General features: G+C 38.5%; 49 protein-coding genes, 1 tRNA gene and 1 other RNA gene (1 of these 51 running past the window's edge). 20 read left to right on the plus strand and 31 right to left on the minus strand.

The features are described from left to right. Positions 1-76, plus strand: a tRNA-Glu gene (locus BMW42_RS06350). 156 nt (positions 77-232) lie between these two features. Beyond that, positions 233-1,636 carry an iron-containing redox enzyme family protein gene (locus tag BMW42_RS06355; RefSeq protein ID WP_092766798.1) on the plus strand — a complete coding sequence of 468 codons (1,404 nt, stop codon included), beginning with the start codon at positions 233-235 and terminating at the stop codon, positions 1,634-1,636. Between the two features lie 59 nt (positions 1,637-1,695). On the opposite strand, the gene BMW42_RS06360 is transcribed toward BMW42_RS06355, so the two are convergent. The 6 genes from BMW42_RS06360 to BMW42_RS06385 all read right to left on the minus strand — a co-directional run bounded on the left by BMW42_RS06360 (position 1,696) and on the right by BMW42_RS06385 (position 11,793). Then, on the minus strand, positions 1,696-2,940 hold the full coding sequence (locus BMW42_RS06360; RefSeq protein WP_092766799.1) for an NADH:flavin oxidoreductase/NADH oxidase family protein: 1,245 nt from the start codon (positions 2,938-2,940) through the stop codon (positions 1,696-1,698). A 102-nt stretch (positions 2,941-3,042) separates the two neighbouring features. Further along, positions 3,043-4,620 (minus strand): dipeptide ABC transporter ATP-binding protein, encoded by a 1,578-nt coding sequence (locus tag BMW42_RS06365; protein ID WP_092766800.1) that lies wholly within the window; start codon positions 4,618-4,620, stop codon positions 3,043-3,045. Then, the gene (locus tag BMW42_RS06370; RefSeq protein WP_092766801.1) at positions 4,598-5,608 is read right to left on the minus strand and encodes an ABC transporter permease; all 1,011 of its coding nucleotides are present in this window, start codon (positions 5,606-5,608) and stop codon (positions 4,598-4,600) included. The genes BMW42_RS06365 and BMW42_RS06370 overlap by 23 nt, the downstream gene beginning before the upstream one ends. Positions 5,609-5,611: 3 nt before the next feature. Further along, positions 5,612-6,682: a microcin C ABC transporter permease YejB gene (locus BMW42_RS06375; RefSeq protein ID WP_092766802.1), complete on the minus strand. Its 1,071-nt coding sequence runs from the start codon at positions 6,680-6,682 to the stop codon at positions 5,612-5,614. Positions 6,683-6,693: 11 nt separating this feature from the next. After that, the gene (locus BMW42_RS06380; RefSeq protein ID WP_092766803.1) at positions 6,694-8,547 is read right to left on the minus strand and encodes an extracellular solute-binding protein; all 1,854 of its coding nucleotides are present in this window, start codon (positions 8,545-8,547) and stop codon (positions 6,694-6,696) included. 33 nt (positions 8,548-8,580) lie between these two features. Further along, a complete protein-coding gene (locus tag BMW42_RS06385; RefSeq protein ID WP_092766804.1) occupies positions 8,581-11,793 on the minus strand; it encodes a lytic transglycosylase in 3,213 nt (1,070 codons plus the stop codon). A gap of 215 nt (positions 11,794-12,008) precedes the next feature. Between BMW42_RS06385 and dnaQ the strand changes: the two genes are divergently transcribed. The 3 genes from dnaQ (at position 12,009) to nudC (ending at position 15,954) form a co-directional block, all read left to right on the plus strand. Next, positions 12,009-13,436, plus strand: a complete 1,428-nt coding sequence (dnaQ, locus tag BMW42_RS06390) for a DNA polymerase III subunit epsilon (RefSeq protein WP_092766805.1) — start codon at positions 12,009-12,011, stop codon at positions 13,434-13,436. A 119-nt stretch (positions 13,437-13,555) separates the two neighbouring features. Then, positions 13,556-15,196 (plus strand): hypothetical protein, encoded by a 1,641-nt coding sequence (locus tag BMW42_RS06395; protein ID WP_092766806.1) that lies wholly within the window; start codon positions 13,556-13,558, stop codon positions 15,194-15,196. Then, positions 15,196-15,954 carry an NAD(+) diphosphatase gene (gene nudC, locus BMW42_RS06400; RefSeq protein ID WP_092766807.1) on the plus strand — a complete coding sequence of 253 codons (759 nt, stop codon included), beginning with the start codon at positions 15,196-15,198 and terminating at the stop codon, positions 15,952-15,954. Before BMW42_RS06395 ends, nudC begins: the two co-directional genes overlap by 1 nt. 23 nt (positions 15,955-15,977) lie before the next feature. On the opposite strand, the gene BMW42_RS06405 is transcribed toward nudC, so the two are convergent. From BMW42_RS06405 to BMW42_RS06420, 4 genes are all read right to left on the minus strand, one after another. Next, a complete protein-coding gene (locus BMW42_RS06405; RefSeq protein ID WP_092766808.1) occupies positions 15,978-16,859 on the minus strand; it encodes an alpha/beta hydrolase in 882 nt (293 codons plus the stop codon). After that, on the minus strand, positions 16,859-17,551 hold the full coding sequence (locus tag BMW42_RS06410) for a BON domain-containing protein (protein WP_035266827.1): 693 nt from the start codon (positions 17,549-17,551) through the stop codon (positions 16,859-16,861). Before BMW42_RS06410 ends, BMW42_RS06405 begins: the two co-directional genes overlap by 1 nt. 64 nt (positions 17,552-17,615) lie before the next feature. Further along, positions 17,616-18,032, minus strand: coding sequence for a YraN family protein (locus BMW42_RS06415; RefSeq protein ID WP_092766809.1), 417 nt, complete (start codon positions 18,030-18,032; stop codon positions 17,616-17,618). Between the two features lie 14 nt (positions 18,033-18,046). Next, positions 18,047-18,976 (minus strand): penicillin-binding protein activator, encoded by a 930-nt coding sequence (locus BMW42_RS06420; RefSeq protein ID WP_092766810.1) that lies wholly within the window; start codon positions 18,974-18,976, stop codon positions 18,047-18,049. A gap of 11 nt (positions 18,977-18,987) precedes the next feature. Here BMW42_RS06420 and rsmI point away from each other — a divergent pair, with 11 nt between their 5' ends. Beyond that, positions 18,988-19,830: a 16S rRNA (cytidine(1402)-2'-O)-methyltransferase gene (gene rsmI / locus BMW42_RS06425; protein WP_092766811.1), complete on the plus strand. Its 843-nt coding sequence runs from the start codon at positions 18,988-18,990 to the stop codon at positions 19,828-19,830. Positions 19,831-19,870: 40 nt separating this feature from the next. Here rsmI and BMW42_RS06430 read toward each other — a convergent pair whose 3' ends face one another. The 5 genes from BMW42_RS06430 to BMW42_RS06450 all read right to left on the minus strand — a co-directional run bounded on the left by BMW42_RS06430 (position 19,871) and on the right by BMW42_RS06450 (position 24,951). Continuing rightward, positions 19,871-20,119 (minus strand): hypothetical protein, encoded by a 249-nt coding sequence (locus BMW42_RS06430; protein WP_035269751.1) that lies wholly within the window; start codon positions 20,117-20,119, stop codon positions 19,871-19,873. 170 nt (positions 20,120-20,289) lie between these two features. Beyond that, the gene (locus tag BMW42_RS06435) at positions 20,290-21,528 is read right to left on the minus strand and encodes an FAD-dependent monooxygenase (RefSeq protein WP_092766812.1); all 1,239 of its coding nucleotides are present in this window, start codon (positions 21,526-21,528) and stop codon (positions 20,290-20,292) included. Next, on the minus strand, positions 21,525-22,733 hold the full coding sequence (locus BMW42_RS06440) for an FAD-dependent monooxygenase (RefSeq protein WP_092766813.1): 1,209 nt from the start codon (positions 22,731-22,733) through the stop codon (positions 21,525-21,527). Before BMW42_RS06440 ends, BMW42_RS06435 begins: the two co-directional genes overlap by 4 nt. A 195-nt stretch (positions 22,734-22,928) precedes the next feature. Next, complete coding sequence (gene pepP, locus BMW42_RS06445) at positions 22,929-24,248, minus strand: Xaa-Pro aminopeptidase (protein WP_092766814.1); 1,320 nt, start codon at positions 24,246-24,248, stop codon at positions 22,929-22,931. 82 nt (positions 24,249-24,330) lie between these two features. Further along, complete coding sequence (locus BMW42_RS06450; protein WP_092766815.1) at positions 24,331-24,951, minus strand: UPF0149 family protein; 621 nt, start codon at positions 24,949-24,951, stop codon at positions 24,331-24,333. Positions 24,952-25,016: 65 nt separating this feature from the next. On the opposite strand from BMW42_RS06450, the gene BMW42_RS06455 reads away from it, so the two are divergent. The 4 genes from BMW42_RS06455 to BMW42_RS06470 all read left to right on the plus strand — a co-directional run bounded on the left by BMW42_RS06455 (position 25,017) and on the right by BMW42_RS06470 (position 27,534). Continuing rightward, positions 25,017-25,568 (plus strand): hypothetical protein, encoded by a 552-nt coding sequence (locus tag BMW42_RS06455; RefSeq protein ID WP_035269763.1) that lies wholly within the window; start codon positions 25,017-25,019, stop codon positions 25,566-25,568. Positions 25,569-25,570: 2 nt separating this feature from the next. Further along, positions 25,571-25,855 carry a cell division protein ZapA gene (locus BMW42_RS06460; protein WP_092766816.1) on the plus strand — a complete coding sequence of 95 codons (285 nt, stop codon included), beginning with the start codon at positions 25,571-25,573 and terminating at the stop codon, positions 25,853-25,855. 101 nt (positions 25,856-25,956) lie between these two features. After that, a non-coding RNA gene (ssrS, locus tag BMW42_RS06465) (6S RNA) lies at positions 25,957-26,140 on the plus strand. Between the two features lie 419 nt (positions 26,141-26,559). Further along, positions 26,560-27,534, plus strand: coding sequence for a hypothetical protein (locus BMW42_RS06470; RefSeq protein ID WP_092766817.1), 975 nt, complete (start codon positions 26,560-26,562; stop codon positions 27,532-27,534). A 254-nt stretch (positions 27,535-27,788) separates the two neighbouring features. On the opposite strand, the gene BMW42_RS06475 is transcribed toward BMW42_RS06470, so the two are convergent. Further along, positions 27,789-29,045: a putative solute-binding protein gene (locus tag BMW42_RS06475; RefSeq protein WP_416224317.1), complete on the minus strand. Its 1,257-nt coding sequence runs from the start codon at positions 29,043-29,045 to the stop codon at positions 27,789-27,791. A 224-nt stretch (positions 29,046-29,269) separates the two neighbouring features. Here BMW42_RS06475 and BMW42_RS06480 point away from each other — a divergent pair, with 224 nt between their 5' ends. The 5 genes from BMW42_RS06480 (at position 29,270) to BMW42_RS06500 (ending at position 34,873) form a co-directional block, all read left to right on the plus strand. Beyond that, positions 29,270-29,884: a 5-formyltetrahydrofolate cyclo-ligase gene (locus tag BMW42_RS06480; RefSeq protein WP_092766818.1), complete on the plus strand. Its 615-nt coding sequence runs from the start codon at positions 29,270-29,272 to the stop codon at positions 29,882-29,884. Positions 29,885-30,000: 116 nt separating this feature from the next. Beyond that, positions 30,001-32,427 carry an endopeptidase La gene (gene lon, locus BMW42_RS06485; protein ID WP_092766819.1) on the plus strand — a complete coding sequence of 809 codons (2,427 nt, stop codon included), beginning with the start codon at positions 30,001-30,003 and terminating at the stop codon, positions 32,425-32,427. Between the two features lie 156 nt (positions 32,428-32,583). Beyond that, a complete protein-coding gene (rlmH, locus tag BMW42_RS06490; protein ID WP_092766820.1) occupies positions 32,584-33,066 on the plus strand; it encodes a 23S rRNA (pseudouridine(1915)-N(3))-methyltransferase RlmH in 483 nt (160 codons plus the stop codon). 100 nt (positions 33,067-33,166) lie between these two features. Next, positions 33,167-33,943, plus strand: coding sequence for a DODA-type extradiol aromatic ring-opening family dioxygenase (locus tag BMW42_RS06495; protein ID WP_092766821.1), 777 nt, complete (start codon positions 33,167-33,169; stop codon positions 33,941-33,943). A gap of 153 nt (positions 33,944-34,096) precedes the next feature. Continuing rightward, complete coding sequence (locus tag BMW42_RS06500) at positions 34,097-34,873, plus strand: META and DUF4377 domain-containing protein (protein WP_092766822.1); 777 nt, start codon at positions 34,097-34,099, stop codon at positions 34,871-34,873. 51 nt (positions 34,874-34,924) lie between these two features. On the opposite strand, the gene gdhA is transcribed toward BMW42_RS06500, so the two are convergent. Next, positions 34,925-36,268 (minus strand): NADP-specific glutamate dehydrogenase, encoded by a 1,344-nt coding sequence (gene gdhA / locus BMW42_RS06505; RefSeq protein WP_035268479.1) that lies wholly within the window; start codon positions 36,266-36,268, stop codon positions 34,925-34,927. A 336-nt stretch (positions 36,269-36,604) separates the two neighbouring features. Here gdhA and BMW42_RS06510 point away from each other — a divergent pair, with 336 nt between their 5' ends. Both BMW42_RS06510 and nth read left to right on the plus strand, forming a co-directional pair. Beyond that, positions 36,605-37,396: an RnfABCDGE type electron transport complex subunit B gene (locus BMW42_RS06510; RefSeq protein ID WP_092766823.1), complete on the plus strand. Its 792-nt coding sequence runs from the start codon at positions 36,605-36,607 to the stop codon at positions 37,394-37,396. Then, entirely contained in the window at positions 37,397-38,098 is a 702-nt protein-coding gene (gene nth, locus BMW42_RS06515; protein ID WP_092766824.1) for an endonuclease III, read from the plus strand. It begins immediately after the preceding gene. Here the strand turns inward: nth and BMW42_RS14720 are convergent. The 4 genes from BMW42_RS14720 to BMW42_RS06530 all read right to left on the minus strand — a co-directional run bounded on the left by BMW42_RS14720 (position 38,095) and on the right by BMW42_RS06530 (position 40,954). Continuing rightward, on the minus strand, positions 38,095-38,247 hold the full coding sequence (locus BMW42_RS14720) for a hypothetical protein (RefSeq protein ID WP_171076785.1): 153 nt from the start codon (positions 38,245-38,247) through the stop codon (positions 38,095-38,097). The genes nth and BMW42_RS14720 overlap by 4 nt on opposite strands. Positions 38,248-38,322: 75 nt before the next feature. Further along, positions 38,323-38,982, minus strand: a complete 660-nt coding sequence (adk, locus tag BMW42_RS06520) for an adenylate kinase (RefSeq protein ID WP_035268488.1) — start codon at positions 38,980-38,982, stop codon at positions 38,323-38,325. 75 nt (positions 38,983-39,057) lie between these two features. Continuing rightward, a complete protein-coding gene (locus BMW42_RS06525) occupies positions 39,058-40,374 on the minus strand; it encodes a membrane protein (RefSeq protein ID WP_035268489.1) in 1,317 nt (438 codons plus the stop codon). A 64-nt stretch (positions 40,375-40,438) separates the two neighbouring features. After that, the gene (locus tag BMW42_RS06530; RefSeq protein ID WP_092766825.1) at positions 40,439-40,954 is read right to left on the minus strand and encodes a hypothetical protein; all 516 of its coding nucleotides are present in this window, start codon (positions 40,952-40,954) and stop codon (positions 40,439-40,441) included. 236 nt (positions 40,955-41,190) lie between these two features. Between BMW42_RS06530 and mrdA the strand changes: the two genes are divergently transcribed. After that, positions 41,191-43,290, plus strand: coding sequence for a penicillin-binding protein 2 (gene mrdA, locus BMW42_RS06535; RefSeq protein ID WP_092766826.1), 2,100 nt, complete (start codon positions 41,191-41,193; stop codon positions 43,288-43,290). Next, complete coding sequence (gene rsmD / locus BMW42_RS06540; RefSeq protein WP_092766827.1) at positions 43,291-43,842, plus strand: 16S rRNA (guanine(966)-N(2))-methyltransferase RsmD; 552 nt, start codon at positions 43,291-43,293, stop codon at positions 43,840-43,842. 4 nt (positions 43,843-43,846) lie between these two features. Here rsmD and BMW42_RS06545 read toward each other — a convergent pair whose 3' ends face one another. The 10 genes from BMW42_RS06545 to sdhC all read right to left on the minus strand — a co-directional run bounded on the left by BMW42_RS06545 (position 43,847) and on the right by sdhC (position 56,324). Continuing rightward, on the minus strand, positions 43,847-44,326 hold the full coding sequence (locus tag BMW42_RS06545; protein WP_051586602.1) for a hypothetical protein: 480 nt from the start codon (positions 44,324-44,326) through the stop codon (positions 43,847-43,849). Between the two features lie 77 nt (positions 44,327-44,403). Continuing rightward, positions 44,404-45,294 carry a succinate--CoA ligase subunit alpha gene (gene sucD / locus BMW42_RS06550; protein ID WP_035268498.1) on the minus strand — a complete coding sequence of 297 codons (891 nt, stop codon included), beginning with the start codon at positions 45,292-45,294 and terminating at the stop codon, positions 44,404-44,406. A 12-nt stretch (positions 45,295-45,306) separates the two neighbouring features. After that, entirely contained in the window at positions 45,307-46,473 is a 1,167-nt protein-coding gene (gene sucC, locus BMW42_RS06555; protein WP_035268500.1) for an ADP-forming succinate--CoA ligase subunit beta, read from the minus strand. A 167-nt stretch (positions 46,474-46,640) separates the two neighbouring features. After that, positions 46,641-48,074: a dihydrolipoyl dehydrogenase gene (lpdA, locus tag BMW42_RS06560; RefSeq protein WP_035268502.1), complete on the minus strand. Its 1,434-nt coding sequence runs from the start codon at positions 48,072-48,074 to the stop codon at positions 46,641-46,643. Positions 48,075-48,134: 60 nt separating this feature from the next. Next, entirely contained in the window at positions 48,135-49,346 is a 1,212-nt protein-coding gene (gene odhB / locus BMW42_RS06565) for a 2-oxoglutarate dehydrogenase complex dihydrolipoyllysine-residue succinyltransferase (RefSeq protein ID WP_092766828.1), read from the minus strand. Between the two features lie 17 nt (positions 49,347-49,363). Beyond that, positions 49,364-52,186: a 2-oxoglutarate dehydrogenase E1 component gene (locus tag BMW42_RS06570; protein WP_035268518.1), complete on the minus strand. Its 2,823-nt coding sequence runs from the start codon at positions 52,184-52,186 to the stop codon at positions 49,364-49,366. A gap of 738 nt (positions 52,187-52,924) precedes the next feature. Then, entirely contained in the window at positions 52,925-53,635 is a 711-nt protein-coding gene (locus BMW42_RS06575) for a succinate dehydrogenase iron-sulfur subunit (protein WP_035268507.1), read from the minus strand. A 14-nt stretch (positions 53,636-53,649) separates the two neighbouring features. Then, entirely contained in the window at positions 53,650-55,548 is a 1,899-nt protein-coding gene (sdhA, locus tag BMW42_RS06580) for a succinate dehydrogenase flavoprotein subunit (RefSeq protein WP_092766829.1), read from the minus strand. Between the two features lie 12 nt (positions 55,549-55,560). Beyond that, positions 55,561-55,926, minus strand: coding sequence for a succinate dehydrogenase, hydrophobic membrane anchor protein (sdhD, locus tag BMW42_RS06585; protein ID WP_035268511.1), 366 nt, complete (start codon positions 55,924-55,926; stop codon positions 55,561-55,563). Further along, a complete protein-coding gene (gene sdhC, locus BMW42_RS06590; RefSeq protein WP_035268514.1) occupies positions 55,926-56,324 on the minus strand; it encodes a succinate dehydrogenase, cytochrome b556 subunit in 399 nt (132 codons plus the stop codon). Before sdhC ends, sdhD begins: the two co-directional genes overlap by 1 nt. 1,041 nt (positions 56,325-57,365) lie before the next feature. Here sdhC and gltA point away from each other — a divergent pair. Further along, positions 57,366-57,671: the start of a citrate synthase gene (gene gltA, locus BMW42_RS06595; protein ID WP_035269948.1), read on the plus strand. It continues 969 nt past the right edge of the window; the window shows 306 of its 1,275 coding nt (coding positions 1-306); its start codon is at positions 57,366-57,368; the stop codon falls past the right edge of the window.

The following is a 57,671-nucleotide window of genomic DNA, read 5'->3' on the forward strand; positions in this document are numbered from 1 at the left end:
GTCCCTATCGTCTAGAGGCCTAGGACATCGCCCTTTCACGGCGGTAACCGGGGTTCGAATCCCCGTAGGGACGCCATATTCGAGATGATACATCTCATAAAAAAGCCCAAGCATTTAAGACTTGGGCTTTTTTTATAACTTAGTCACCCTAAAAATCGAACACAAAATAAACAACATTATCATCTTTGCAGGTTATGGTGGTTTAAACCCTAAATAACGCTTGGAGAAGATGATGTTGGACAACACCGTACTTAATCCCCTAGCATCCCCATCACAATTAAATACAATTAGTCCTAAAACAAATAAAGACTGGGTTGAGTTTTTTTTAGACCCTAAAGTGAATCGTGAATGTAAAACAGAATATGCTGAAACCTATGTTCTTTCACTATTCGATCAACTCAATACGACTCATTTATCGTGGATTGATCAGGTAGACCAAGTTAGGCAACATATACAACACGAACATGATCAAACTTGTTCTAAATTTCAAAGTTATCTAGATCAACGAAAATCAGGCCTTGGGCGTAACTACTTTCCAACCATCTCTCATGCTTTAGAATTTTTATATAAAGTTGCTCCAGTTAAATATGTAGATGGCTCCTGGCTATATTCATCTCTTACGCACCCCTCTCTGTTTGAAAGCAAAGATCTAAGCTATATCTACTTAGAAGAACTTGGCTTGGGAGATGCTAAAGCAAATCATGTTTGCATGTATCAAAGCTTACTGCGACATTTCGAGCTTGAACCGTACATTAATTATTTAGATGATATTTATTTTGAACAAGCCGCTGTTCAACTTGCTCTCGCATATATACCACATGATTTATTTCCACTGGTAATTGGATTTAACTTGGGTTATGAACAATTACCACTACACCTGTTAATCACCAATTATGAGTTAGCAGAACTTGGAATTGATCCTCATTATTTTAATGTTCATATTACAATTGATAATGCACACAATGGACATGCTGAAAAATCAATACAGGCATTTATTGATCATTATCATCAAGCTCAAGATAAATCAAAATATCTTGAATTGGTTAAAATGAGTTTCCAAATGAATGATTTTGGCTTGAGCTCAACAAATATCATCCAAGAAATTGATCTGACTCAAAGCGTTTATCAACTTCTGCAAAGAAAAGCAGTTGTCGGTCAACATATCCATAATCAAAAATGTCAATTTAATGGCAGATCAATTAACGAATGGCTCGCTCAACCTGAATTAATATCTGAATTTATTCAAATCTTAATTGATAAACAATGGATTATTAAAAACAGGCCTGTCGAAGAAAGTCGTTTTTGGAAACTTATTCACGATAGTGATGGCAAAATGTTTGGTGTGTTTAATGCAACTGAGAAAATGCTGATCAAAGACTGGATTCAAGGGGAATCATTAACTGTTCGTTTAAAAAGAATGCCTGTAACAGGAGATCAAAACTGGCTATCAAAATACAATAATCAACATGAACTTGAACAGATCAAACATCAATGTCATTCATTAGATGATACAAACGATAAACTCGCATTATTAATTCCATATCTATCACCTTACTATCATCCACGAGCGATCGGATTATGGGCAACCCAAGAAGTCTCTAAGTTACTTTTCCCTTTTCAAACACTTGCGCTTTAGTTTTAACTCGCCGCATAAAATAAGGAGCCATAAAGGCTCCTTATATGTATTGATTTATACTATGCAGATTTTCTTGAATTAACTTTGCCCTGAATGATAGCCTTCACATTTCCTTTTGCATAATTCAGAAAAACTTTTAAAGGTGAAAGTTTTGGATTAGGTTGATTACCCTCAACAATCGCTTTGAATTGTGCCGCATACCAAATAATTTCCATAATTGCCATTTTATCAATAAATGGAATCCCTGTTTTAATTGGTTTTACTGCATATCTAACATCGTGTCCTGCAATCAAACGATCAGTTAAATCCGTTTCTACAGCGAGTGGGCGTGCAATTCCAATAAAGTCACATGCACCACTTTCTAAAGCATCATTCATCCCTTTAACGGTTCTGAATCCACCTGTAACCATCAGTTTGCATTTTACTTCTTGACGTATTTTCTCTGCGAAATCTAAAAAGTAAGCCTCACGTGCAATGGTACTTGCTTTACGCTGTTCAGCTTTAGCACCTGCCATTGCGGGCGCTTCATACGTACCGCCTGAAATTTCAATTAAATCGATTCCTGCATCATCAATAGCTTTAAATACTTGAATCACTTCTTCTTCAGTAATTCCACCACGTTGAAAATCTGCGGAATTCAATTTCACTGAAACGATAAAATTATCAGATGTTGCAGCTCGAACAGCTTTATAAATTTCTAATAAAAAACGCATACGATTTTCAATGCTGCCACCCCATTGATCATTACGTTTATTGGTCAGTGGCGATAGAAATTCACTGATTAAATATCCATGAGCACCGTGTAATTGAACACCTTCAAAGCCCGCTTTTTCGCAAATCGCTGCAGAGGTTGCAAATCGTTGGATTAGATCTAGGATTTCCTCATGCTCGAGAGCCCGTGGAGTAGCAAAGGTAGTAGCCAACATAGCACTAAATGGAACAGCAGACGGTGCAACAGTTTCTTTATTTAAGCCTTTAGGACACTGTCTGCCCGGATGAGACAATTGAACAAGCTGGACCATACCATAACGTTTACCTAGGTCAGCCCATGCCTTTAATTTAGGTAAATCTCGCTCATTTTCGACCACGACGACACCAGGCTCATTCTTCGCACGCAGATCAACCATCACATTTCCTGTGATTGAACACCCTAAACCACCTCTTGCCCAAGCTTCATACAAGCCTGTGTGCAAATGATTTGGTTCACCAGCAGCATTCGCTAGAGCTTCACTCATTGCGCCTTTAATAATGCGATTTTTGAAAGTTGTATTGCGAATTTGAATCGGCTCAGCAATTTTACTCATCTTGAAGTTCTCAATTTTGTGCTTATCTAAACCTAAAACCAATTAGGCGTGACTTCCCTGAATTTCAGTCTAGAATTGACAATCCTTCTTGTCAAATAACTTTTATAAACTACTTTGTATAAGCTGTTGCGTATAAGCATGAATCGGTGCACGGAATAAACGTTCTGTCTCTTGAATTTCTATAACTTTTGCATCTTTCATCACCATAACTCGATGGCATAACGCTTTCACAATTTTCAGATCATGACTAATAAAGATGTAACTGATCCCTGTTCTCTGCTGTATATCTTGAAGTAAGTTCACCAATTTTATTTGTGTATTGCGATCTAATGCAGACGTTGGCTCATCTAGAATGAGTAATTGAGGTTTCAGAATCAGTGCTCTGGCCAGCGATACTCTTTGTCGCTGTCCACCCGACATTTGATGAGGATAACGATCAAGAAATTCTTTTGTGAGATTAACCTCTTCAAGGGCTTGAATCGCGAGATTTAATTTTTCACTCTTTCTCAATTTTTTTAATCTTAACCCTTCAGTTAATAATGACAAAACATCCATTCTTGGATTGAGACTCAAAAAAGGATCTTGAAAAACGATTTGAAAATCTTTTCGATGCGCTCTTAATTTCTTGTCAGACAACTGATTGAGATTGATACGATTTAATTCAATGGTACCTGTTGACTCTATGAGTCGTGCAAGCGCGAGTGCAGCACTGGTTTTTCCAGACCCACTTTCACCTACAATACCAAGCGACTCTCCTTGTTTAAGCTGGAAACTTAAATCTTCCACCGCTATAAATTGAGTTTTAAATACATTCAGAAAATTCAGCTTAGGTGGATACCGCACTCGAAGATGTTCAGTATTTAAAAGTTCTTTGGCCTGTTCACTGATAGCTGAAATCGAATCAAACTGCTGATTAAGGAGCAGTCGAGTATATTCATGGCGAGGCTGCAGGAATATTTGAGAGACATCACCCTGTTCAACTGTGACACCTTTAGACAAAACCAATACCTGATCAGCATATTGTTGCACCAACCTTAAATCATGACTAACCAAAACTAAGGCCATATTTTTTTGATGCGCTTGGTCTTTAATTAAATTTAAAATTTGTTTCTGTAGTGATACATCAAGGGCTGTTGTTGGTTCATCTGCAATTAAAATTTCAGGTTCTGAAATCAGTGCTGTTGCGATCATCACCCTTTGACGCTGTCCACCAGACAACTGATGTGGATATCGCTTGAGGATGTCTGATGAATTCCCCAACCCTACATCACAAAGCACTTCTTCTATTTTTTTTCGAATGGTTTTTTTCTTAAGCCCCATCAGCCATAAAGGTTCTGAAATAATTTTTTCAACGGTATGTAATGGATTAAGTGCCGTCATTGGCTCTTGAAATATCATCGCGATCTTATTGCCACGTATTAAGCGCAACTGATCTTCGTGTTTTAGACGCAGATCTTCATTTTGAAATATGATTTCACCACTTAAGTCTAGAGCGCGATCTTGAAGACCTAGAAGACTTAGACAAGCTAAAGATTTTCCTGAACCACTTTCACCAACAATGGCTACTGTCTCACCCGCATTTAGCTTAAAAGACAAATCAGTTAAGATTTTTTGTTCATTCAACTGTATATTGAGCTTGTTGACTTCAAGTATTGGTTTAGCCTCTTGGATCAAATGCATCTCGAGCAGCCTCTCCAATATAAATAAGAATAGATAACACAACTGCTATACTAAAAAATCCAGATAAAACCAACCACGGTGCTGATAGATTATTCTTACCCTGCAATAAAATTTCACCAATTGAAGCTGTATCAGGTGGCAAACCATAGCCCAGAAAATCTAATGCTGTAAGTGCGGTAATATTAGCGGTAAGAATGAAAGGAAGCTGTGAGAGTGACGAACTTATAGCATTGGGTAAAATATGTTTGATAATAATTTGACTATCTGTAGCACCGAGTGATCTCGCAGCTCGCACATAGTCCAAATTTCTGGCTTTCAGAAACTCTGCACGAACAAGACCAACTAACGCAGTCCAACCAAACATCAGCATAATTAAAAACAGCCAATATACGCTTGGTGTAAACATGCTCACTAAGATCATCACAATAAATAACATTGGTAGACCACCCCACACCTCTAACAGCCTTTGACCGATCAGATCCAACCAACCGCCAAAGTAGCCTTGGACAGCACCAATGGTAATTCCTATGAATGCAGATCCAATAGTAAGTGCAATGCCGAACAGCAAAGAGATACGAATACCATATATTAATCTTGCCAAGACATCACGACCTTGATCATCTGTGCCTAACCAATTCACGGAGGTCGGTGGAGATGGTACAGCTTCTGCCAATTCATAATTAGGTGTTTGATATGAAAATGGGATGATAGGCCAAATCTGCCATCCATGCTCATTAATCAATTCTTGAACAGCTGGATCTTTATAATCAGACTCAGTCTCAAAGACACCACCGAATGTTGTTTCAGGATAAGGCTTAAAAATTGGGAAATAAATTTCTTCTTTATAATAAATAAGTATTGGTTTTTCGTTGGCAATAAACTCTGCCCCCAAGGATAAAATAAAGATCGCGATAAATAAAATGAAGCTGAAGAATCCGAGTCGATGTGACTTAAATTTTGAAATTCGTTGATCGAAAAGTGGAGACATTTTTTATGCTCCTTGACGATCAAAATTGATTCTTGGATCAATCAATTGATATAGAACATCACTGAGTAATCTCAAAATTAGACTGACCAACGTAAAGATAAACAATGTTCCAAAAATTACAGGATAATCACGCTGCTGAATTGCCTCAAATCCGAGCAATCCCAAACCATCAAGATTAAATATAATTTCTACAAATAGATTGCCAACAAAAAAAATTCCGATCAGTGCTTCAGGTAATCCTGCTATAACGATCAACATGGCGTTACGGAAAACATGATTGTATAAAACGCGTGGCTCGGTCAGACCTTTAGCACGAGCTGCCGTCACATATTGTTTATTTAATTCTTCCATAAAAGAGTATTTTGTTAGATATGTAAGGGTCGCAAATCCACCTAATATAATAGTAAGGACAGGCAATGTAAGATGCCAAAAATAATCTTTTACTTTATCAATGAAGCTGAGTTCAGCGAAATTCTCAGAGACCAATCCTTGTAATGGAAACCATTGCAAATACGATCCCCCCGAAAAAATCATAATAAGTAGAATAGCAAATACAAAAGTTGGCACTGCATAACCTACCGCCAATATTAAGGAGGTCGTTTGATCAAACAGACTGCCATGTTTATTCGCTTTGCTGATCCCTAGAGGAATGGCGATACTGTAGATCAGTAAGGTACTCCATAATCCAAGGGAGATCGTGACTGGCATTTTTTCCAAAATTAATGTTGTTACTGATTTATTTTTAAAAAAGCTCGTTCCAAAATCGAGTTGAAGATATCCTTTGAGCATTTTAAAAAAGCGCTCATGCACAGGACGGTCAAACCCATATTGCGCTTTGATCTGCTCAACCATTTCAGGACTGAGTCCTCGTGTACCCTGATAATGACTCTGGACTTCATTGATGTGAGATGTCGAACCAGACACAACACCAATGCCTTGAAACTGTTCAGCTCTCTGTATTGCCTGTTCAACAGGTCCACCAGGAGCAATTTGAACGACGGCGAAATTGATGAGTAATATCAAAAATAAGGTGGGAATGATTAGCAAAAGTCGTTTAAGTATATAAAGACCCATAAATTTAACCTTTAACGTGAGCCTTTACTTTGACCAAGATAAGCAGCCACTTTGCGAGCTTGATTTTGATCTACCCACCAATAATCTTCACCAACAGCAAGTTTTGGTTTAATCTGTGGCTGTTTATACATATTCCAATACGCATACCATTCACGATCATTTCCATAAGTAAGTATCTGATAATATCCTGCACGTAATAAACGATCCAAGACACGTGTATTTAATATTAATTTTTCTCGATCAGGTGCATGGATAATACGTTGTATAATTTCATCTATAACGCTATTTTTCACACCAGAAAAATTATAATTTCCCTCTTCATCTGCAGCATGACTGCTCCAAAATTGCGCTTGCTCATTCCCAGGATTTAGTGATTGAGGCATCACCATTGTGGTTAAATCAAAATCATATTGACGCATCCGCTGTAAATATTGAGGCATATCGACTTGCCGAATCGAAACTTGAATACCCAATTTTTTTAAATTTCGAATATAAGGCATGAGCGTCCGTTGTAAGCCCTCTTGATGAAGAAGCAATTCTAATTGAATTGGTTTTCCATCACGCGCATGCAAATTACCATTTTTAAATGAATACCCCTGCTCAATTAAAATTTTCCGAGCAGTGAGTAAGCCTTTACGATTGTAACCTGTACCATCAGTGATGGGATATTTCCACGCTTTTAATACCCCTTCTCGTTGTAAAGGATGTAACCGAGATAAATAAGGTTTTAATATTGTTAATTCTTTTTGACTTGGTACTGACTTTGCTTCTAGCTCACTAAACTGAAAATGACTTTGTAAACGTTGATATTGATGATAAAACAATGCTTTATTTTGCCATTCAAAGTCATAAGCATAGGTCATTGCTTGTCTAAAATAGATATCGTTTAGGGGTTTTTTTCGTGTGTTAAAAACGATACTTTGTGTCGGAGCAGGGTTTTGTAAAGCTACACTATATTTTTTAACCAATCCTGAGTTAAATGCTGGAAAGTTGTATTCCGTCTTCCATTTACGAGCAAATTTCTCTTGGTGAAATGTATATTGTCCAGCTTTAAATCCTTCAAATGCAATGTCCGAACTACGGTAATAAACATATTTAATTTGATCAAAATTATAACGACCACGATTTACAAGTAAATCCTTAGCCCAATAATGGGGATTACGCTGATAGGTAATACTACGACCAGCATCAAGATTTTTAATTGTATATGGCCCTGATCCTAAAATGGGTTTGAGTGTTGCTCGACTAAAATCTTTAGATTGCCAATCTTTTTTAGAAAAAATGGGCATCTGTGAAAGTATTGCTGGCATTTCAGTATTACTTTCTGATTTAAATACCATTTTTACGGCATGTTTAGACAGAACCTGAATTTTATCTAAATCAGACAAATACATCTGTAAACCGGGATTGGTTTTGGTTAAATACATTTCAAACGTGAATTTAACATCCTCAGCCAGTACAGGAGATCCATCACTAAATCGAGCACGTGGATTTAAATGAAAAATCACAAATTTTGTTCGGGTTGGATCAAACTGAATTTTCTCAGCCAAAAGTGGATAAAACACATTTGGTTCATCTAATGACTTGGAAAATAGCGTATCGAACAAGTAATTTGTACCTTCAACCCAACTTCCTTGCCCATTCATACCGTTTAGATTATCAAATGTCCCATCAGCCGCTTTCACCAACTTTCCACCCTTTGGTGCGTCTGGGTTGGCATATGGCATCGCATCTAAATTCAGATATTTCGGTTTTGACTGTAAAGCAATATAAGGCGTCGTTTGAAGATTTGCCCATGCACTGATATGAATGGGCAAGAAGAGGAAAATAAACTTTGCTTTTGACAAAGTTGATGAAATGCACATCTCGATATGAAATTCCTGATTGCTTAAGCAGACTTAAGAATGTGGAACTTTAATCGTAGCACCAATCTGTAAAGGTGTGTTTGGTTTCAAACCATTCATTTCTGCAAGCTGATCAATGTCTATACCAAATCGATTCGCAATTCTGTACAGGGAATCACCACTACGGACTTTATAATCTGTGACCACTTTAGGAACTTGAATAATTTGGCCTCTTTGCAATCCAGCACGTAGGTTTAACTTATTGAGATCTGCAAGTTCTTTTGCAGTCATGTCAAATCGTGTAGCAATAACATGAAGAGACTCGCCTGATTTGACAGCATAATCCTCTGTATCACGCGATTTTGATTGACGGACTGGTGTTTTTTCTGTACTTGCAGCCGTCTTTTCAACATCGCCACTTACTTTTAATTTTTGACCAATTTGAAGGACTGATCTCGCATTTAGATCATTCTGCGTAAGTAATGATTGAAGCGGCATATCATATTGTCGCGCAATACTTGCTAAGGTCTCTCCACTCTTCACAGTGTGAAACTCCACTTTCTCAGCAACCGAATTATTTCGTGTCGAACTCTGCTTAGTGGAAGCTTTATTTTCATCTTCTTTCAAATTCAGCTTTTGCCCAACTTGTAATCCAGCATTCGTTCGCAAGCCATTCATTTCTGCTAACTGTGCAACAGAAAGATTATATTTGCTTGCAATGGCATTCAGGCTATCGCCTGATTGAACAACATATTGCTCTGGTACTTTAGATCCCGCTGGTACTTTAATGGTTTGACCAACCATCAATCCTTTTTCAATATCCAAATTATTCAGTGTCGCCAACTCAACAACTGTTAACTTATTCGCATTTGCAATGTTGTACAACGTATCTCCTCGTTGTACGCGGTAAGTTTCAGTCTGAATTTCAGGTACAGTTTTAGCATTACTCGCGCGAGTCGTTGATGAAGCTGTAGCAGATTGCACTTCTTCTAAAGGAACATTAATTTTTTGCCCCACGTATAGGTTACTGTCAGCTTTTAGTCCTGAGCTTAATGACGCTAACTCTTGAGTCGAAAGTCCGTATCGATCAGCGATTAACTTTAAGTATTCGCCACGTTTAACCGTATAAGATTTCGTTTGAACCTTTGTTACCGCTTGTTCAGTTTTGCTTGATTTAGATGCTTGAGACTGGATTAGATTTAACTTCTGCCCAACCAGTAAATTACTATTGATAGTTAGACCATTCAATTCAGCCAATTGTTGGACACTCAAATCAAACTGGTTTGCAACACTAGTCAGACTATCATTTGCTTTTACAATATAACTTGCTGGCTTTATATCCGTTTTCTGAGCAGATGTCACTGGCTTAGCATCGTAGAGATATAGGGTCGCACCTACATATAAGGTTGCATTTGGATCTACTTGGTTCCATTTTGCAATATCTCTCCAACTTACGCCGTTTTTCATTGCAATAATTGCTAGCGTGTCACCAGGGAGTACCGTATACGTACTACGCTTACCCTTAGGTGGTTCTACAACCACTTCACTTTCAGTTTTCTTAAATGCCTTACCTTGATTAAGCTGGGCTTCCTCAGAAGTAGGCAATGTACTTTCTGCCACAGATTTAGGATAAGCAAAGCCAACTTTAACTTCTGAACCTTGTCCTGCTGCCACAGATTGACTTGTTTGAATCGCAGTTAATTTAATCTTGCCATCCAACGGATCGACAATCTCAGTACCTTGAGGTGCAATGGCGCTAATCTCTCTAACGACTTCCGCTTTTTCTGCTTCAGTGGCCTGTGGTTCAATGACCGAGGCAATAATTTGATCAGAACTCGTAGTTGTTGTGGTTTTTTCAGGTGCAATTGAAGCTAAGATTTTGGCTTTTTCTTCAGCAGTGATTTCTGGTTCTACACGTACAGGTTTAACATTTTGCGCCGGTGTAACAGCAACAGGTATACGAGGTGCACTTGGCACCACTGCCGAAGCAGCAAAAGCTGCCAATGCATCAGAACCAGAAGGAGTCCTACCCTTCGAAGTTGAAATTGTTGTAGAAACTGAAGGTGTTTGAGTATTATTAACTGGCTTCGCTGTTTGAGTTGCCAATACGGAAGCATTTGAAGCTTTTGGTGTATTTACTGTCGTTGTAATTGTGGTTGCTGGCGTAGATGTAGAAACAGGGCTTGAAGCGCTCGCCCATAGACCTGCACTACTTGGTTTAAGTACTTTCAGTTTACGATCAATATTTGGATTTAAATCTGCTGGAATTAAAATTCGCTGTGGACTTTGAGGATCAATGATATCACCACGATGCCCTGGATTCAGTTGATAAAGTTCTGCACGACTTAAGCCTGTCAGAGAAGCAATTTCGTTTAAACTCGCACCTGCTGGAACTGGAACTTCTCTAAAGTGAGGACGATTCGCAATTGGTGGTAATCTGACGCCATACTTTTCAGGGGATTTGATAATCTGTGCAACCGCAAGGAAACGTGGAACATAGTTCATTGTCTCTTGAGGTAAACGTAATGACCAATAATCTGTAGGCAAGCCAGCAGCCTTATTACGGTTAATCGCTTGTTGAATACGTCCAGGACCAGCGTTATAAGCCGCTAAAGCTAATTCCCATGAACCGAATTGGTTATATAAACTTCCTAAAAACTCGTAGGCTGCACGTGTAGACTCAACTACATCACGACGTCCATCATACAAATTGGTCTGTCTTAATCCATAAATACGACCTGTACTTGGGATGAATTGCCACATCCCTGCAGCTGCCGCTGAACTCGTTGCAGCTGGATCATAGGAACTCTCAATGACGGGAAGTAAAGCAAGTTCAGTAGGTAATCCACGGCGCTCTGCTTCCTTTACAGTATGATAAAGATAACGAGAAGCTCGAGCGGATAAACGATCCAGATAAGGCTGACGCGTAATAAACCAACTTCTTTGAGCAGCAATCCGTGGATCCCACTTTGTTTCATCCATTTTAAAACCAACGGTCATACGTTTCCAAACATCGCCGTGTTTTAAAATAAGTAAACGATCACCTTCAACTGCACGCATATCAGTTGCAGATAAAAGATCTTCAAGTGAATCTAAGCTACTGGCATCTAACATGCCGAGTTGATTCGACTTTTGCGTCTTTGCAGAAGTGGGACTCGCTGTACAGCCAGTCATTACGCCTAATCCGGTTACTGCGGAAGTAATTACTGAAATTTTAAATAAAAAAGTTGCAGATGGCTGCCACACTGCGGTGGTTGTTTTAGACATACAAATTCCGAAAGACGCATAGTAAATTTATTGTATATAAGCCATTTTAGAGGAGCTCGTTGTTCAGGCAAGTCTCTTCTTGATGAGTAATTGCTTATAAATGTTACAAGACATTAAAAAATATCCAGTTATCGCACTGATGTTTCGCATTTACGTATACAATAAAATTTCCGAACTTGATGTTCAACACTTTATTCGATTGATTGGTTCAAACTATGTCTGAAATAACACTTTATGTTGATGGCGCATGTCGTGGTAATCCTGGGCTAGGTGGCTGGGGTGCTTACATCATCACTAAGGATACAGAACATAAAATATGTGGTGGTGAACCAGACACGACCAATAATCGTATGGAGTTAACCGCTGCAATCGAAGGAATCAAATTTTGTCCTGTTGATGCAAAGCTTATCATTTGGACAGACTCAAACTATGTAAAACGCGGTATTACTGAATGGATCAGTGGTTGGAAAAAGAAAAATTGGAAAGACGTAAAAAATCCTGATTTATGGCAAACTTTGGATCAAGTTTGTCAAGGTCGAGACATTGAATGGAACTGGATTAAAGGTCATGCAGGACATCCAGGCAATGAAATGGCAGATCAGTTAGCTAATCAAGGCGCTGACCAAACGGCTGAACAATTTAAAAATTCCCTGCAAGCGAATGATAAAAAAAAACAGTCTGAAGATTGGTTGCTCAATGATCCGTTTGGTTTAGATCTCAATGATCAAGATGAAGAAGTTGAAATTGATTTAGCAGAAAATGATGATCAAGCTGAATACCGCACGGACGAAGTCACCTCAAACTCCTCAGATATTATTAAGGATATTATTAAGACAGTTGATGCACAGGACTTAAATTCTGAATCTGTAGATCAAAGCTTTCCTCAGTTAGCTGAAAAATCGCATCCACATATTGTGGTCACACCTGCTCGTTTAAATTTACAGGGACCACGCCAACTGATTTTAGATACGGAAACTACAGGTTTTTATTATCAAGATACAGACCGTATTATCGAGGTGGGTGCGATTGAAATGATCAATCGTAAACTGACAGGAAGTTCAATTCACATTTATATCAATCCCAAAAAACCAGTCGGTGAATCTGAAGCAATTCACGGTATTTCTGATGATTTTTTGAAAGATAAACCTATATTTGAAGAAATCGCTGCTGAACTGTACAAGTACTTAAAAGGTGCAGAAATTATCGCACACAACGCAACTTTCGATATGAACTTCTTAGATATGGAGTTCAAACGTGCTGGCTTTGGTACGCTTTCAGAAGTCTGCGCAGTGACTGATACACTTGCAATGGCAAAAGCGAAACATCCAGGTCAAAAGAACTCATTGGATGCATTAGTGAAGCGCTACGAAGTTCCACAGCGTGATCGTACCTTCCACGGTGCTTTACTGGATGCAGAAATTCTGTCAGATGTTTATTTAGCCATGACAGGTGGTCAAGTTTCATTTGATATCGATGCACTCTCAGCGCATGATCATCATTCTGAAACTGGACAAAATCAGTACCAAAAAATTGAGGTAGATTTACCAATCATTTATGCTTCTGATGAGGAATTAGCAGCACACCAAAAATGGATCGAAGATTACCAAGAAAAAAATGGCGAGCCGTGCTTATTTGCTAAATAATCATCCATCTGCTTGATTCATTTTGTAAAGTACGATCAGTTCGGCTATATTCATTTAGAGCAAAAATTCCCCTTATCTGGGCTCTGAGCAAAATTAACGGCCAACATAGGTTTCGATCGATGTCTTATCAAAGTTCAATTTATTTTGACCCTACAGCATTACTTATTGTTAAAAAAGAAATTGATCAAATCATCGATCAGGTCGAAAATACAGTATCAGAGCTTATTGAGGATCAAACACTTCCTTTTGGGATAGATGACGCATTCATTCGACTTGAACAATCCAATCAAGTTTTTGCCATGATCGAGCTTCCTCATCTCGCACAACTTGCACACTACTGTGCGCAAGTCATGTCAAAGATGATGCAAAATCCAACTGCAAAAAACCTGAAATACGCTGCCGCATTAAGTGATGGCACAACGATGCTAAAGCGATATATTGAATTTATTTGCTTACGTGAAGTCGATGTCCCCCAATTTCTCTTAGATACACTTAACCATCTAGAGCGAGTATTGAACATCCCTTGTACAGCATTGGGTAATGGAATCCAGACCACTCAGAAACAATTAACTTTAACACCGCAAGCATCATCGAATCAGATTAATTCATCTGATTATTGGAATACACTATATAAAGATTGTTTAATAAAAATAGTGACGCAAAATGAAACTGAAGACGATTTTGATCGTTTTAAACTCATTGTAGATCATATAGCACTGCTCTCTCTTGAAACACCGAGTCAACAATATTGGCTTCTGATGCAAATCGCATTTAATCAACTTGACCAACTCATTCTCAGTGATGCACGCCTAAAATGGTTGGCTAAAGTTGGCAGTCAGATCCGAGAGTTTTTAAATGCACCCCAGCATTTTCAGGTCGATGAAACTGACTTTGCTAATGCTTTAGCGATTTGTATTAGCCAAGAAAACTACGATTCACAAATGCTTCGTGAGTATTTTCAAATCTCGGACAACATTTTGACTGATGTTCAACTACAAATTTTTAGTCGCCATCTGTTTGGACCTGATCAAAGAACAATCGATACCGTTGCTCACTTGATTACAGAAGAATTGAATCAATTAAGGTTAGATATTGAAAGTCACTATCAAAGTTTTACTGACGATCAAATTTTAGATATTCGCTTAAAGCTGTATCGTATGGCAAATATCTTTTTAGTCATGAATCTTAATGAAGCTTATGCAGAGATGAAACTGCAAGCAGAGCATTTTCATCGAACCTATATTCAACAAAATGCCGATTTTGCTCAACGATTAATGAACAGCATGCTGTCGGCTATGAACTCTATCGGGATTTTGAAGCGAAATTTCGCACCAACTCGCATTCAACTTGATGTGAATAATATGAATATATCACTGGATCGGCTAGATGATGCACATGAAACGCTGCAAAAAGAAGCTCGAATTCTCTTGCAAGAACTAGGCGATAAACTTTTTCAAAGCAATGATGTTCAAGACACAAATGATTTATTAAACATCACAACCAATTTAAGACAATTAAGCGGAGCTGCTCTATTTCTTGATGCTCAAATATTAAGTAATGCGCTAAAAAATAGTGCTGAGGCGGTTGAACACTATTACGATATTCAGAAATCACTCACCCCCCAACAACTTCAGCACATTCTAGATGTGCTTGCCAGTCTAGAGCTTCATCTTGATGGCTTGAAGTATGATTATCCTATTCATAAATCAGTATCTGAGACTGCACTCATCAGCAGTCAAAAAATTAAAGCGGTTGCCTAATGTCTGAACTCTCTGTTGCTTATATTTTTAAACAACATCAACTTCTCGTCGATGAAAACTTCCAATTACCACGTGTTGAACGTTTAGAGAGTGATCTGATTTTCAAATCTGGTGATCAGGTAATTGCACGAGATCTACATATTGAAGAAGCAATTCCTAAAGGTTATCAACTTGTGCCAATCCGACAGTTGATCACTCAATGGTCTAAGCAACAATTTGAACAAGCGAGTCGAGCAGTTCAATTATTAGAATGGCGTCGTAATCATAAATTTTGCAGTCATTGCGGTACAGAAACAGATGTTCACCGTTCAGAATATGCCATGATCTGCCCAGCATGTAATTATCACCAATACCCTCGTGTTCAACCTTGTGTTATCACCGTAATCACACGAGGTGACAATGAAATTTTGCTGGCGAAAAATGCAAAAAATAAATCCAATATGTATGGATTAATTGCAGGTTTTGTCGAAGTTGGTGAAACTTTAGAAGAGGCTGTGCAACGCGAAACCATGGAAGAAATTGGTCTAAACGTTAAAAATATTCAATATCTTGCCAGCCAACCTTGGCCATTCCCAAGTAATTTAATGATTGCTTTTCGAGCCGAGTATGATTCAGGTGAAATTGTGCTTCAAGAAGATGAAATTAGTGATGCCCAATTCTTTAAATTTGATGACTTACCAGAAATTCCATTTGCAGGAAGTATTGCGCATGCCATGATTCAACATGTCATTCACAATACTCCTTTCAAATCTGAATAAATCAAATCCGAATCGTTATAGATTTATTTGAAGGACTCTTCTAAAACTTTCAGGATGAGAGATCGAGTTTTGAAGAGTCGATCAAATAATGTGGCAGTTGTTGCCATGATTGATACATGTCCAGTACGAGGCACCCGAATGAGCTGGCTATGATTCTCTACAGCTAACAGTGCTTGATGCATCTCTTCAGAATTATGATCTTTTACCAACGTATCTTGATCTGCTAGAAAAATATAGTGCTGAATATTATTTTTCTCTACAAAATAGTATGGCATCACCGCTTTGAAATTTACTGCTTTATCGAATGCATGTTCAGATAAATGATCACCTAGATAGTTAAAGTGATAGGGTCCAGCCAAACCAATCAACGCTTTAATTCGATCTCGTCCTTCAAAGTCAATGAATGAAGGATGGTAAATCAATGACATCACATTAAAAGCACCAGCAGAATGTCCGATAAGCGCTATTTGATCTGCACAAATACCATATTTATCAGCACTTTTGATTAAATATTGAATTGAATCTGCAAGGTCAGTTACGTAACGAGGAAAAATATGTTCTGGCGCCAGATGATAGTTTATTACGGCGAGGTTATATCCAGCACGTGTCAAACTTTCTCCAAGAAACTTGTAATCGTCCTTACTTCCTCTACTCCATGCACCACCATGCACGAATATAACTAAAGGTTTATTCGCTGGCGCTTGGCAAACATAAAGATCCAGTCGTTGCCGAGCTTTAAGACCATAAGCAATATTTCTTTTTACAGAATAGCCTTTATTTGAGGTCAATTGATTTAATGCCAAACCACCCAAATTATATGGGCGAAAAGCATTCAGTTTTTGATTCAACTGGGTAAGTTTTAACTGAACTGATTTCGGAAAAAATTGCGCAATCTTATTCGACATTATTGGTAACTAACACCAGCATCAGGATCAATTGCAACCGGTGTCTCAACATAAGGTTGAGTACTCACCGCTGAAGGGTTCATAAGTGATGATGATTGAACTCCTGCGCCTACTTGAGCAGATTCCACGTTATCAATCAAAGTAACAATTTTCGTGACATTCCCTACTCGTTGTAAAACTTCAATGAGATCTTGCTCTTCAGCTGTATTTAAGCGTCCCATCACATATAACACGCCATCTTCAGTATGAACCAAGACTTTACTGTCTGAAACAACTGGCGCACGCATAATTAAGCCACGTGTATTCGCTGTCGCAGTCGCATCTTGCATGATGGTAGAGTAACCAATTTGAGGACCAACTGTGATGTAATTATGAATAGATTTCACATCACTCATCGCTCGAACGTTATCTTCTGCTAACTGTTTCAAATGCGCATCAGGCACTTGACCTGTTAACAAGACATTACTGTGAAAGCTATTCACATTGACTCGAGATTGTTTAAAACGAGCATCCAATTTGTATAAATTGATCTTTGCTGTACGTTCAATTGAAGAGTCAATAAATACCTGACCTAAAGAACGAGCTCCACTCACCACCCCAACTGGTTCTGCGCCAGTTCCACCTGAAATAAAACTTGCACAGCCTGAAAGACTAGCAACACACGCCATCGAAATTACAATACGCTTCAACACTCAATCCGTCTCCTCGTGAAACTTGAATTTTTTCTATTGTTGGAAATGGCTTAGCTCATTCGGTTCATAGATTAATCAAGTCTGCATTTATTGTAAATGCATTTTCAATCCACTCGAGATCATAATCTATATCAGAAATTTCATGCTGTAACGGTTTTGCAATTTTTTTATGAAAATCAAAACAAAACACATCAAAACGATAATAAAACTCTGCATATTTTGGAAATTTTTGAAGAAATGACATTGCTGTTTTGGCAATTTTAATTTGCTTGCTCGATGATATTGATTCTAGTGCTGAAGCATAGGTTGTTTTTGATCTAGCTTTGACCTCAACAAATATAAGCTCAAGATCACGTTGGGCAATCAGATCTATCTCACCATAACGAGAATGAAAATTTCGAGCCAGCACAATATAACCCTGTGAGATCAAGACTTTTTCAGTTTGGTCTTCAGCCCATATACCTAATTGTTGAGAACTCATCCATTTAAGTCCTCTTAAATATTTTTTAATCTAAACCATGTTTTCTCGAAGCATGCAGGCTTTCTTTCGATCCGATGCTCTTTAAAACTCAAATGCCCAGTCTGACCTTGAATTGATATTTGATCAGGATTCTTCGTTTTCAACATCAAATCCGCCAAACGCCAAACATCTTGACCGAAGGCATTAAGACGTTGGAATGCAGCAGTATTTTCTGTTGTTTGATTAGGTTTTTTTAAAAATTGAACCATGACTGGAACATCACAGAATTTAGTTCCCTTCGGAATATCCATATTATGATCAATAGCAAAAGCCTGAACATACAAACGTTTTGAAGGCTTATTCTTCAATGAGTTGATCCACGCCATACTGCCTAAAAGCAACACACCTTCATTTGACTTTATATCAGGCAATTGTTGGACTAGAGAAAATTTACCATGAAAATTTTTAAACACGGCATTTACAAAGCTTAAGCTCTCAGACTCAGTACCAGACTCACGCAATATATAGAGATGTTGAACTCGATCCTTTTCAATCTGTTTAATTAAAACTTGAGCATCATCAGTTTTCGATAAACTAAACTGCCACACTTTTGCATGCTTAGAAGGAACTTCATTCAGTGCTAAAACAGGAATTTTAAGCGGTTCTTTCATTATTGCTTCGACATCCTGTCTGGCTAATGGACCAATAATAAGTTTGGTGTTTTGACTGACTTGCGTCTTTAGGATCTCTTTTAATCGTTTTTGATCCGAATTGACATATCTTATTGGTATTTCACTGTTCGACTTTTGATAAGCCTCATCAATACCATTTTTAATACTATTACTTGCTCGCGCCATAGGGCCTGAATCAGGTAAAATAACCAATACTTCCGCTTGGGCTTGGAAAATCATTCCACATAAGCCAATACCAATGAATTCTTTTTTTATTCTTAATAGATCCAACATGGAGAAACCTTATGAGTGCTCAGTTATTTGTTGTAGCGACGCCAATTGGGCACTTAGATGACATGACTTATCGAGCAATTGATGTTTTAAAGTCTGTCTCTCTTATCGCGGCAGAAGACACACGTCAGTCCGCTCTTTTAATGAAACACTATAATATCTCAACTCCGCTTACAGCGTGCCATGATCACAATGAAAGTAACAAAATTGATATAATTATCGATAAGTTAAAAAATGGTGAAAATGTTGCACTCGTCAGTGATGCAGGTACACCATTGATCAGTGATCCTGGTTTTAAATTGGTTCGTGCAGCTCAGGACCATGGTATTCGTGTCGTTCCTGTTCCAGGTGCATGTGCAGCTATTGCAGCATTAAGCGCTGTAGGTCTACCCAGTGATCACTTTAGTTTTGAAGGATTTCTATCTTCGAAACAATCACAACGTCTTATTCAATTAAATAAACTGAAAGACAACACGCATACCATGATCATCTATGAGGCACCACATCGAATCCTAGACTCTGTAACGGATATGGTCTCTGTGTTCGGGGCTGACCGTGAAGTCGGGTTTGCACGTGAAATTACCAAAACCTTCGAAACAATCAAAAAAATGACCCTTGGAGATTTACAATCATTTATTACAAATGATCATCACCAGCAAAAAGGTGAAATTGTACTGGTCATTGCTGGAGCAGCCACTGAAAAAGACATGCAGCAAGAAGAATTAGACAAATTACTCAATCGTTTATTGCAAGATTTATCTGTAAAAGCAGCATCTCAACTTGCAGCTGATCTCACCGGAATCAAAAAGAAAGTCGCATATCAACGCGCGCTAGAGCTCAGTGGTGCGAATGATTAAGCAAAATAAAAAAAGCACCATATTGATGGTGCTTTTTTTATTAATCTTTTATTGATTCATCAGGTGGAACTTCAGTAATACGACCACCACGTGCTAGAAAAGCAGCAACTTCATCTTCCAGTGCCTGACGTTGTTTGAGTTTAGCTGTCACTGTTAATGTTTCAGCTTCCGCGACATCGGCATCAGATACAGTAACGTCACTTACGGCCGCACCTTTTTCTGCTGCTTGTGATTCATTTTCGTCTACAACACTGTCTTCGTTGTCATCAAAATCATTTGCGTCTGTCATTTCAAACTCCCCATCAATGTTTTCACGCACCTGATTGGAACGTGCTTTGATTTTTAGAGAAATGTATCAAGCTCTTTATCATTCGCATAGTATCTAAAGCACCTCATTTGTATATTTTTTAATCATATTGGTAAAAAAATATATATTGATGATTCTTTTTAGATCAGATTTCAATTCACTTGATATCTTGTATTACTGAGCTGACTCAAACCATTCGCTTGCGACATAAACGCCGATTTTAACGCACTGATATTTTCAACTTGTTTCAAACCAAAGTTTCTCGCCCAAACAATAGGAAAAACAGGAGCAGATTCCATCCACCCAATCATAGACATACTATGCATCATGGCATCGTTTTGAAATTTTCGTCGATGCTCATATTTCAATAAAGTTTGCTCATGAGCCCAAACGCCACGGGCGTAGTCAGAAAGTAGCACATCGCATAGAATTGCTGCATCAAGGCAACCAATATTCACCCCCTGACCAGCAAGTGGATGAATAACATGGGCTGCATCACCAATTAGCGCTAAGCCATCTTTAATATAACGTTGAGCAGCTCGTGCTTTCAGTGGGAATTTTGCTCGAGGCGTTGCGGCTAATACTTTACCCAACATATGATGACTCTCTCGTGTCAGTAATTGTACGAAATCTTCATCTGAGAGTGACGCAAATTCGTCTGCATAATCATCTGGTAAAGTCCATACAATAGATTGCCAATGACCATATTCTTGATCTTCTAAACTTGCCATTGGGAGAAAAGCCAGTGGCCCTGTTTCTAAGAAGATTTGACTCGCAACATGTTGATGCGCTTGTTCCGTCTTGATCGCGCAGCTAATACCAGCCTGATGATAATCCAAAACATCCAAATCAATCATGGCTTGTTCACGTACGAATGAGTTTGCACCATCCGCACCAATTAAAAGTTTCGTTTTCAATCGAGTTTGATCAGCGAGATGAAGAATCCAACAGCCATTTCCTTGCTCAATATGTTTCACTTGAATCTGAGTACGGTAATCATCAATCTGGTCGATCATCATGCTCTGAATCGCAAGGTTCAAGATACTTGGTTCGACCATTGAACCTAATATTTGTGCTTGATCAAGTTTAGAATGCGCTGATGTTCCAAAATTGATTTCACCAAAGCCATTTTTGTTCCACACCTGCATTCCCGTGTAGGGTTGTTGACGAGCCAACTTATCCCATACATCAACATGCTTAAGCAAATGAATAGTGGCTTGACTCAATGCAAGTACACGAGGATTCAATGATTTTAAGGTCTTCTCGTGATCCAATATCGGTGCTGCATCAAGTACAGTCGCTTGAACTCCACCTTTAGCCAGCAATAAAGCAGCTAATCCTCCGACTAAACCACCGCCCACAATCACGACATCTAAAATAGCATCATTCATGCTTTTAACCCCATTGCATAATTGGCAACGAGTGGCTTAATACCTGGAATATTTTCAAAGCACATTAGACCTGTATTTCGCACAAATTTTAGGATTGGATTTTGATTACTAAAGCCTCGCACCACAGAATCACAAAACTTGATCACACGTTGCTGATCTTTGAGTCGAGATTTTTCATACTCTTTCAGTACAGCAGCTTCACCTAAATCGGCATTTTTGATGACTTGTTGTTTTAAATATCGGGTCAATACATATGCATCACGCATACACAAATTAAAACCCTGACCTGCGACTGGATGAATGGTATGAGCAGCATTACCCATAAGTACAACACGTCCTACTGCTTGTTTTTCAGCCAATACTTGAGATAAAGGAAAACTAAATCTACGACCAGTTTTCTCAAATTTACCAGCTCGGTCGCCATAGGTTTTTTGAAGAGCATCTAAAAAATGCTGATCATTTTCATCACCTAACCACTCTCCCTCAGTACCTTTAGGCACTGGCCACACAACAGAACGACGGTATTCACCAGGTAAAGGTAATAATGCTAAAGGACCAAGTGGGCTGAAACGTTCAAAACCGACTTGGGAGTGAGGTTTGGATGTCTGCACTGTAGTGACAATCGCCACTTGATCATAATCATGCACTGATGCACCAACACCAAGTGCTTTACGACAGAAAGAATCACGTCCATCTGCTGCTATGACTAACTTGGATTGAAACTGCAAATGTTCATTCGCTTTTGATGCTTCGAGATAAGCTAAATGTTCATCCTGTTTAAGTGACGTCACTTGAACACCATCAATTAACTCAATGAGTGGATTTTTTTTGACTTCTGATAACAATACTCGTCCAAGCCATGCATTCTCAATCACTTGACCAAAGCTTTCTACTTTCTCTTGAGCCGCGATTAAACGTGCCTTACCGAAACTTCCTTCTTCTGTGATATTTACTTCTAAAATAGGCGTTGCATATTGTTGCAGTGAATCCCAAATTCCCAATTCTTGATAAATTTGCACGCTTCGACGTGACAGCGCACTATTACGGGCATCAAAACTTGAATGATATGGTGCAAGGTTAGCATCATCATAGTTAGGATAGCTGATCGCCTCTAACAATTTCACTGCAATGTTAGTTTTAGCCAGCATAAGAGCAAGGCTTAATCCGACCATTCCACCACCGACAATGATGACTTCTTGTTGCATGTTTTGATCCTTATAAAAGCAAGCAATAGCTGCATACACATAAATTTTTAATCAAATTCATCTTACAATAAAGTTTTTACTTTTTATAATGAATTAGCGTTATTGAAGATGAAGCCATAATTCATTTTTCAATATTGAATATGACATTGAAAAAAAGCCGATGTTTCCATCGACTTTTGAGATTTGTGAAAATGGTTAACTCGCCATCAAGGCTTCGATATCTTCAATGGTTTTCACTACTTTAGCAGTCAGGTTTCTCGGTCCATCTTGAGTGACAACAATATCATCTTCAATGCGAATACCAATCCCTCTCCATTTTGGATCGACAGTTTCATCATCAGGGGCAATATATAAACCTGGTTCAATGGTCACCACCATACCTTCTTGATATGTTCGCCATTCTCCATCGACTTTATATGCCCCTACGTCATGAACATCCATGCCTAACCAGTGACCAGTTCCATGCATATAAAATTGACGATAGGCTTCTGTCTCAATGATTTCATCGAGATCACCCTGCATGATTCCAAGATTAAGCAAGCCTTGCACTAAAATACGAACAGCAACGTAGTGTGGCTCTTTGTAAGAGTTACCAATTCTAACCGCATCTATTGCAGCGATTTGAGCATCAAGCACTATATTATAAAGCGCCTTTTGTTCAGGATTAAATTTACCATTTACTGGAAATGTCCGAGTGATATCTGACGCGTAAAATTCATATTCACAAGCTGCATCTATTAAAACTAAATCGCCGTCATTAAGTTGTTTGTTATTTTCAACATAGTGCAATATACAAGCATTTTCACCACCACCCACAATACTGTTATACGATGGTACACAACCATTTTTACCAAAAATATAATTCAGCTCCGCTTCTAAAGCATATTCCATCATTCCTGGTCGTACAGATTTCATCGCTTGCATATGTGCTTGAGCAGAAATATCAGATGCGATTTGCATTAACTCTATTTCTTTTGGCTCTTTGTGTAGACGCATCTCATCTAAAATTGTATCTAACTGAATCAATTGTGTCGGTGCAGCGGTACCACGTCGGCTTTCACCACTTGCTTCTGCAATCCATTTTGTAATTTTTGCATCAAAACTGGCTTGTTGACCAATTCTATAAAATAATCTTTCTTTTCCTTGAAGCTTTGCGATCATTTCTTCGTCTAGTAGATCAATCGCATAAGCTTCATCCGCATCATAATCATCGACTGCACCATCAATCCCTGCACGGTAACCTGTCCAGATTTCCATCTCTCTATTGCGTTCACGACAAAATAAACTGTAGGTATAACCTTCTTCTTCAGTATCAAATGTTTCAATTACAGCAACTGCTTCAGGCTCTGCAAATCCCGTTAGATAAAAAAAGCTACTATCAGCGCGATATTTATAATCAGCATCACGACTTCTAAACATTTCTTCACGTGTTGCAATAATTGCAATGCTTCTTAGGCCTATTTCAGCGGCTAATTGATCACGTCGTTTTTGAAAATCTGATTGAGTAAGTTTCATATCTTTTCTGCAGCTTAGGCTATTTAATTTAAGAAAATACAGTACTACTTATATGTTAAGTAGTACTCTTGATTAAATGTAATCAACTTGGTCGATGAGGTGTAAACATCTCAACGACACTTTGCTCATTTTTTTTCGAAATTGTTGGTTTTACATGTTTCAGTAATGAGCTTTCTTCAACAGCAATCTTGGTTCGTCCAACAGATAAACTCACTGGAATTAATCGAACAAATTCATAAAGTTCTTGATAGCTAATTTCACCTTCTTCATCATTATCAGAATCTTCAAACTCGACTGCTGCAATATCTTGCAAGTGTTCAATCAACTCAGCTTCATCAGCACGAATATGCCCAGACGCTAATCCAAACCCCAATACCACTCCTGCACACCAATCTGCTAAAGCTTGAACACGCTCAGACAATACATGTTCATCATCAGGCAAAATGGGTAAATAATCTAATTCATCTTCTGATAAAGCATGCGAAACATCTTCAGATTCCTCAGCCAGTAAATTAAGCGCAGTAGGTTCTAATTGAGGCACATTCAATGTAGACAAAATTTGTATCCACTCCTCATGAGATGGCGGTTCAGTTACACAAACAATACCTGTAAGTAGACCATGTAACTCACTAGGACTAGTAATTTCCTCAATTGAACCGAATTGTTGGTTCCAATCTGTCCAACCTGAAATATCGTCTTGCATTCGTTTTTCCAATCTCTATACTTCTGTATATATTACCTTTGATTGCGAAACTACGCGACCTCGTTATGTTAGAACAATTACAGCGTTTACAAACGCATTTAGGCACGCTTAAACATCGTTTGTCCGAAACCGAACAAATGAATAGTTCTCTTGAAGCTAAGCAGAAAGAACTTCAGGAAACTCATCAAACTCAAACTGCTCAAAAAAATAGCGTCATCACTCAAAAGCAAGAACAGATTGAAAGTCTAAATGACAAATACAATCAATTGGATGGTATTTATAAAACTTTAAATCAAGATGCTACTGCTTTAGCAGAACGTTATAGTCGTTTAGAAAAGAGTTGTACTGATTTAAAAAATAGATTTCAGGAAATCTTGGCTGAAAGGAATGAGTTGAGAGTCATCAAAGAAAAAATGTTGGCTGAACAACGTCAAGCTCAAAAAGAAATTGATGAATTGAAGGCTGAAAATCAACGTTTAATCAAAAAAAATGAACTCGCTAAAACTAAGGTTGAGCAAATCATTCAACGATTGGCCATTTTAGGTACTGATCAAGATCATCATGCCCAAGAAATCCAACAATTAGAAAATCCGGCTGAACAAAATGAGGAAGCATAATTATGTCTGAAGTCGTTACAGTCGAGTTAAGATTAATTGAACAAACATTTAGACTTTCAACCACTCAAGATCAGAAAGATGATTTACAACGTGCTGGTGATTTGCTAAATGAGAAATTTCAAGAATTTCGTAGAAAAGCACCTAACGTAGAACACAATAAGCTCGTTATCATGGTGGCTTTAGAGCTTATGCAAGAAGTTTTAACAATGAACAAATCCTTACAAGAATATTCTCATTGTGAACGCTTACTTGCAACAATCTTGGAAGACGTTGAAAAAACTGTATAAATTTGATCTAAGTTTGCACAGTCAGTTTTACTGAGTGAATTATCACGCAAATAATGGGTACACCAAGGTTTGCCAATCTCACTCATTTCGTTATACTTAATTTAACTCTGGGATGTTCGCCAGCGGGTCTATTCCCCTGCCGATACTTAAACTTATGGATTGTGTTCTGTATATTTAGAGCGTATGCCCACCTCGAGTGGGAAACCCAGCAAGTATACGTCGCGTCCACCTTGAACTCGTCGGGTTCAGGGTAACGACACATGCAGCGGCATCTCCGGAGTCTTCAATTTCTCTATATTTATAATTCAACGTTTTCTTGTTTTATTTTTTCAATTCATACCATAAATTCTCAACTTACTCCTTTACTCAAAATATAAAAATTTATTGAAATAAGTCACACTATATTTTAATTTTTCAAATTAATTTATAATATTTATGTGTAGTGTTATTTAATTAACTTTTTTTTAGTTTTATTCTAAATAAATATTTAAATTATATTTAACAATATAAAAATAAAGCATTTAATTTGTAAATTTGGTTAATAATGACCTAGAAACTTTTCCAGAATTTAAATTATCATTCCTCTTAATAGAAATTACATAAAGAGTATTTCATTTTAATGTCTTCTTATTGTTTAAAGACTTCATATTAATAGTCAAACATCATAAACAATGAGAATAGATTTATATTTAAAGGAAGAGAATATGTCTAAATTAGCAAAATTGGCTGGGGTTGCGAGTATTGCTGCATTACTAAGTGCATGTGGTGGTGGAAGTGACTCGAAGCTTGACACGCCAAATGGTAATTATATTAAACCAGGCGATGTGAGCTCTACATTTATACCTTTTAAAGATAAGGATTTTTTAACAAAACTTAAAGAAAAGCTTGGTTTTTCAGAATCTTTGAATGTCATGGATGATCGATTTAATCAAGCATTAGGGCATATGATTGGCGAAACATTGGGTGATGGACCCATTACTCGTACAGGTAGAGTAATTGAATTAACAGCTCAAGGAACAAGTGCATTTACAATTTTGAGAAATTCAATTTGTACTGAGCTCACTAAAAGTGGAACTACTCAAACAATCAAGCTAAAAAGTGGTAATGATTCTTGTGCAACTAGTTTCGGCAAGGAAGTCGTAACATTTAAAGGAGGATCTATTTCGCTTACTGAAACATTAAGCTCTACCACAGTTGAGTTTAATAATGCGCTTTATACACCGTGGACTGATACATCTAAACTATATTTAGTCACTGGTAAAATTGTAAAAGATACAGTTGGTTCTAATGGCGCAATTTATTCTGTAAAAGATCCTTTAAAATTCCAGATTGTAGATAAAAATAACCCTAGCACTACATTGGAATATATGGGGCTACAGGATTATGAATACCGTTTTTTTGATGAACAATTACAAAGTGTGTCAAGTAAAGGTACAATCGTTGGCCAACCTAAAGATGCTAATTTTTCATATGCATTTAACTTCAGTGTAACTCAACCATTCGAAAAAGAGTGGTGGAGAATTTACCCGAAAGCAAGCGGTAAGTTAGAAATTATTGATGAGTACAATCAAAAGATTGTCGTTGAACAAACTAAAGATTATTCATCATCCGCATCAGTTCGCTTTAACTCAGGCGTGCCAACTAATGTGTCTTGGAGCGATATCGTTAAAAAGAAATAGGCATAAAGCCCCCATCTGGGGGCTTTTTTAACCATTTAATTTCATGTGTTGCGCGTTCTCTGACATTCTAAGCTGCTCATAATGCACTGGATCATATGCGCATGCACTTATCAACAAAGTAGAAGTAACTACTGCGATAAAAATTTTCATCTCACATTTACTCTTTAACCTAGATGTGAGTAATTTAAAGCATGGCTAAAGACAAATAAAAACCGATTAAAATTATAAAAACAATCTATTTTTTAGATTATTAGTTACTCATCTTGAAGCGCACACTCATAATTCTTAGGATCATCACTACATCGTATCTTTTTAAGTATAGACATCATTTCAGGATGATAATGCCCCTCTTTCGTCATTTGAATCCTAGCTTCACGCATAATTTTCAAATATCCAGGTTTCTCAGCATCTCTTATATTCATCCAAAATTTAGGATCAATTTTAGATTCAGTTTGATCAATAAATTTATAAGCTGGTGTTAATTGCTTGGAAATAATCTCCCTTGCTATAGGCCCCATTCCAGCAGGAAATTTATTTCGATGCATAATCAATGTACCCGTTACTTGAACGAGTGGAAAACGAATAATTGCGCCTCGTACCTCGCCCTTGCTTGTCATTCCACGATAGAGTTCTAAAGGTTCAAATAAGATTGCAGGCGCTGCGATAATATCAACTTCCTTATTGTTGAATTTCCCGCCTACCGAAGTTAAATCCACTGTAACTGGTTGAGCACCAACATTTTGGACTAATTTTTTTTGGGTTGCGTCAAAACTCATTACAGCGACTTTTTTCCCAGCTGCTTTAGATAAAGTATCAATTTTACGATCATTTACCATTATATAAGCAGCACCTAAAGGCACAATACCAACAACCTCATAAGCCTTATTGACCATTTTCGAGTCAAATTCAGGTCTTGCTAACAGCTGAATCACTTTAGTTAGTTGTTTATAGTTTTGAACTGCACCTATTGCATCAATACTTCCAACAAAAGAGTTGAATTGCTTGGCACGTAAATTACTTATTCCAGCACCATCACAACGTTTACTTCTAAAGTCTTCAGTTAAAACCCGTTCATCTATATAGACTTTTAAATTAACTTCAGTGGATGTTTTTTGCTTTAATTTTGGATAATTCAAATCTATCTGCATTTGTAGCTTAGCCGTACGATTGACAGTCATTTGCACGCCGAAATCTTGAGCAACTTTAACAATTCGTGGTAATTCACTCATATAGCTCGTCGCTTGCTCAAATGCTTCACCATGAACACCGCTCGGTGAATACACACATAAGGTGACTTGTTTCGGAATCTGTTGCCAAACTTTTGGATCATTCAGTAGTTTTTTTATTTTATTCACAGAATGGCTGGACAGTGATAAATCCAACTTAGAGCTAGTTTGAGCATTTACATGATTTGTGATTAGACCAGAAAGACTAATTACTGTCGTGAGCATAACCATACGATAAGCGTGCTTGCTCTTTTTAAATAGAATACCGTATTTTTTATTTTTCATTATCGTTCCCTTTTCTATTTTTTATGATCAGAGCTTCATTGATCCGATAGAGTTCAGCTTATCGGCTTCAATTTAAAATTAAATTGACCCTAATCTTTTATTTGTTACACCTAGAGTAAATGAAAAATATACTATCGAAAATATTCAAATCAGGTTGATTAAACCTGAGTAAAAATCGATAAACTACTTACCTTACACATGCACTTAGATTGGTATAGTTTGAAATGCAGTTGCAAACACAACTTTTAAGAAAAACTCTACGCTCTCGTAGAAGACAACTCTCAATTTTTACGCAACGACGTTCTGCTTTTCAGGTTTTGTCAAAAATCCAATCTCACTCTAAATTTAAATCTGCAAAAAAAATTGGGATTTATTTAGATGCATTCGGTGAAATACAAACACATATCCTAATCATGCATTGCTTTTCGAAGCATAAAGTCGTTTATCTCCCAAAAGTCTCCAGACTTGATTCAACTTTAAAATGGGTTCCAATTTCAAAGCATCAATATCTAAATAAACGTTTTACTAAACATAAATTGGGAATGTATGAGCCTATGCATAGATTGGGGCAAAATGTAAAACAAATTAATGTACTGTTGATGCCCCTAGTAGCCTGTGATTATCATGGAACACGTATGGGTATGGGAGGTGGCTTTTATGATAGAACGTTAAAGCATGCGAGCAATCAACCCTATCGCATCGGTTTAGCGCATGACTTTCAATTAATCTTAGATCCTTTAAAGCGCCAACCTTGGGATCAGCCATTAGATGAGTTAATCACCCCTAAAAAACGATTAAAATTCAAACGAAGAATATTAATTCACCCTAAATCCAACTGAATTTATCAAGATTAGTAGAAATTAATCGAATTTTATCGATTTTCACCCTTGTATTTTTTAAATTACACATCACTATAAAAATATGGCAACACCGTTGTCACTCATTAGGAGTGCTCATGACTGATATTATTATGAATGAAGAAAACTTAGAACTTCAGACCCCTAGCGTGTTACCGCTATTAGCTTTGCGTGATGTTGTGGTTTATCCCCACATGCAAATTGCGCTTTTTGTCGGCCGTGAAAAATCGATTAAAGCAGTTGATGTAGCTCGTAACAGTGACAATTTAGTTTTTGTAGTAGCTCAACAAGATTCTCTTACAGAAGAAATTGATCACGACAATTTATATCAATACGGTACTGTCGCGAAGATTGTGCAAGTCGTAAATCATGAAAACGATGAAAACTGCATTAAGGTTTTAATCGAGGGTATTTATCGCTCTAAATTGGTTAACATTTACGATCAAAACGATTATTTAGAAGCTGAACACAGCCTTAGCCCAATGACGATCCGTATGGAGTCGGCAACTCAACAAACTCGCCTCGAAGAATTACGTGGTCTTTTCAGCCAATATGCTGAAGCGAAACTACGTAATGCGCGTGAGTTAATTAATGCTGCAAATAAAATCGATGATTTATTGCAACTCATGTTCTTTGTCGCTACACGCGTGCCGTTAAACATTGAAGTGAAACAAAAATTCCTCGAACACGATGAATTTGAAGCTCATTTACAAGAGTTAATGACTTATTTGCTTCAACAGTCTGAAGAACAACAGATTGAGCAAAATTTACATGACAATGTAAAACGTCAAATGGAAAAGAATCAGCGCGAATATTTTCTAAATGAAAAAATGAAAGTTATTCAGCGTGAACTTTCTGACATGAATGGCGGTGCTGAAGATGACATTGCTGAGATAGAAAAACGCTTAGCTGAAGCGGATCTTCCTGAGCATGTTCGTAAAAAAGCAGAAGGTGAATTCCGTAAGCTTAAAGCAATGCAGCCTGCATCGAGTGAAGCAGCCGTAGTTCGTAATTACATCGAAACTCTTTTAGATACACCATGGAATAAGGCGAGCAAAGTAAGTATAAATCTTGCTAAAGCTCAAGATATTCTTGATGCTGATCATTATGGTTTGGATGAAGTTAAAGAACGTATCGTTGAATATCTTGCTGTTCAGTCACGTGTAAAAAAACTACGTGGACCAGTATTGTGTCTCGTAGGTCCTCCTGGTGTAGGTAAAACCTCATTAGGTGAGTCTGTAGCTAAAGCAACAGGTCGCGAATTCGTTCGAATGGCACTTGGTGGTGTTCGTGATGAGGCCGAGATTCGTGGACATCGCAGAACTTATATTGGTGCGATGCCAGGTAAGATTGTGCAATCACTTTCTAAAGTCGGTGTAAAAAACCCTTTATTCCTACTCGATGAAATTGACAAAATGGCTCAAGATCATCGTGGTGATCCTGCATCTGCCTTGTTAGAAGTACTTGATCCTTCACAGAATCACAAATTCAACGATCACTATCTTGATCTTGATCTTGATTTATCTGAAGTCATGTTTATTTGTACTGCAAACAGTATGAATATCCCTGAAGCTTTGTTAGATCGTATGGAGGTCATTCGCCTTCCTGGTTATACAGAGGAAGAGAAAATCAATATTGCTGAGCGTTACTTAGTACCTAAAGCAATCAAGAATAATGGCTTACGAGCTAAGGAATTGAGTGTACATGAAGAAGCAATTCGAGATATCGTACAACGCTATACACGTGAAGCTGGTGTTCGAAGTTTAGAGCGTGAAGTTTCTAAAATCGCACGTAAAGTGGTTAAAGAAGCGGTTAGTAAAAAAGCGAAAAACCTTCAAATTGAGGTTAATTCTGCAAATCTACCTGACTACTTAGGGCCGCATAAATTCGATTTCGGTATGGCTGAAGAAGAAGCTCAAGTCGGTCGTGTTAATGGTCTAGCTTGGACTTCGGTTGGTGGTGAACTACTGACAATTGAAGTTGCAGCAATGAAAGGTAAAGGAAAATTTGTAACCACTGGTTCTTTAGGTGATGTTATGAAGGAGTCTATTACTGCAGCGATGACCGTAGTGCGTACACGAGCTGATGCTTTGGGTATCGATTCTACTCGCTTTGAAGAAACCGATATTCACGTGCACTTACCTGAAGGCGCTACACCTAAAGATGGTCCTTCAGCTGGTCTTGCTTTGACGACAGCATTAGTTTCAGCGTTTACTGGCATTGCGATTCGACCTGATATTGCAATGACTGGTGAAACCAGCTTGAGTGGCCGTGCAATGCGTATTGGTGGTTTAAAGGAAAAATTACTGGCTGCACATCGTGGCGGTGTAAAAATGGTCTTTATTCCACAGGAAAATGCACGTGATTTAGTCGAAATTCCTGATAATGTGAAAGAAGGTTTAGATATCAAAGTTGTAAAATCAATTGATGAAATTTTACCACTAGCATTAACCTCTATGCCTAAACCATTAGTAAAATCACCCATTGTGAAAGCAGTTGACGAATCAAAATCTGCACGACACTAATCGGTCTTTTAACTGAAGAAAGAGAGCTTAGGCTCTCTTTTTTTATAAAATGTCAATGGATGCAAAATTAACAACTCATTATGTTTTAACTTTTGATTTTATAAATTCATCACTTTGAAATGTATAATATCGTGAAACTTCTAGTGACACATTTTCATGAAAATTCGTATCTTGACCATTGGTCAAAAAATGCCAGCATGGGTTCTTACTGGTTTTGAAGATTATTTCAAAAGAATTCAACCCTTTGTACAAACTCAAATTGTTGAGCTTCCTATGGCGAAACGCGGAAAGAATGACTCTGAAGCTGATATTTTAAAATACCGTAATATCGAAGGCGACAGCATTTTAAATGCACTGAAAGGAAATGAACTTTTAATTGCACTTGAAGTGGGAGGGAAAGAGTTTAGTACAGAAAAATTAGCTGAAACCATGAAAGGTTGGATGCTTGAAGGGAATGATGTTGTACTCGCCATTGGTGGACCTGATGGACATTCTGATGCAGTTCGTAAAGCTGCTGCATGGCACTGGTCTTTATCTAAATTAACACTACCCCACCCTCTGGTTCGCATTCTGTTGATTGAACAACTGTACCGTGCCATGAGCATTAACCATAACCATCCGTACCATCGTGCTGGATAATCGTTCCGAATTTGCAACATGATGTTCAAATTTAAATGGTTACTCTGACTTCTAAAATTTGCGATGATCACCTCATACATCTAAGAATGGAACCACCCTCATGACTATTCAAACGCTACCTGGCTTATTCATCTCACATGGCTCTCCAATGCTGGCTTTGAATCCTGAACAGGTTGGTCCAGCTTTACATCGCTTGAGTCTTAATTTACCTAAACCTAGAGCGATAATCGTGATGTCTGCGCATTGGGAAAGCAATGCACTCGAAGTAAGTACGGGGACTAGACCTGAAACATGGCACGATTTTCGAGGTTTCCCAGATGCACTCTATGAAATTCGCTATCCTGCCCCTGGTGCTCCAGATGTTGCTGAACAAGTTTTAAATTTATTCGCTGAGGCACAAATTACTGCACATGCCAATAGTACACGACCTCGTGATCATGGCGTATGGATGCCTTTATTACATATGTATCCAGAAGCTGATATCCCCGTAGTCGAAATCTCTTTACCCATGACGATGTCTGCTGAAGCGATATTTAAAATTGGTCAAGCTCTCGCTCCATTAAGAGATCAGCAAATATTATTAATTGGCTCGGGAAGCATTACCCATAATTTAAGAGAGCTTGCTTGGCATGGTGAAACGAGTGAAGTTCCAGAATGGGCATCAACTTTTAGAAACTACGTGGTGCAGCAGCTCACTCATTCGGATTATCCTGCTATTTTAGCGTGGAATACGATTCCTCATGTTCATCGTAATCACCCTACGATAGAACACTTTGCACCTTTATTTTTTTCTATGGGCACTGGTGATCGTTTTAGCATTGTACATAGTAGTTTTACCATGGGTGCTTTAGGGATGGATATTTATCGCTTTGATTGAGAGAAAATAAAATATCATTTTTTAAATGTCCATCACGAAATAATCATCGATCAATGGATACATTTTGATACTGAAAAGTGCAGAATGTATCCATAATTTTTTAGATCTCCTGCGTTATCCTTCCTCGGATCAATACAATTTAGAAAGCTTGTTATGAAATTAAAATTAATTACCTTGGCTATTTTGCCTATCACACTTGCTGCGTGTCAGACTTCCGAACTACAAAAAGCTGGGGATTTAGCTGTGTCTGTGCTTCAACAACAAAATGCTGATCAAACTCTCGCTGCATACCAATGGCAAGCCAATCCACAAAATGCGCCTCAAGCAATCACTTTAAACTTCACCGCTGATAAAAAACTTTCAATTCATACGAGCTGCAATACTTTATTTGGAGGGTTTGAGCTAAAAAACAATACTATCGTAGCTGCTCAACTTGCATCCACCATGAAGGGATGTAATGGTTTGGCTGCCGAACAAGAACGCTTTGCTGGAAATCTATTTTCCCAAGCTGCTGTTCCTTTCGTGCTTAATTTAAATGATCGTGATAATCCAACGTTGACTTTGGTACAGCCGAATGGTGAAAAGATTATCTTCACGGGTAAAATGACACCTGAAACAAAATACAAAACCCAAGGTGAAACCATATTTCTTGAAATTTCGCCAGAAACTAAACAATGTACTGGTGTAACTCCCCAAACTTGTCTACAAGTCAGAGAAATAAAATACAACGATAGTGGTATTAAAACGCAAGTCGATAAAGACTGGACTTTATTCTACGATCAAATTGAAGGTTTTTCACATAGCCCGAATGAACGTCAAATCATTCGTGTAAAACGTTATGAAATTAAAAATCCTGCTGCAGATCAATCAAAGTATGCTTATATTTTTGATATGGCTGTAGAGCGTGAAGCTGTAAAAGGTTCTTTATAAAGAATAAAAAACCGAGGCTAAGCCTCGGTTTTTTTATTTTTGAATATATTCTTAGAATACACCCTGAGCTAACATCGCATCAGCAACTTTTACGAAACCAGCAATGTTCGCACCATCTACATAATTCACAGTACCATCTTCTTGAGTACCGAATTTTACGCAGTTACGGTGAATTTCTTTCATGATTGCATGTAAACGCTCATCTACTTCTTCGAAAGACCAACCTAAACGAAGCGCATTTTGAGACATTTCAAGACCAGAAGTTGCAACACCACCTGCATTAGATGCCTTACCTGGAGCATATAGAATTTTTGCATCAACGAATTTTTCAACTGCAGCAAGTGTAGAAGGCATATTTGCGCCTTCAGCTACGCAGATCACACCATTTGCAAGCAATTTATCCGCATCATCAGCATCTAATTCATTTTGTGTTGCACATGGAAGTGCGATATCACACTTAATACCCCAAGGACGTTGCCCTTCAAGATATTCAAAACCATGCTTCGCTGCAAACTCAGAGATACGACCACGTTGAACGTTTTTAAGCTCCATTACTTCAGCTAAAAGCTCTGGAGTTAAACCGTCTTTAATGTATACAGTACCAGCTGAATCTGAAAGTGAAACAACTTTTGCGCCCAAATACATTGCTTTGTCAGCAGCAAACTGTGCAACGTTACCCGAACCAGAGATTGTAACTACCTTGTCTTTGAAACTGTCGTTACGAGTCTTAAGCATTTCCTCAGCGAAATACACTGTACCGTAACCAGTTGCTTCAGGGCGCGCTAGTGAACCACCAAAAGTTAAACCCTTACCTGTAAATACGCATGAAGTGTCATTGCTGAGCTTCTTCATCATACCCGCCATGTAACCAACTTCGCGGCCACCAACACCAATATCACCCGCAGGAATATCTGTGTCAGAACCTAAGTGACGGTATAACTCGATCATGAGTGCTTGGCAGAAACGCATGATTTCGCCTTCTGATTTACCTTTAGGGTCAAAATCAGAACCACCTTTACCACCACCCATTGGTAGTGTAGTTAACGCATTTTTGAAAGTCTGTTCAAAACCTAAGAATTTTAGGATTGAAAGGTTCACTGAAGGGTGGAAACGCATACCACCTTTGAATGGACCAATTGCTGAGTTGTACTGAACACGGAACGCACGGTTAACGTGTGTTTGACCTTGATCATCAACCCAAGAAACGCGGAATTGAATCGCACGTTCAGGTTCAACTAAACGTTCTAATAAACCATGAGCTGCATACTTAGGGTTCTTTTCAATAAAAGGCCATAAGCTTGTCATCACCTCTTCAACAGCTTGAAGAAATTCTGGTTGATGTGCATCACGTGTTTTAACGTAGTCTAGGAAGTCGTTAAGGCTGTTGTATTTCAACGCTTAATCCTCAGCAGAAAATGGATCAAAATTGGTCAAAATTTCAATATATTGATAAGTTTTGGCGCAAAGTATTAAATATCTTTTACAGGCACTGTACAATAGTTTTCATAATTTTTTTTAATATTTTTTTAATTTCAATTACTTAATTATAGTATTTAATAATTTTAAATTATCAAATTCATTACTTTTAATTATGGATTAATGCTTATTCGGCGCTTTTATTGCGCGATAAATGACCCATAACAGCGCACCCCAAACTAACACTAATCATGTTAAAATCATTCATATTTCGCACCTATGATCTCCTTTTCGCTTGATTAAGTTTTAACGTACATGCACGCACAAATCTCTTTGATACAACAAGTTGATGCTTTCCTACCTCAAACCCAATGTGGTCTATGTGGCCACCGTGATGGCTGTTTACCTTATGCTAAAGCTATTGTAGAAGGAGAAGACGCGAATAAATGTGTCCCTGGCGGTCAACCTGTTGCTGACGCAATTGCTCACTTACTGAATCGCCCTAAGCTTAAAGCTGAAGAAAGCGTTTGGCCAATTCAATCTGATGGTCGCCCACAGCGTATGAAAGCGATCATACGTGAAGACGAGTGTATTGGTTGCACTAAATGCATCAGTGCTTGCCCTGTAGATGCCATCATTGGATCAGGAAAGTTAATGCATACTGTGTTAACTGATCTTTGTACTGGATGCGAATTATGTATACCACCTTGTCCAGTTGACTGTATCGATCTTGTTGAAGATTTACAGCCCATACCAAATGATCAAGCCCGCTTCCTAGAACAAAGTGATCTTAGAAATCGTTATTATGCTCATATTCAACGTGAGGAAAATCGCAGTCTTCATCGCAAAGGTCCTGTCGTTAAAGCTGAAATTGATACTGCGCTTTTTGCTCAATTTTCAAAACAATTACAATCCGTACCTACTATTCAAACGATAAAAAAAACCGCGCTTCATAAGACATTAGATGCAAAATCTACAATCGAACTTGCCAAATTACGTACACAAATTAAAAAGCTTGAAAAACAACTTGCTGTACGTGAGAGTGTCGATAAGCAAGAGCAACTCAATACTTTATATGAAAAACTCAATTCAATTGAGGGTGTTTAAATGAACGTTAAAACACCTAAACCTGTAAAAAACATGACAAAAAAGCAAATTCAAATTTTTTTTGAAAGATTAAGAGCTCAACGCCCAAACCCTAAAACAGAGCTGAATTATTCTTCACCCTTTGAGTTGTTAGTTGCTGTGACCTTATCAGCACAAGCCACTGATGTAAGCGTAAATAAGGCCACAGATAAGCTTTTCCCTGTAGCAAACACACCTGAAGCAATCTATGCCTTAGGTGTAGAAGGATTAAAATCTTATATTAAAACAATAGGTCTCTATAACTCTAAAGCTGAAAATGTCATCAAAGCTTGTGAAATATTGATTAAACAACACAACAGTATTGTTCCTCACAACCGTGCTGATTTAGAAGCACTTCCGGGCGTAGGTCGAAAAACTGCAAATGTGGTATTAAATACCGCTTTTGGTCAACCAACCATGGCCGTTGATACCCACATCTTTCGATTAGGTAATCGTACTGGACTTGCGGTAGGAAAAAATGTACTCGAAGTTGAACACCGTCTAGTTAAAGTGATTCCAAAAGAGTTTATTGTAGACGCTCATCATTGGTTAATTTTACATGGACGTTATTGCTGTATTGCGCGGAAGCCAAAGTGCAATGAGTGTGTTGTGAGTGATGTGTGCAACTGGCCTGAACGTTTCGAATATGGAGCGACAAGACAGATCGATTTAAAACAGGTTTAACGATCAAGAGATTTTTTTTGATCTTTTTTCTCTTTATCTAATTTCATCTGTTTTTGACTATCGCGAAGTAATTTAAAACTTATAAATACCAAAAAAGACAATACTGCCAAGCATGCAAGCATCAATAAAATAATGGCAATATTTTGCACTTGTTTACCTTCACATCATAAAAAAGAAGCCCTAATATGACTTAGGGCTTCTTTTTTGTCAAAGCTGAATAATGGTTATTTAGTTTGATCTAAAATTGCAAAAAGTTCTTTTTGAACTTCTTCAATAGGACGAAGTCCATTCAACTTATCATACGTTGGCGCATTTTCACCTGAAGCTGCACGCCCTTGGTAAAAGCCAACCAACTGTTCAGTTTCAGTATGATACGAACCTAAGCGCTTACGAATTGTTTCTTCTTGGTCATCTGGACGCTGAACTAAATCTTCACCAGTTTCATCATCTTTGCCTTCCACTTTTGGTGGGTTGTAGACGATATGATAAACACGACCTGATGCTGGATGTTGGCGACGACCCGATAAGCGTTTAACGATTTCTTCATCAGGCACATCAATTTCGATCACGTGATCAATATCAATGCCTTCTTTTTCCAAAGCTTCAGCTTGAGGAATCGTACGAGGGAAACCATCAAAGATACAACCATTTGCACAATCTGGTTGTGCAATACGCTCTTTAACCAGACCAATAATCAGTTCGTCAGAAACTAGACCACCATTGTCCATTACAGATTTTGCCTGTAGACCGAGTTCAGTTCCTTCACGAATTGCAGCACGGAGCATATCACCGGTTGAAATTTGTGGGACATTGTAGCGCTTGCAGATCAACTGAGCTTGAGTACCTTTACCTGCTCCAGGTGGTCCGAGTAATATAATGCGCATAAATAAACATCCTCATTTTAACTATATCGACGATACTTGGTTAATGTCTTTGGTAGGCACCAATCCAGCATCTATTTATAAGAAAGCCACAAATAAATGAATCAGACCCGCGAAAAAACCTGTTACCCCACCTAGCACAATTAAGATCCATTCGTCTTCCTGGAATGCAGGACGTAATAGATTTTGAAACTCGCGCGGCGTTAATTCACGGATACGTTCTTTAAACATTTGATAGATTTTCTGTGCGCGGCTCGCATTAAAAGCTGGGTCGCATACAGGCACCATCGTAATTTCAATTGAGCGATCGATCAAGTCTGTCTTGAGTTTTGCATACTCTTTTGGACCTAAAGATAGCTGTAATGATGTACGAACCAATGGTGTTTCCATGATTTCATTGATATGACGTTTAACAATACGGCGTGTTTTGTCTTTTTTTCCACCATACATCATTTCCATCATAATAGATTTCAATGTAATCAAATCTTCAGTCACTACACGTGCAAATACATCAGATACTTCTTCTTGGCGCTTCATAAACGCACCTTGAATATTATAAGAACCAATGCGTGGAATGACAGGTTTTATCCAAGGGAATTTACGATCTTTCGTTAATTCAAAGAATTGTGGATAACGTATATAGTGTGGTTCAACTGGATTAAATACCATCCAAATTGCAATCCAATTTGTTAAAAAGCCCCAAATTGCTGCCCAGAATGGTACAGTCCAATGCCAAGGCACCACAAACCAAACGATCATTTGGAAGATACCGAAGAACATACCGATTAATGCACTGATATGCCAAATGAAGTTAATTTCTTTTTGACCCACTTTTAGGAACATATTGACCATCAATTGACGGTCGCCTTCCATTTGACTCACTACCATCGCACGCATATCCACGAGCGACTCAACATTTAAAGTTAATTCGGTTACGAGCTCTTTCAAAACATTTGGAAGTTGCTTATGTGCTTGCGCATAAATACGTCTCTTGATTGAGTAAGGTAAGTTTTCCCATAGAACCGCATTGCGATCCATCATCACTTCATCAATTAAGTGCTCTAACTCAAAGCCAACCTGTTCACCAATGATACGAGCAGTATCCTCTGGATCCATCGCATCTAAGAACTCTCGTAAGGAGCCAAGTTTTGATAGTGTATTGTCGGTAATAATACCCGATATACGTCCTGCCTTACGTGGAACAATTCCTTGCCATCCCACCGGAAGCGGACCTAAGTGAAAACCCCAAAACTTAATTGGATAAAACACCATCTTGAGTGCCATCCAGACGTGAGCCCAAGTCACAAATGCGGTTACTGGGATAATACTCAGTACTGCATAAAAATCAGGTCGATTGACGAAGGCTTGCCACAAATCACTCACATATCCAAACATTCATGACTCTCATATTCATATATCTAATTGCAGTCGAACTTGAGGTATAAAACCATAAAGCTTTCTAAAATCCTACACTTAAGGTGTAAGCAAACTGTAGTTCTGGTTTAGTTTCAAAAATCACTTGGTTTCCTTGCGTGATTTCCTCTCCTGCTTTTATCCCTACACTAAATGTACTAATTCTTTCTTTATTCAGCATGACATATGATAAATCTATACCACCACCGAGTTGAGATTCCTTTTCACCATTGACTGTTTTTGATTTTAGATGACCAGCAAATGCACCTAAATAAAATCCATTTAAGTCCTTAGTTCCGAGAATTATTGGGTAACGAAAACCGACTTGAACACCCACGTCGTGGTCGTCATTTAAGAAAGCGCCAAGCTTTCCGTATCCAATACCGTATGGAGTGACGTATTCTAAATTCCCATGCGCTAACCGTTGTGTAACACCAGCACCCACATTTATTTTAGAAAATTGTTCTGGTTTCAATTTTGCTTCAGGATAAAACGATGAAAAATCTGCGTATGCTAAATTCCCTACCCACATCATGACAGCAAAGGAAACGATTTTTCTCATTATTTTCTCCATTCTCTCAAACTGAGAACAATATTATTATTCATCCATAGTGCTTCGACTTTAACAGAATAATTTTCGTTCTTATATACAACAAGCTTTAAAATTAGTGTCTATTTGGTCAAATTTTAATTTTTATAACATACGAACTATTTATTAATTTTTCAAATTTTATAGTTAATCTGAGTTAAAATACTTTGATATAAAGTCAGCTTTTACCCGCAAAAAAGTAAAGATCTATGAAGCAGCAGTTCCCACTGAAGAATGTACAACAAGAAAAGCGAATTTTTCGCAGTCGAGTGGTGTTTGCTATTTGCGTGGTAATCTTTTTTTTAATTGTTCTATTGTCTCGATATGCTTATTTGCAAATTGTGCATTACGACCAGTTTAAAGATGCATCGGACAAAAACCGAATTCGTTTACAACCGATTTCCCCTGCCCGCGGTTATATTTTTGATCGTAACGGCATTCTACTGGCTGACAATTATCCAGTTTTTACGGCTACATTAAGTAAAGCGGATGTACCTGATATTGAAGATACAGTAGAACGCCTTAGAAAGATTATTGACTTGAGCGAAGAAGACATCGAACGCTTCATGAGTCGTGTGAAAACCGCAAAAAAGACTGAACGTGTCACGCTTAAACTAAACTTAACTGAAACAGATATCGCTAAATTTAGTGAAGTAAAGTTTAAATTTCCTGGTGTTTCTATTGAAACCCAAATGACGCGTTATTACCCGCATGGTGAATTATTTGCCCATGTTATTGGGTATGTCGGTCGTATTAACGATAAAGAACTCAAAAGCATTGATAAAGATGCTTACGCAGGTACAAACCTGATCGGTAAAATTGGTGTAGAAAAATTTTATGAAGACCTGTTGCATGGCTCACCTGGCTTTGAGTCTATTGAGACAGATGCTTTCGGTAATGTCTTACGGAAATTAGGGCGTAAAGATTCTGTACGCGGTAATGACCTCTATTTATCACTTGATTATGGTCTCCAAACAGTTGCTGCTGAGCAACTTGCGGGGCGTCGTGGTGCAATTGTTGCAATGGATCCACGTACAGGTGAAATTTTGGCACTCGTTTCGAGTCCAAGTTTCAACCCAAATTTATTCGTGACTGGTATCAGTCATACAGACTATAGTGCGCTGCGTGACAATTTAGATCAGCCGTTGTATAACCGCGCAGTTCAAGGGACTTATCCACCAGGTTCTACCATTAAGCCTATGGCTGCATTAGGGGGTATTCACTACGGTATTGTCGATTGGTCAACTGCTATTTCAGATCCAGGTTATTTCCACTTACCAGGAGATTCTCACAAATTCCGCGACTGGAAAAAAACGGGGCATGGTGTAGTCAATATGCACAAGTCCATTGTTGTCTCATGTGATACCTACTATTACGTTCTTTCTTACCAGATGGGGATCGATCGTATGAACACATGGATGCGTCAGTTTGGATTTGGTGAGAAAACAGGTGTAGACCTTCCTAGCGAAAGTACAGGATTGTATCCTTCGCCAGAATGGAAAATGCGTACTCGCAATTCTAAATGGCTCAAAGGGGAAACAATCTCAGTCAGTATTGGGCAAGGTGCGTTCACTTCTACCCCCTTGCAACTTGCGATGGCAACTGCAATTACTGCAAATCATGGCGCCCATGTTACACCGCATGTATTACGTGAAACCAAAGGAACAAAGCAATTCAAAGTCCACAATGCACCAGATTATAAAATTGCCTTCAATGGTACTGATGAAGATTGGATTAAGATGCGTGATGCCATGGTGGATGTGATCCAATCTGGAACAGGTAAAGGGATTCGTGGTGGACTGCAATATCAAATTGCGGGTAAAACAGGTACCGCTCAGGTCAAGAGTATTGCGCAAGGTAAAAAGTATAACGAAGCTTTATTAACTGAACGTCAACTCGATCACGGCTTATTTGTAGGCTTCGCCCCTGCCGACAACCCAGAAATAGCGATTGCAGTGATATGGGAAAATGGTCGTGGAGGTTCAGGAGCAACCGCGCTCGCACGTCCTGTATTAGATTATTGGTTACTCCATCGTGATCGTAAGCCAATAAAGCCGATGAATCATGTTGTCAGCGGCGGCTTAATGACAGCAGGCATTAAGCCTGGTGAATTACCTAGCGGATCTAGTAATTTATCAGCCGATCCAAATGCACTTCCTCGTGAACTCCAAACATCACGTAACAGCAACAGTGCAACGAATGCAACGAATGCAACGAATGCAACGAATGCAACGAATGCAACGAATGCAACGAATGCAACGAATGCAACGAATGCAAACACTGACACTCAACGTAACACGAGTCAATAAATGAAAAATCAACTCCGCATCGTTGGTGGTGAATGGAAACGCCGTGTATTACCTTTTGCCACTATTGAGGGTTTAAGACCAACACCAGATCGTGTACGCGAAACTTTATTTAATTGGTTAATGTGGGATATTCAACAAGCGCAGGTGCTAGATGTTTGCGCTGGATCTGGTGCATTAGGTTTTGAAGCGCTATCTCGAGGGGCAGCTCATGTCACGATGATCGAACCTAATTTAGAGCAAAATAAATTTTTAAAATCAAACTTAGCGCTTTTAAATGTGAATAATGCAAAACTGATTCAAAGCACTGCCCAAATCGCGCTAAAGCAACTCTCAAACAATCAATTCGATGTAGTTTTTTTAGATCCTCCCTATAGTTTAAATCTTTGGGAGGAGTTGGCTTCATTGATTGACCCAAAACTCAAAGCAGATGCATTTATTTATGTCGAAGCCGATCAACCATTGTCATCACTTAATCTACCTTCTTCATGGCACCTCATAAAAGAAACCAAAGCTGGAACAGTTAAATCAGGCCTTTATCGAAAAATAGATTAGACATTTAAAATGTCTGATTCCAAAAAATCCGAATCAATCTGCCTCGATCGTAGGGAAACGAGGATAAAAACTCGTACCCTATCGTTTGATTCTGTTTCAGCAAATACTCAACACCATATCCAAACGTAATGCTTAATTGTTCCAGATTTGATAAGTCAAAATGACCTGTATCAAGTTTATTCTTCAATTCATTCCGATCAAAAGCCGTGAAATTAAAAAATTGAATACGTTCGGATTGAAAAATTGAATGCGTCAATACATCAAATCTCGAATATTCTTTCTCATTTAATTCTGCAATCTTGGTCTGTTCACTATTTAAATCTTCTATGGCAGGCTCATAGTGAAGTTCTTGCTGAGCTTCAAAAAAATTAAAAATGAGATTTTGATCATTCGTATTTTCATCATGATCCAAGGAATTCGCGTGAACAGCAGAAATTGAAAAAAACATCAAAGCTTGTAAATAAAGTTTTAAATTTTGAATCATATTAATTTTACGTTTCTATATCTTATTATTATGCATGAAAAAAAGCCTCCACTCAGGAGGCTTTTTTACTTAAAGCATTAAGCTAGACCTTTTTCTTTAAGTACTTCTAGCATCGTTGAACCAAGTTCAGCTGGGCTACGTGTATATGCCATTCCAGCACGTTCAAACGCAGCGAATTTTTCTTCTGCCGTGCCTTTACCACCTGAAATAATAGCACCAGCATGACCCATTCGCTTACCTTTCGGTGCAGTCACACCAGCAATATAACCAACAACAGGTTTGGTCACATTTGATTGGATATATTCTGCCGCTTCTTCTTCAGCTGTACCACCAATCTCACCAATCATAATAATTGCATCTGTGTCTGGATCATCTTGGAACAGTTTCAAAGCATCAATCTGATTCATACCAGGGATTGGATCTCCACCAATACCAATACACGTTGATTGACCTAATCCTAACTTCGTAGTTTGTGCAACAGCTTCATAGGTCAACGTACCTGAACGCGAAATAATACCGATTCGTCCTGGCTGATGAATATGTCCTGGCATAATACCAATCTTACATTCACCCGGCGTGATAACACCTGGACAGTTTGGACCCACTAAGCGAGTGCCATTTCCATTGGTTTCTAGATAGCGTTTCGCTTTCAGCATATCAATGGTTGGTACACCTTCAGTGATAACAACAATCAGTCCAACGCCAGAGTCAACTGCTTCAACGATAGAATCCAATACAAATGGTGCAGGAACGTAAATGACCGATGCATCAGCACCAGTCTCTTTCACTGCATCTTTCATTGTATTGAATACAGGTAGATTTAAATGAGTTTGACCGCCTTTACCTGGAGTCACACCACCCACAACCTTAGTACCATAAGCCAAAGCTTGTTCTGAGTGGAATGTACCATTTTTACCCGTAAAGCCCTGTACCAATACTTTAGTGTCTTTATTAATTAATACGCTCATGATTGATACTCCTTATGCTTTTACTGCAGCAACAATTTTTTCTGCGGCATCAGATAAGCCGTTTGCAGAAATTAGTTTAAGACCAGATTCATCAAGTAATTTTGCACCTAGTTCTGCATTATTCCCTTCTAAGCGAACAACAACAGGCACTGTTACATTTACTTCTTGAACCGCTGCAATAATTGCTTCAGCAATCATGTCACAACGCACAATACCACCGAAGATATTGATCAGCACACCTTGTACTGACTGATCCGCTAAAATGATCTTGAATGCTTCAATTACACGCTCTTTGGTTGCGCCACCACCTACATCCAAGAAGTTTGCTGGTTGACCACCATAGAGTTTAATGATGTCCATGGTTGCCATTGCAAGACCTGCTCCATTCACCATACAACCAATATTACCTTCTAAAGCAACATAGTTAAGGTCAAACTCAGATGCCTTGAGCTCACGCTCATTTTCTTGCGATTTATCTCTTAAAGCAGAAACTTCTGGCAAACGATATAAAGCATTCGAATCAATACCGACCTTGGCATCAACACACAAAATTTCACCATTTTCACGGACTGACAATGGATTAATTTCAAACAATGCGAAATCATTTTCTACGAACGCTTGATAAGCTGCAGACATAATTTTAACAAATTGATTAATCTGTTTATCTTTCAGCTCTAAAGCAAAAGCGACTTCACGAGCTTGGAAAGGAAGTAAGCCAACCAATGGATCTACTTCAACTTTAATAATTTTTTCTGGAGTTTCTTCAGCGACTTTTTCAATTTCGACACCACCTTCAGTAGAAGCCATGAAAGTAATACGACGTGATGAACGATCAACAACTGCGCCTAAATACAATTCACGCTCAACTGGATAGACATCTTCTGCAACGAGTACACTGTTAACTGGTTGCCCATTTGCATCCGTTTGATATGTAACTAAACGAGTACCAATAATTTGCGAAGCATATTCTTTTGCTTCATCAGCTGACTTAACGACTTTAACGCCGCCAGCTTTTCCACGCCCACCGGCATGTACTTGTGCTTTCATAACAGCGAATTTGCCGCCTAGCTGTTCAAATGCTTTTACTGCTTCCTCTGCATTTGTAGCGATGATGCCTTCCTGAACTGGCATACCATATTTTTTTAACAGCGATTTCGCCTGATACTCGTGTAAATTCATTGTTTTACCTTTTACTACTTTTCACTTTTTATGACACACCAATATTTAAACTTCCTTCGCAATAAATATTGGCATTTATTAAATTTAGTATTCTATTTTTAGATGATTATTCAAACAAAAACAACCACCAAATGCAAAAAGAGCGGCCTCAGCCGCTCTTTTTTGTGTTATTTACGTTTACGCTGAATCGCGTGAATTGCTCGCCCATCTACTGCTAGCGCAGCCTCATGAACTACTTCAGAGAATGTTGGGTGACCAAATGTCATTAATTGAAGATCTTCAACGCTTGATACAAATTCAAGTGCGATCATGCCTTGGTGAACGATATCGGACGCAGCAGGTCCAATCACGTGCATACCAAGCAAACGATCCGTTTTAGCGTCAGCAACAAATTTCACGAAACCAGCATTTTCTCCAGCTGCCATCGCACGACCATTCGCTGCGAAACCAAATTGACCTGTTTTAACTTCGTGACCTTTTTCTTTAGCTTGTTCTTCTGTTAAACCAACCCACGCCGCTTCAGGGTGTGTATAAATCACAGAAATAATCGTGTCATAGTTCACTTGAGCTGCGTGACCATGAATACGTTCAACAGCCATTACGCCTTCTTCCATTGCTTTATGTGCAAGCATTGGACCACGTACTAAGTCACCAATTGCATATACACCTTCAACAGAAGTTGCACACCAATCATTTACTTCAACCAAACCACGTTCAGTAAGTTTAATGCCTGAATCTTCTGCTAATAAACCTTCTGCATACGCTTTACGACCCACGCAAACGATCAATTTGTCGAAAGTCTGAGTTTTGTCTTCGCCACCTTGAGTGTACTTAACTGTCACTTCACGACCATTGATTTCTGTACCAGCTACTTTTGCGCCAACACGAATATCAAGACCTTGCTTAGTTAATACTTTTTGGTAATCTTTTGCCAAAGCTTTATCAGCCATTGGTAAAAATGCATCCATTGCTTCAAAAACAACAACTTCTGCACCCAAACGACGCCATACTGATCCAAGTTCAAGACCAATGACACCTGCACCAATTACACCTAAACGCTTAGGTACTTCTTGGAATTCAAGCGCGCCAGTAGAATCGACGATAAGATCTTGATCTACAGGAGCAACAGGAATATTTACAGGAACAGAACCAGAGGCAAGAATGACATATTTAGGTTCTAAAATTTGAGTTTCACCTTCATGTGGAACAAACTCAACTTTTTTACCAGCTAATAATTTACCTGTACCCTGCAACCATTCAATGCCGTTACCTTTCAACAGGCCATCAATACCCATTGTAAGTTGGTTAACGATTTTATCTTTACGAGCAAGTAATTTTTGAAGATCGAATTTCACTTCGCCCGTTGTAATACCATGATCATCTAAATGATGAACAGTATCTTCATAACGATGTGAAGAATCTAAAAGTGCTTTAGATGGGATACAACCCACGTTCAAGCAAGTACCACCTAATGATGGTTTTCCTTTATGAATACGCTTTTCAATACACGCAACTTTGAAACCCAGTTGTGCTGCACGAATAGCAGCTTCATAACCACCTGGACCACCGCCGATTACTACTAAATCAAATTGTTGAGACATTCTTCTCTCCAAAAATGGGCCTAGAGGATCGCTCTAAGCCCATGGATTTATTCTTTAGAATTAAAGATCAAGGATAAGTTTAGCTGGTTCTTCTAACAATTCTTTGATTGTTACAAGGAAACCTACTGCTTCTTTACCATCAATTAAACGGTGGTCATAAGAAAGCGCTAAATACATCATTGGTAAGATTTCAACTTGACCATTTACCGCCATTGGACGCTCTTGGATTTTATGCATACCCAAAATTGCAGTTTGTGGCGTATTTAAAATTGGTGTTGAAAGCAATGAACCGAAAGTACCGCCATTAGTGATCGTGAATGTACCACCTGTCATGTCTTCAATGCCCAGCTTACCATCACGTGCTTTGAATGCGTAATCACGGATACCATTTTCAACTTCAGCATAGTTCATGCGATCAGTATCACGTAATACTGGAACTACTAAACCACGATCAGAAGATACCGCTACACCGATGTCATAGTAACCATGATAAACAATATCATCACCATCAATTGAAGCATTTACAGCTGGGTAGCGTTTAAGAGCTTCAGTCGCAGCTTTAACAAAGAATGACATAAAGCCTAAACGAGCACCATGACGCTTTTCAAAAGCATCTTTGTACTGAGCTCGCATGTCCATGATTGGCTTCATGTTAACTTCGTTGAACGTCGTTAACATTGCTGTTTCTTGCGTTGCAGCAAGTAAACGTTCAGCCACACGCTTACGAAGACGTGTCATAGGAACACGTTTTTCAATACGCTCACCTACAGCTACGCTTAATGGTGCAGCAGCAGGTTTAGATTGGTGATTCGCCACATCTTCTTTAGTGATACGGCCACCACGACCTGTACCTGAAACTTCTGATGCATTGATACCAGTTTCAGTTAATGCCTTACGAACAGCTGGAGCTTGGTCTTGAACAGGAGCTTGAGCACGTTCAACAACCGGAGCAGCACCCGCTTCTGTAGCAGCCGCAGCTTGTTCAACTTTCTCTTCAGACTGAACAGCTTGAGTTTGAGAAGCACCTGAAACAGCACCTGCTTCAAATGTAGCAATTACTTCATCAGAAAGAACTGTGTCGCCTTCGCCTTTAATGATATTTGCAATCGTACCATCTGCAGGAGCAACAACTTCAAGTACAACTTTATCCGTTTCGATATCACAGATCACTTCATCACGTGATACCGCTTCACCTGGTTGTTTGTGCCAAGTTGCAATTGTTCCGTCTGCAACTGACTCTGGGAATACCGGTGCTTTAATTTCGGTTGCCATTCTTAAGATTCTCCTGATTATTCTGCTACGATCGCAAGCGCTTCGTTAACGAGTTGTGCTTGTTGTTTTGCATGTAAATATGGTGAGCCACAAGCCGGTGCAGCAGATGCTTCACGTCCTGCATAGCTGATTTGAATTTGTTGACCTGACTTCATAACACCTTCGTATAAACGTGGTGCGATGAATAACCATGCGCCTTGGTTCTTCGGTTCTTCTTGCGCCCAAACAAGCTCTTTCATATTTGGATATTGTGCAAGTACTTCCGCTAAACGTGCTTCTGGATATGGGTACAATTGTTCAACACGAACAATAGCAGTGTTGTTCAATTCATTTTCACGACGTTTTTCAAGTAAATCGTAATAAACCTTACCACCGCAAAGCACTACACGAGTCACATCCAACTTATTAATGTTATCAACTTCATCAATCACAGTTTGGAAAGTGCCGTTCGCTAATTCATCAAGATTAGATACCGCTAATTTATGACGTAATAATGACTTTGGAGACATGATAATCATTGGTTTACGAATTGGGCGAATCGCCTGACGACGTAAAGCATGGAAAATCTGTGCAGGAGTTGTAGGCGTCATCACTTGCATGTTTTCTTCAGCACATAGCTGTAAGAAACGCTCTAAACGTGCAGATGAGTGTTCTGGGCCTTGACCTTCAAAACCATGTGGAAGAAGCATCGTTAAACCACAAACACGCTCCCACTTTGTCTCACCAGAAGCAATGAATTGGTCAATAACAACTTGAGCACAGTTCGCGAAGTCACCAAATTGTGCTTCCCAAATAATTAAGCTCTTAGGTAGAGTTGTTGCATAACCATATTCGAATGCCAATACTGCCATTTCAGACAATAATGAGTCATAAATCGCTGTACGCGGTTGATTTTCTTTAATATGGCAAAGTGGAATATACGTCGAACCGTCTACTTGGTTATGAAGCTTCGCATGACGATGCGAGAATGTACCACGACCAACATCTTCACCAGTTAAACGAACAAGATAACCCTCGTCCAATAACGAAGCATAAGCTAGAGTCTCAGCTGCACCCCAGTTCAATGGCATTTCACCAGTTTGCATTTTAAGACGATCATCGATCACCTTAGAAACTTGACGCTGCATCACGAAGCCTTCAGGAAGCTCACGCATTTTGCGACCAAGTTCTTTTAAACGCTCTTCAGGGAAAGTAGTATCCCAAACGTCAGTGTATTCATGACCTAAGTATGGCGTCCAGTCAACGAACATTTTTTTATTCGGTTCAAGTACAAGTGCATTCGCAACATGTTTACCTGCTTCTAAATCAGCACGGTAATCTTCGATCATCTGATCAGCAGTCGCACGATCAATTACACCTTCTTGTACTAATTTGTCAGCATATAATGCACGAGTCGTCGTTTTCTTATTAATGACTTGATACATCATTGGCTGAGTTGCTGCTGGCTCATCTGCTTCATTGTGACCGCGACGACGGTAACAGAACATATCGATAACAACGTCTTTACGGAAAGTATGACGGAAATCATGCGCAAGTTGAGCAACAAACAATACAGCTTCAGGATCATCACCATTCACATGGAAGATTGGTGCCTGAATCATTTTCGCGATATCAGTACAGTATTCAGTAGAACGTGCATCACGTGGATCTGATGTTGTAAAACCAACTTGGTTATTGACAACAATATGAACTGTACCACCTACCGTATAACCACGTGTTTGTGACATTTGGAAGGTTTCTTGGTTCACACCTTGACCAGCAAATGCAGCATCACCATGTACGATTACTGGTAATACGTCATCACCACCAATGTCTTTACGACGAACTTGACGAGCACGTACTGAACCTTCAACTACAGGCCCTACGATTTCTAAGTGTGATGGGTTAAATGCCAATGCCAAATGAACTTCGCCACCTGGAGTCATTACGTTTGACGAGAAACCTTGGTGATACTTAACGTCACCAGAACCTTTCTTGTGAAGTGATTTACCTTCAAATTCACCGAAAAGATCTGCTGGGTTTTTACCCATGATATTGACAAGCAAGTTGAGACGACCACGGTGTGGCATACCGATCACAACTTCTTTACATCCCACAGAACCTGCGCGTTGAATAACAGCATCAACCATCGGAATGAAAGATTCACCGCCTTCCACACCAAAGCGCTTAGCGCCAACATACTTATTGCCTAAGTATTTCTCTAAGCCTTCAGCTGCAGTTAAACGTTCAAGAACATGTTTCTTTTGTTCTGCTGAAAAACCAAATTGACCTTTCACACCTTCAAGACGTTGTTGAATCCAACGTTTCTCTTTAGTGTCAACAATGTGCATATATTCAACACCAATAGAAGCGCAATACGTCGCCTCCATCGCATTGACCATTTCACCTAAAGTTGCTTCAGTTTTGCCAATTGCAAGATTACCTGTATTGAATACAGTATCTAAGTCAGATTTGGTTAAACCATGAGCCGCTAGATCAAGATCAGGCACTTCTTCTCGTTTTGCCAAACCTAATGGATCTAATTTTGCTTTTTGATGACCGCGGTTACGGTATGCAGCGATTAATTGTAATACGCCAATCTGACGACGCTCGTGCTCAGAACTAACTGAACTTTGAACGACAGGCTGAATACGGTTTGAGTTACGACCCAATAAAAGGAATTGCTCACGTACATTGCTGTGTGGTTGATCCCCTTTTGGGAACTTACCAAAGTATTCTTGCCAATCAGCACCGACTGATTCTGGAGCAACTAAATACTGCTCATAAAGTTCTTCAATATACGCTGCACTGTCAGCGGAAAGTTCAGTGTCAAGACGCAATGCGTCAGCAACTTCTTGCATTTGTGGACCCATTTCCTATTGCAAAACATTACAGGGAGCTTTCTAAGCTCGCCCATGATTGATAATGCCAAATCGGTAAATTGACATTCACCCATCTGGTACAAAAGACCATGGGGCGTATAGCATTAGAGAGTTTCTAATACCAATGACGAATCATAACGCCCTCATTGGCATCATCACTCATCTTTATACTCGATAAAATTACCGAGCAATTTTTGCAAATTGACTTAGAAAAAAATAAAAATATTAGTCTTTTCTAAAGCAACTTTTCAATTTGATTATCCCTGCTTTCAGCTTAACACCAAACCACCAAAATGTTGATTTAATGTACAGATTGAATAATATTCATGCTAAAAATTTTGTTCAAATCCTACCATGAACTTCACTTCAAACTGATTTTATTGACACATACCATTCATAAATTAGCTAAATACAACTATAAACCATTGAGATAATATAAGGTGCATTTAGATAAATTCTATTAAAATTCATAATTATTAGACTAAAGCCTAAAATTATAGATTTAAATACATGCAACTTGGATCATAAAACCGATATCTTAACATTTTAAAAAGATATTTGCAGATGCAAAACGTTTTCATTTATCCCTAAAGTGCATATTTTTTTATGATTGGGGCAAATCTAACCACTTCAACCAAAATATCTCGAAAACTAAATTTAACATCAAGTTTTGATTAAAAAAAAAGCACACCTAAGTGTGCTTTTTTTGGAACAGCATTATCCAGCTTGATCTAACAACATGCTACGAATGTGACCAATCGCTTTTGTTGGATTTAGACCTTTAGGGCATACTGATACACAGTTCATGATACCTTTACAACGGAATAAACTGAAAGGATCGTCTAAACGAGCCAAACGGTCTTGAGTTGCAGTATCACGCGAATCAATAATGAAACGATATGCATTCAACAATGCTGAAGGACCCAAGAATTTATCAGGGTTCCACCAGAATGATGGGCAAGACGTTGAACAACATGCACAAAGAATACATTCATACAAACCATCAAGATGCTCACGCTCTTCTGGAGATTGTAAACGCTCTTTAGGTGGTGCAGGTTGATTATTAATCAAGAACGGTTGAATTTTGTCGTACTGATCATAGAACTGATTCATGTCTACAACCAAGTCTTTGATTACTGGAAGACCTGGTAATGGACGAATAGTAATTACTTCTGGCAAATCGTTTAGGTTCCAAAGACACGCTAAACCATTTTTACCATTGATGTTTACACCATCTGAACCACAAATACCTTCACGGCATGAACGACGGAACGTTAAAGTTTCGTCTTGAACTTTCAATGCAAGTAGCGCATCAAGCAACATACGGTGCTTATCAGTCAACTCAAGCTTGAATGTTTGCATGTACGGTGCTTTATCCTTATCAGGATCGTAGCGGTAGATATTAAATGTACGAGTACCTCTACTCATCTTACTTCTCCCAATTAGAATGTACGTGGTTTAGGTGGAATAGCATCAACTGATAAAGGCTTATAACGTACTGGCTTGTACTCAAGACGGTTATCAGCAGAGAACCATAAAGTATGCTTCATCCACTCATCATCACGACGGCCGTAAGGATATGCTGGATGATCTGGAGACTCTTCAAAATCTACAACAGTATGCGCACCACGACATTCTTTACGTGCAGCTGCAGAGATTAAGGTTGCTTTTGCAACTTCGTATAAGTTTTCCACTTCAAGTGCTTCAATACGTGCAGTATTAAATACTTTTGATTTGTCTTTTAAGTGGATATTACGGATACGAGGCTCAAGTGCAAGAATCTCTTTCACACCTTTTTCAAGAAGTTCAGTTGTACGGAATACACCTGCATGATCTTGAACGATATCGCGAATTGCATCAGCAACTTCTTGCGCATTCTCACCAGAAGTTGACTCATCTAAGCGACGGATACGCTCAACAGTTTGCTGAAGCACAGTTGTTGGAAGCGGCGCATATTCATCACCGTGATGCTTAGTCACATAGTCAATGATATGTTCGCCAGCAGCTTTACCAAATACAACTAAGTCAAGCAATGAATTTGTACCTAAACGGTTAGCACCGTGTACAGACACACATGAACATTCGCCAATCGCATAGAAACCTTTCACTGGTTTAGTGAAATTGCGATCCGCAGCGTTGGTAGAATAAGTATCGGTGTCTTTGTCGTAATGTGCTTCTAGCGGAGTAGTTTCACGCGATTCAGGAACAACAACTTGACCATGAATGTTAGTTGGAATACCACCCATTTGGTAATGGATCGTTGGCACAACAGGAATTGGCTCTTTTGTGATGTCAACGTTCGCGAACTTCTTACCAATCTCAAATACAGATGGAAGACGTTTCATGATCGTATCAGCACCCAAGTGCGTCATATCAAGAAGGATATAATCACCTTTAGGACCACAACCACGGCCTTCTTTGATCTCTTGGTCCATAGAGCGTGATACGAAGTCACGTGGTGCTAAGTCTTTCAAAGTTGGAGCATAACGCTCCATGAACGGTTCGCCGTCTTTGTTACGAAGGATTGCACCTTCACCACGACAACCTTCAGTTAACAATACGCCTGCGCCTGCAACACCCGTTGGGTGGAATTGCCAGAATTCCATATCTTGTAATGGAATACCTGCACGAGCAGCCATACCAAGACCGTCACCAGTGTTGATATATGCGTTTGTAGATGCGCGGTAAACACGACCAGCACCACCCGTTGCGAACAATGTTGCTTTCGCTTGGAATACTGCAATTTTACCTGTTTCTTGGTCAATTGCTGTAACACCAAGTACATCACCTGCTTCATTACGGATCAAATCAAGCGCGATCCATTCTACGAAGAATTGTGTACCCATTTTCACGTTGCTTTGATAAAGCGTGTGAAGAAGTGCGTGACCTGTACGATCGGCAGCAGCACAAGCACGAGGAACAGCTTTTTCACCGTAGTTCGCAGAGTGACCACCAAATGGACGTTGGTAAATTGTGCCGTCAGCGTTACGGTCAAATGGCATACCTAGATGTTCAAGTTCATATACAACTTGTGGCGCCTCACGAGTCATAAACTCAATTGCGTCTTGGTCACCTAACCAGTCAGAACCTTTTACTGTGTCATAGAAATGGTAGTGCCAGTTATCTTCTTGCATGTTACCAAGAGAAGCACCTATACCACCCTGTGCAGCCACAGTGTGAGAACGCGTTGGGAATACTTTAGTCAATACCGCAACTTTCAAACCAGCTTGAGCAAGTTGGTAAGAAGCACGCATACCTGAACCACCACCACCAACGATGACAGCATCGAAAGTTTCGTGTGGAATATTTGTATAATCTTCTTTAGGGTTTATAGCGCCCATGATTGTTTCCTATCAATTCGCCCAAAAAATCTGGATTGCCCAGATCGCATATGCAAATACAGCAATAATTACTGCTGAAGTCAGTACTAGGCGTAAACCTGATGCTGATGGACCCATTTGACGAGTCGTCACATAGTCAGTGAATACTTGCCACATACCAATCCATGCGTGTGCAACAAGAGATAAGACTGCCAATAAAGATAAAATCTTCATTGGTAATGTCATCATAAAGCCGTACCACTGTTCGAAGTTGAAACCACCATTACAAAGGATCCAACCAAACACCACAACAGTATAAACAGCTAAAACTACAGCACTTACACGCTGGATAAACCAATCGCGAGAACCTGAACCCGTTAAACCAGTAGCACTTTTCATTAGAGTACGATCCATACAAATGATGCAACGATACCAATTGCAGATAAAATTAATGCGATTGTTGCTGCTAGACGACCACTTTGTAACTCTTCAGCGATACCCATATCAGCAAGCAAATGCTTGATACCTGCGATGAAGTGGTAGATTAAGCCAGCGACAAATACCCATACGATGAAGCGCACGATAAAACTATCAAAAATAGCTTGAACTTGTGCAAAGCCCTCAGGAGAAGACAATGATTTGTCTAAGATCCATAAAAGAACTGGTACGAGTAAAAATACGATGACACCTGAAAGACGGTGTAAAATAGATGCAATAGCCACAGGGGATTTTAAGTTTACGTCTAAAACTTGACCCATGGACAAATTGACAGGTCTGTTGCTTTTCACAGCGGGCATCCTGTAGTTAAAAACTCCATCCGGAGTTTGTTGGAATTAATTCGAAGGAAAGCTGGCATTTGTTAGACAAATAAATTGTCTAAACCTTTATACGACACGGAATTATAAAACGTGCAATTTCAAATTACAAACCTACGAAGCAGGCGTCAACCATAAAATATTTTTAAATAAGAATCATTTACATCTACTTTCTTACAGTTGAGTCATCTCTCTATTTAAATACAAACACTAAGCCATTAATATTTATATCAATTTATTTTAATTTAGTGTTACTGAACTCAAATGTTCGATTTGTCTTAATTAGACTAAAGCACAACTCACTACAAAAATATATTTTTTTAAGAAATATAATATTCATTTTATTTTTCAAAAACTTAAAGAAAATTAATTCTCAAATAATTTGTACTTTTAAAACTAATTAGAAAAATGAATATTGCTCACATGGTCATTGTTTTTTTATCTAATTGAATTGAGTAATTTCAAATGTAAAAAAGGATAAAAATCATATGCACCTATAAATTAATTACAAAATAAACTTCATTTTCTAATGTTGAGCTCTCCACTTAAAATGTAATGAAACATTATAAATTAGACACTTTTTAATCAATTAGTAAATAAAGTGAAAAAAAATATTTCATTGTCATTTTTGGTGTATTTATTCAGTCTATCATCTTAAAAAAACTGACAAATTCTATAAACAATCGCTTTTCACAACCTTTAACATATTGATAAAAGGTATTAATAATCAAGCATTACTTGGTTTAAATCATCAAAATATGCACGTTTTTGTCTTTTTTTTTATGCCACTACCGTTGAAATTGTCTTATTATACGGCGGCGCTAGTGAAAAGCAGATAAATTCCTACTGATTAACTGAGTTTAGAACCAGTCACTTTAGGTCGTCATTTTTATCCATAAGTATAATTGACAATTTTTGACTACTCACTAAGCTTAGAGCAAATTTTGAAACCGTCTAACTCACGGATTACAACAGATTATTTCGGGTTAGATAAAACATTCACCAGGACAGGAGATCTATTGAATGTCTGAAGCAACTGGCAAAAAAGCCGTATTACAGCTTGATGGCAAAGAAATTGAATTACCAATTTACAGCGGCACATTGGGCCCAGATGTAATCGACGTTAAAGATGTATTGGCCGCAGGTCACTTCACTTTTGATCCTGGTTTTATGGCTACAGCGTCTTGCGAGTCTAAAATCACATTTATCGATGGTAATAAAGGTGTTCTATTACACCGTGGTTATCCAATCGACCAACTAGCTACTAAAGCTGATTATTTAGAAACTTGCTACTTATTATTAAATGGTGAGCTTCCTACAGCTGAGCAA

The organism is Acinetobacter sp. DSM 11652, from assembly GCF_900109815.1.
Taxonomy (GTDB): Bacteria; Pseudomonadota; Gammaproteobacteria; order Pseudomonadales; family Moraxellaceae; genus Acinetobacter.

Excerpts from the sequence above, each read along its gene's own strand:
- dnaQ (WP_092766805.1), top strand. The coding sequence starts at position 12,009 with ATGTCTGAAATAACACTTTATGTTGATGGCGCATGTCGTGGTAATCCT.
- sdhD (WP_035268511.1), bottom strand. The coding sequence starts at position 55,926 with ATGAAAAGTGCTACTGGTTTAACGGGTTCAGGTTCTCGCGATTGGTTT.
- odhB (WP_092766828.1), bottom strand. The coding sequence starts at position 49,346 with ATGGCAACCGAAATTAAAGCACCGGTATTCCCAGAGTCAGTTGCAGAC.
- lon (WP_092766819.1), top strand. The coding sequence starts at position 30,001 with ATGACTGATATTATTATGAATGAAGAAAACTTAGAACTTCAGACCCCT.
- BMW42_RS06430 (WP_035269751.1), bottom strand. The coding sequence starts at position 20,119 with ATGACAGACGCAAATGATTTTGATGACAACGAAGACAGTGTTGTAGAC.
- BMW42_RS06360 (WP_092766799.1), bottom strand. The coding sequence starts at position 2,940 with ATGAGTAAAATTGCTGAGCCGATTCAAATTCGCAATACAACTTTCAAA.
- BMW42_RS06570 (WP_035268518.1), bottom strand. The coding sequence starts at position 52,186 with ATGCAAGAAGTTGCTGACGCATTGCGTCTTGACACTGAACTTTCCGCT.
- BMW42_RS06450 (WP_092766815.1), bottom strand. The coding sequence starts at position 24,951 with ATGCAAGACGATATTTCAGGTTGGACAGATTGGAACCAACAATTCGGT.
- adk (WP_035268488.1), bottom strand. The coding sequence starts at position 38,982 with ATGCGCATTATATTACTCGGACCACCTGGAGCAGGTAAAGGTACTCAA.
- BMW42_RS06545 (WP_051586602.1), bottom strand. The coding sequence starts at position 44,326 with ATGATTCAAAATTTAAAACTTTATTTACAAGCTTTGATGTTTTTTTCA.
- BMW42_RS06525 (WP_035268489.1), bottom strand. The coding sequence starts at position 40,374 with ATGTTTGGATATGTGAGTGATTTGTGGCAAGCCTTCGTCAATCGACCT.
- BMW42_RS06395 (WP_092766806.1), top strand. The coding sequence starts at position 13,556 with ATGTCTTATCAAAGTTCAATTTATTTTGACCCTACAGCATTACTTATT.
- BMW42_RS06375 (WP_092766802.1), bottom strand. The coding sequence starts at position 6,682 with ATGGGTCTTTATATACTTAAACGACTTTTGCTAATCATTCCCACCTTA.
- pepP (WP_092766814.1), bottom strand. The coding sequence starts at position 24,248 with ATGAAACTTACTCAATCAGATTTTCAAAAACGACGTGATCAATTAGCC.
- BMW42_RS06405 (WP_092766808.1), bottom strand. The coding sequence starts at position 16,859 with ATGTCGAATAAGATTGCGCAATTTTTTCCGAAATCAGTTCAGTTAAAA.
- sucC (WP_035268500.1), bottom strand. The coding sequence starts at position 46,473 with ATGAATTTACACGAGTATCAGGCGAAATCGCTGTTAAAAAAATATGGT.
- mrdA (WP_092766826.1), top strand. The coding sequence starts at position 41,191 with ATGAAGCAGCAGTTCCCACTGAAGAATGTACAACAAGAAAAGCGAATT.
- BMW42_RS06475 (WP_416224317.1), bottom strand. The coding sequence starts at position 29,045 with ATGAAAAATAAAAAATACGGTATTCTATTTAAAAAGAGCAAGCACGCT.
- BMW42_RS06510 (WP_092766823.1), top strand. The coding sequence starts at position 36,605 with ATGCACGCACAAATCTCTTTGATACAACAAGTTGATGCTTTCCTACCT.
- rsmI (WP_092766811.1), top strand. The coding sequence starts at position 18,988 with ATGAGTGCTCAGTTATTTGTTGTAGCGACGCCAATTGGGCACTTAGAT.
- BMW42_RS06370 (WP_092766801.1), bottom strand. The coding sequence starts at position 5,608 with ATGTCTCCACTTTTCGATCAACGAATTTCAAAATTTAAGTCACATCGA.
- rlmH (WP_092766820.1), top strand. The coding sequence starts at position 32,584 with ATGAAAATTCGTATCTTGACCATTGGTCAAAAAATGCCAGCATGGGTT.
- BMW42_RS06365 (WP_092766800.1), bottom strand. The coding sequence starts at position 4,620 with ATGCATTTGATCCAAGAGGCTAAACCAATACTTGAAGTCAACAAGCTC.
- BMW42_RS06420 (WP_092766810.1), bottom strand. The coding sequence starts at position 18,976 with ATGTTGGATCTATTAAGAATAAAAAAAGAATTCATTGGTATTGGCTTA.
- lpdA (WP_035268502.1), bottom strand. The coding sequence starts at position 48,074 with ATGTCTCAACAATTTGATTTAGTAGTAATCGGCGGTGGTCCAGGTGGT.
- sucD (WP_035268498.1), bottom strand. The coding sequence starts at position 45,294 with ATGAGCGTATTAATTAATAAAGACACTAAAGTATTGGTACAGGGCTTT.
- sdhA (WP_092766829.1), bottom strand. The coding sequence starts at position 55,548 with ATGGGCGCTATAAACCCTAAAGAAGATTATACAAATATTCCACACGAA.
- BMW42_RS06385 (WP_092766804.1), bottom strand. The coding sequence starts at position 11,793 with ATGTCTAAAACAACCACCGCAGTGTGGCAGCCATCTGCAACTTTTTTA.
- BMW42_RS06440 (WP_092766813.1), bottom strand. The coding sequence starts at position 22,733 with ATGCAACAAGAAGTCATCATTGTCGGTGGTGGAATGGTCGGATTAAGC.
- BMW42_RS06380 (WP_092766803.1), bottom strand. The coding sequence starts at position 8,547 with ATGTGCATTTCATCAACTTTGTCAAAAGCAAAGTTTATTTTCCTCTTC.
- BMW42_RS06455 (WP_035269763.1), top strand. The coding sequence starts at position 25,017 with ATGTTAGAACAATTACAGCGTTTACAAACGCATTTAGGCACGCTTAAA.
- sdhC (WP_035268514.1), bottom strand. The coding sequence starts at position 56,324 with ATGCCCGCTGTGAAAAGCAACAGACCTGTCAATTTGTCCATGGGTCAA.
- BMW42_RS06470 (WP_092766817.1), top strand. The coding sequence starts at position 26,560 with ATGTCTAAATTAGCAAAATTGGCTGGGGTTGCGAGTATTGCTGCATTA.
- BMW42_RS06480 (WP_092766818.1), top strand. The coding sequence starts at position 29,270 with ATGCAGTTGCAAACACAACTTTTAAGAAAAACTCTACGCTCTCGTAGA.
- BMW42_RS06355 (WP_092766798.1), top strand. The coding sequence starts at position 233 with ATGTTGGACAACACCGTACTTAATCCCCTAGCATCCCCATCACAATTA.
- BMW42_RS06495 (WP_092766821.1), top strand. The coding sequence starts at position 33,167 with ATGACTATTCAAACGCTACCTGGCTTATTCATCTCACATGGCTCTCCA.
- nudC (WP_092766807.1), top strand. The coding sequence starts at position 15,196 with ATGTCTGAACTCTCTGTTGCTTATATTTTTAAACAACATCAACTTCTC.
- BMW42_RS06575 (WP_035268507.1), bottom strand. The coding sequence starts at position 53,635 with ATGAGTAGAGGTACTCGTACATTTAATATCTACCGCTACGATCCTGAT.
- nth (WP_092766824.1), top strand. The coding sequence starts at position 37,397 with ATGAACGTTAAAACACCTAAACCTGTAAAAAACATGACAAAAAAGCAA.
- BMW42_RS06530 (WP_092766825.1), bottom strand. The coding sequence starts at position 40,954 with ATGAGAAAAATCGTTTCCTTTGCTGTCATGATGTGGGTAGGGAATTTA.
- rsmD (WP_092766827.1), top strand. The coding sequence starts at position 43,291 with ATGAAAAATCAACTCCGCATCGTTGGTGGTGAATGGAAACGCCGTGTA.
- BMW42_RS06500 (WP_092766822.1), top strand. The coding sequence starts at position 34,097 with ATGAAATTAAAATTAATTACCTTGGCTATTTTGCCTATCACACTTGCT.
- BMW42_RS06435 (WP_092766812.1), bottom strand. The coding sequence starts at position 21,528 with ATGAATGATGCTATTTTAGATGTCGTGATTGTGGGCGGTGGTTTAGTC.
- BMW42_RS06460 (WP_092766816.1), top strand. The coding sequence starts at position 25,571 with ATGTCTGAAGTCGTTACAGTCGAGTTAAGATTAATTGAACAAACATTT.
- BMW42_RS06415 (WP_092766809.1), bottom strand. The coding sequence starts at position 18,032 with ATGAGTTCTCAACAATTAGGTATATGGGCTGAAGACCAAACTGAAAAA.